We start from the raw sequence: 57,085 nt of genomic DNA, 5'->3' as shown, positions 1-57,085 counted from the left end.
TTTTTTTTTTTTTTTTTTTTTTTCGTATCAGCTCAATGCTCCTTTGGCATTACCTACTCGGCTACATGAGCACCTATACTAAGCGTCTACCAATTCCGCCACCCAGCCGTTCCCCGCCAGCGGCTAATTTTAATATGCCAGCGGGTCTTAGTTATAACTTTAATGCTGTATATCCTTGTCATCTTAACTCCCCTTCAATCTCCTGCATGACGTTCATCGTCGGTAAATGTGCTTCGTGTGTTGGATCTATATTAGGGTCGACCTCTCTTAGCAAGCCGGTAATGACCTCAGCTACTTTCGCCTCGTTGTTAATTGGCGTTCGGTCAGTATCGATCGCTTGAATGAGTCTGGCAATAATGGCTCCTACACTATCCAGCGGTACCCTATAACCTTTCACGTAGTATTTAAGCAACCGAAGCATTGAACCACCGGCATCCTCATTCCTAACAGGGCTTCTGTACACAAGTCTTTTTGCAGCCAGATCCACGTAAAACCTGTCATCGCAGTAAGAATCATACCGCGCAATACCGGATTCATTATAGGAAGCTCCTATTACAGCACAGCATACCGTGTAATCAAAGCTGTTACTTACGTCCTCCATCTTGTCAAAGACCCACCTGTGAATTACCTGTATGGTTGTCTTACCTTTTATGGTCAGGGCATTATCTGTTTTAATTATATCTTCTGGATCATCTGTAAGCAATCCAGCGATCACTAAAGCAATTTCTTTTGAGGGTACAAACACATCCACGTCATGGACGGGTTCTCCGGCTACCACCGATCTCAGGTATCCACCGCCTACAAATATCTTCCCTACCCACTGCGAATCTATCATTAGAGCTTTTAAGTTTTTAGGTAGGAACCTTAAAGCCTGATATAAATCTCTTGAATCTAATTTCATTGTTATTGTTTTACAGGTGCCACACTCTCTTTATTACGATCCATACAAAAATTAGTATAGCAACAATTCTTAATATCACAGCAATCCTTCTCATGTGAACTGCATTTTAATATCGTAAACCAGGCAGTGCAATATTGAGCCGTAGGCTTTCCTGTTTTGCAGGATGTATAGCTTTTCATACAGTGCAATGCCGTGGAAGTTTGCCCAACGGTATATACGTTCTGGGTTCAAGCTGTGAGTTTCTGCGATTACTTTCGCGGCTTTAGCCTGCAGCATCATTTCATCGTACCCCCTAACTGTCAGGGTTGACGGGTGTTTGATTGCTTGTTCGTATTCCACGCTGGGCATAATATTTTGAAATTTTGTGGTTAAATTAGCCTGGGGAACTGAATCCCCAGGCTTTTGGGTTTTATAAAAAGGAGAGTTTTTATATGTCGTCGTCATCATCGTCGTCCTCGTCATCACTGATTAACTCTGCAAAGGCTTCTTTGGCAGCTACCTTGCTGAAGCCACCGAGCTCTTCACCATCCTTAGTTTTCAGGATCGCTGTCAGGGCTGCTGCCACGCCGTTGCTACCTTTATCATAGGGAAAGAAGTCACACTGTACGGCTCCGTAACATCCTGCGAAGATTTCATCCTTTTCAAAGATGGGCTTGCCGCCTTTTGCATTCAGGACGGTCGGGCGGTCCTTACTGGTTACACTAATCAGCCAGTGGTCAGCGGTGATTGGATCCGCAACTTCCTCACCGTCTATGATGACGGTACGTTCGTCGCCGTCAGACAGACAGGATTTCAGGTTCTTCTTAGGGATCACGCCCTTCCAGTTTTTGCATTTCTCTTTGCCGCGTTCTTTCGCAGCTTCAATAGCCGCATCAATCTTGGCCTTAGCCTTTTTATCATTCTTCGGGATCATGAGCAGGACGCTATACTTAGGCTCCTGGTCATTATCCTTACCCGCCCACGGTTCAAACGCGTGCAGGTGACGGAACCGGCCCGGGCCGATTACAACGTCTCTGGTTAATTCTACTTCTGCCATTTTTGGGGTTTTAAAAATTTAAAAAATCTATGTTTAATTGGGTTGAGTACTTATGCTGTCACGGCCTTTACTGCCCACATGGCCGCTTCTTCCAATGCTGTCTGAGCCAATGCTATCAGCCGCAGCTTTTCTCCGCTTAATGCTTGAAATTGCGCTGGTGACTGGTTGTAAGTTTTAGACGCCTCGTCATTCCTGATAGCCTGTAGCTTATCAATCAGAGCGGCCGTATCGTTTTTGATCTGATCGACAACGCTGTCTGCCGACGGGTTAAAAGTTGTTCTTACCCGCATCTGGCCAAGAGACTGGCCTCCATTTTCTGTTGACATTGTATTTAAGATTTACTCTGTTATAAAATCCGCGAACGCTTCTTTGGCTGGCTTCTTTTTGCCCCCCTTTACGTAGGGTTCACGTGTGTCTGAAATATCCACGAGGGTAGGAGCGCCATCAGGCTTTGCTGTGTACGGTCCGACCAGTATGTTGAATTGTTCCTTGCCAAGCAATTTTTCCAGTCCGCCGATACCGACCAGGGTCTTGTTGAAAATATCATCATCAGCATACTTGTGTTTCTTTAGTATCTCAGCGATCTTTTCTGGTTTCGTGTAGAACCGGTTGCTCCGGCCAGCGACAACCTTAAATCCCGGCCACTGCTTTCCCTCATTCACGGCTTGTTCAAGCGCGTATTTCTCGACCGCTGTAATCCAGCTTTTTATAGGCCCACCTTTTTCCAGCACCTCAGCCACCTCTGAATCTTTCATAAGATTGGCTTTCAGGTAGTCATATTTTGTGATACCCATGCTGTATTCCATCCGGGTTTTGCAGGTTGCGTAAACTTTGCAGAAACGGCAGTGGTCGCCAGCGCAGAACTCGCCCTTACCATCCCATGCCATCTTTGCTTTCGGCATCACGTCCTGCTTTCCCCATTTTTTAAGAGAAGGAACAGAGATCGTAAATTCAGGGAAGTTGTCCATCCGCGGCTGGTAAATGTTCAGGCTTACGTTATCGATCTTGTAGGCATAATCGTACTCACTCAATGCGCCCAGCCCATACAGTTTAAGTTGGCTGTTTTCGTGGGCTTCAACCTTTACACCGGCTCCATACTTCAGGTCAATCAGGTATAACCAACCGCCGCCAATTATAATAACGTCACCTGTCCCGAATCCGCCGGCTACATAATCTGAGTAATCCAGGCGCTGCTCAATCTGGATGATCGCGGTCGGGTCCACTGCCTGAACTTCTACGAATTTGGAAAAGACAAACATGGCGTAGTCGTCTGCATAGTCATGTAGTTCCTTACAGTAGTGCTCGGACTTCTTGATCTTCTTTAATTCGACCTGGAATTTCTGGTCGCTGATCCACCCCATTTTCAGCCGGATGATCCACTCCCCGAGAGAGTGAGCCAACGTACCTTCATCCGCATAGCGTGATGTAGACTCCGGCAGCAGGCTTTCCAGTCTCGCGGATGGTGGGCAGGCCATCCATCTGGATGCACCTGACGCGGATAGTATTGCGTGCGCTCGTGCCACTAGAGGTCGTCGAGTTTATCCCAGAACTCTTGATACTTTTCTTCATCCAGGTCGTCGGTAGAATCAGCACCCAGCTTTTTCAGAAGCTGTTTCACTTCATACTTCTTACCATCCTCCCTTGCGATTTTGATCGCTTTGGCTTTCAGGTCCTTCAGTTCAATGCCGGATCCGCTTTCTTCGCCATCAGCATCTTCGTCATCCTCTTCAGGCTCAGGATCTGCTTTCTTGGTTGCCTTGCTCGCCCTAGCTTTAGTAGCCCTAGCTGGTTTTTCATCAGGCTCTGTCTTTTTAGTTTCTTTGACCGGTGCTTCCTGCCCGGCCATTTTCCCGGACAGTTCTGCAATCGCAGCTGCCAGTTCCTCTGCGTTGTCCGCAGTTACGTGTAAGTCGATCTTTGTCATATAAAATTTGGGTTTTAATACAGTTCTTTATCCTGCTGTATAGATAGCAGGGTCGTCTCTTCCTCTTCAATTACGCCGTCATCTTTCAGTAAGCTGAATAACACCTTAGCAACCCGTTGGGCTTCTGCCGCTGCTCCTTTATAATAATATTGCATTGCTACCGGCAGGCTTTTATCCTTACTTTTTTTATGGTACTCGTCACACCGGTAGATGATGGCATGGTAGAACTTCTTTATGTGTTCCTGGCTCATGCGAAGATTTGTTTTTCGGTGAACCCTTTTTCTTTGTAGTACTGGACGGCTGCAAACAAAGTCAGCCGGTCAGAGTCACGGCGTACCAGATCACGCACTGCAACCTGGCTCACATCCAACACCGCAGCCAGACCCAGAGAAAACTGGTTATCTGTTGCGATTAAATCCTTTATTTTTTGAGATAGTTTCATTATATATTTATCTTTGCGTTTTGCTAGGGTATTTACTACTACCGATTGTGAGTACAAATATATACTGAAAAAACAGTAGTAAACAGTATAACACTGTTAAAATTTTGTTAATGAATTTTTATGAACAAGGACGACATAAAAGCCTTTCGTGTTCAGCACGGTCTTACGCAGAAGCAACTGGCTACTGTGTTGGGGAGGTCTATAAAAACGATCCAGGGTTGGGAGATAGGCGCAAAAATCCCTGACCACGTAGCTATGAGCCTAAATATGTACGCTGCTGAGAAGAAAGCCAACAACGACTTTGACGATAACGCGCTCAAAGAACTGCACGATATAATAAGCAGGCAGGCTCGGGCTATCGAATCCCTTACAGAAACGAATCGCACGTTAGCTGGTCAATTAGTTAATATAAATTCTAAAGATGGATAAGAAAAAAAGTACTGAAAAATCAGTATCTCCTGCTAAAAAGAAAGTAACCAACCCGCGCCGGGCCGGATCCAGTGACATGAAAACAACGCATCCGGAGATATCTGAACGGTTTAAGAAGTTTGTACACGACTCAGGGCTTACCTACAATGATCTGCAGGATGTACTGGGCATAAAAAAATCCACGCTACATTCGTATGCGCAGGGTAGGGCTACTCCGGGCATCTATCTTCTACAACAACTAAATGTTAAATTCGGGGTTTCGTACGATTACATGATCGATGGCGTGGATTCCAGCACTAATATTATAGATATACTATCGCAGATTGAAAACCTGAAGCTGGCTATAAAAAAGCTTAAAGTTACTGGTCGTTTTTCGTGAAAACCATGCTCGTTCCGTAGCTGGTTGTAACGTCCATCCTGCTACCATTCACAACGCAAGTACGATACTGGCCTTTGCTGAGTACCAGGTAATATTCGTTCCCGGATTTCAGGTAGGTAAAACTTTGGCCGCCCACGTACCAATCCGCTTTTGGCTTTGTTGTGTCGCTGGTAAACCAATAGTCGGTTCTCCCCGTGCTGTCTGATTGAAAGGTCATAGTTTCTTCAACCCAATAACCCTTCCATGCAAAACCTTTTTCGTCCAGGTACTTTGCTGTCCATGTGTGTTCTTTATAAAAATCCTCCCATGGCTTGTCTTTTTTGCAGGCTGTTAGTAACGCAATCGCAATCATCAGTGCTGTTAGTTTTTTCATGACATAAAAAATTTATGGTTAACCAACTCCTGTGCGTTCTGGGTTGGCGTTATACAAATATAGCGAAAGAAACTATCCTCCGTTTTATGCCCCGTAATTAGCATAATATTCCGTGCTGGAATACCTGCTATATAGGCGTTCGTAGCAAAGGACCTGCGGGCAGTGTGTGTTTTTACCAGCTCGAATTTTGGCTGTTGTACAAGCCGGACTGTTCCGTCCTCCATTTTCCTTTCGACCGATACACGTTCTCTTATGCCGGCTTTAGCTGCCAGCTTCTTTAGTATCTGGTTACACCATTGGATTGACGGGGTAGCGGGTAGCTCTCCACCCCAGCGGTCGAAGATACTTTGTACCTCCGGGTGCATAGGGATGACTACTTGGCGGTTTCTCTTTTTAGTGAGTATGTTTATAAGCTGGCCCTTTAAATGGGCCTCAGACAGCCTGGAATACTCTGAGAAGCGCAATCCTGTCCTGTAGCCAATACGGAACCGGTCTTTTATTATCTCTTCGGTTCCTGTGCATTTCAGTTTCGAAAATAGGTCCAGTTCTGCGGGGTTCAGGTATATCATAATCTGCGTAATTTGAATAGGTGAATCTTCAGGTTTAACGCCAGTAGTCCTGTCTTTTTAGGGAGGTCCGGTCGTGCCTGCATCAGCCGATTATATTCAAGCTTGTTACCGATTAAAGGCGCCCATTTGATTGGTAGATTGGCGTATTGTTCCCAGAAGTAGGCTTTATCTTCTGCGGATTTCCGGCTTTGCTGCAGGAGCTCAGACAGTTCAGTCATGATGACAGCTACTTTTTTAAAGTATTTCTTCAGTTTCTTGAAGTGGTATTCCCTGAGTAGCTGCTTGCCGTAAATGATATCCTGCAACTCATAATTGAGATTTAGGTCATCAGCTATTTTTGAGATATTAAATATGCCGATGTTAAGAATATCCATGAGCGCCTGGGATTCCCGTGGTAGCACGCTTACTTCCTTTGCAGCCAAATCCTCAGCCGGAAATTTTATGTACTTGTCAGGGATGGTCCCGCGGGTTCGCCATGTCTGCACTGCTCTGTCTGAAATGTCGTGCATGGTTTTCAGTTCTGCTGCTATTTGTTCATCAAATTTCATAATGCGATTTTATACAGGTTCTTAAATTTTTCTTTCAGGTACTGTCCCAGGCCCTGTATCCGGGTCGTCATATCCAGCCCTCTTTCCTGCTCATAGGTTTGCAGGGCGTACAACTGCTGCTCGGTTACATGGTCCCCTAGAATCGTGGCTATTTCTACCAGGGCTTCAAAGGGATCCGTGGCTTTCAGGGATCTGTAGGCGGCAAGAAACTCACGGATCCGTGCTTCTGAATGTATGGCTTGTAGTTTACGCGTCACCTTCTTTTTATTTTCAATTCCCGGTACTTATTTATCAGACTCCACATTGTTCTGTGGACTTTAAGGGGTGGGGTGTAGGGAAGGGTTTCCCAACTTCATATTTAACCATAATTCGCGTTTTTAGCTGTTACAAATTTAGTGTCATTTTATATACACTTTTCGATATATTTGTGTGGCCGAACATTGTGGATTGCTTTCTACCCTGGATTAAGTTCCGATGTTTTTGTTAACACCACCACAACATTTCAGCCCTCATAGCTTTAGTTAACTCTAAATTAGAATCGATAAGTTTTTTCATGCGAGTAAGAGCTTGTTTGAAGGTTGGTTGAATTTCAGCCCAATCGCTTGCAAACAGATAGCGCCATTCGAGACCATGTAAATCCGACCATAAGTGATATAACGCGGGAAATATTCTACGCCCGAAAAACCCGTAGTCAAACCCAAGAGCCTGCATATAATCTGAACTTTCATGCTTAAACGCCCTGCCAATATTTCCTAGTAAACACCCGACCGTATTGCAAACCGGGGTTGACTTATGTAAGTACTCATAGCACCCGTATTTACGCATATTAAAGTCTCTCTCGATTTCGGGATAATATGCTGCAAACTCAATTAGTTTTTTGTATGCGATTTTCAGGTTTGCTATTGTGATTTCTTTGTCTGTCATGCTTCATTCTTTTTTGTGGTTAATTACTTATACAAATCAGGTGCACGTCCTGTGTAGCTGTCTGAAATTTTATCTCCGTGTTTATGATCGCCTGAGCTGCCCACTGTTCGATTTTCCCGTCCGTATAGTCGGGCCAGTGCCGTTTACTCAATTCTGGGAGCGTTCCGGTGCAGGAAAACCAGGTTTTGGATTCCTGTTTGCGATAGAATGCTATGAAGGTTTTGTTACCTGTTCTCGGCTGTACGTGGGTTGCTGGCTGCTTGTAGGTCCTTCCAACAACTGGTTTCGCCTGGACCTGTTCGAATAAGTTTGTCTGCATATTTTGTAGTTTTACTTTCCATTAAATACTGTTTCAAAATCCATTGTTTCCAGGTCTACGGGTTGGCCCTGTTCGTCTGCTTTAGCCAGGGCATGATCGATAGCTGCCCATATCGCCCGGACTTTACAATACGCATGGTCCGGTCCGAAATACATTTCAAGAAAAATGCTTCCTGGCTGCCGGCTAATCCAGTTGTTAAACCGTTTTTCTATAAGCCCGTAAACATCGCTATCTGGTTGCCGAATTTCTTGTATCAGGGCTTCTGTATAAAGGAGTAACATTTCTTAAAATTTATTTGTGCTTAATTATACTTCCACTCCGGTTATTTCAAAGAATATTTTCTTATCGAAATTTGGAAGGGTAGTAAAATGCTTTTTATTATCATCTGACAGGTTCTGCCAGAAGTTAGCCCATGCTTCTTTCAGGGGGATAGATTTTGTATAACCTTTCGATGCTTCGTACTTCGGGTTTGCTTCTCTTTCCTCTTTTGTCATAGCAGACCAAGGAACCCAGATAGTAGGGTCTATATTGCCCATTAACTTATACGCGGGATGATTTTCCCACTCCCTTGCGGACATCTCACTGGGCTTATTGAATAGGGGTATTTTAGGATCATTGTCGGTGCAAAACGCTCCGCTGTTCCTGTAGCCGCTGTTACTGTCGCCGCTGTTACTGTCGCCGCTGTTCCTGTAGCCGCTGTTACTGTCGCCGCTGTTCCAGTTGCCGCTGTTCCAGTTGCCGCTGTTACTGTCGCCGCTGTTCCTGTCGCCGCTGTTCCAGTTGCCGCTGTTCCTGTAGCCGCTGTTACTGTAGCCGCTGTTCCTGTAGCCGCTGTTACTGTCGCCGCTGTTACTGTCGCCGCTGTTACTGTCGCCGCTGTTACTGTAGCCGCTGTTCCTGTCGCCGCTGTTCCTGTCGCCGCTGTTTGAATGGCCGGTATTATTAGAACCGGTATTAGCAATTTTCAAAACTTCATCCCAAGGCACTTCCCGAATGAAAACGATTTTATCCGTCACGCTTTTATCTTCGTGGTCAATTACATTTCCAAGGGCTTCAATCTCAAAAACCCGGTTTTCTGTTTTAAATTCATAGTAATTAAAGCAGTGTTGCGCCTGCTTACAGAAGTGGAAACCGGCATTACATGGAGATAGTCTATTTTCATGTACGAACTCTTTATTCAATTCGTATTGAAAGCCTCTGCACTGCATATTGCTGTCTGTTACCTTATAACCTTTTACAGGTTCTTTTTTGCTTTTTGACATTTCTTTTAAATTTATTTGTGATTAAAAAATAGTTCCCGTCTTACTATCGCTGTAACTTGCTGCCCATTGCAGGACGGGATCCGGCGCTATCTCAGATAAAATAATTCCCGGTTACTAGGCACTACGGGTTTCCCGTTCATTAGAAATACGTCGTAATCCCCTGCACCTGCCCTGCGGGCCTGTTCGTAAAACTGTTCATAGTCCCAGGTCCCGGGCAACCGTTTTCGGACGCCTAGTTTAGGGTTTACTGTTATGCCGGTACTTAATCCGATAGCTGCAAAACCCCGGCTTTTCTCTTCGGGTTTGAACTTTCTTAGTGGAAAAAATCCCCGGTTCAGATACATAAAAGGTTTCATGGTGTTGTTTTTTGGTTAGTTCCCGCGTCCGGTATTGCTCCGGCTGGCTGCTCATTGCAGGGCGGGAAAGGTTTGGTTAATAACTTATTTTACTTCCAGGTTACGCGGAATACCGCAACTATGCTTTCGTTGTCCAGGTCCGGCACAAACGGGGAGTGATAACCGTAAAAGCTTATACCTTGCTCGTAATTGCATTGCAAAACCAGGGTATTGCCTTTAAATATATACTGCTTTGTTGTCTGTTTCATTGTTATTTAATTATCTTGATAAAAATGCGTTCCAGCTGCCGGGATAGTGCAAGCCCTGGATATATGCGAGGCTGTACTGTTTTACCTTCTCACCTTTGTATTTCTTTATAATATTGTGATACAGGTGTTGTCCCTTGTTTTGGGCCGCTGACAGTTCTACGAATTGTCGGACGGTTACGCCCTTAAAAGCATAGCAAGCCCCGTCTTTTCGCATTACGACTTCTAAACATCTGTTTTCCCTGTCGTATTGTGCGAACGCTGCAAAACTCTGCTCATGAAAAAAGATTCGTTTCATATTTAAATTTTTGTGGTTAGGCCAATGCGCGGGTATCGCTCCCGCTTCGCTCCCTTGCTGCCTTGGCGTGCTTTTATTTGAACTGTATGTTTTCGATTATACGTTCCACAACATCCCATAAATTAGGCCCCTCGCTTTCCGTGGTTAATTCCTCTGTCCTGTGCATCAACCATGTTTCGAATATCACGTTGTCAAAGTTTTCGGGCTGTGTATATTCAGTAGCCCAGGTTCCTGGGTTGTTAGAATAAAAAGAAACAAAACCGCTTCGGCCGGTGTGCCTCTCCCTAATTAGATTCTGAAAACCGATATCGTTTTTTGCCGCGTCTCTTATATCGTTTCTAATTACTAAGCTTTTAAAAGTAGCTATGCAAACAAGATTGTCCGATCTGAAATTATATTCCCGCGGGCTGTCAACTGCTTTATATGTTATTTCAATGCCATATTTAGTAAGAACATCCTGATTTAACTTTATCCAGTATTCCAAATAATCCTGTGCAATTAATTTTTGCATTTGCTCCCAATCTACTTGGTTATATTCCTGTTCTGTTAGGTAGTAATGATTTGGGTCGCTTCCCACCATACCTTCTAAATGATATGCTGGGTCGATTATGGAATGATAAAAACCTGGAAACCTCGGTAGATTAAATTCAAGTTTCATGCTTCAAATTTTTGTGGTTAGTTCCCGCGTCCGGTTTCGCTCTGGATTGACTAATCTATTAGCGCGGGAAATGTCGGTTATAACAAGCCTGCATCGCTGAAACTAAAGTACCCGTTATCGCTTGTATAAATTATGTGATCAAACAGGCGTATTTGCAGTATATCGCCCGCCTCTTTAATGAGCTTTGTTATATTCCTATCTGCTGTGCTGGGTTGTAAATTCCCTGACGGGTGGTTGTGTGAAATCATAATACCTGTTGTGCCTGGGGTATTCAAAGCAATCGTATAAACCATCCTTACGTCAACAACGGTTCCTGTCATCCCTCCCTTACTAAGACGGTACCAGCCTATCAGGTGGCTTGAATTACTAATACATAGTAGTATAGTTTCCTCCTGCCATAGTACGGTATCTTCGTCATACATTTGTTTCAACACTTCATATGCTTCCTTTGAACTGAGTATGGGCACCTGTTCGCCGGCTTCAATTGTCAGTTTTAAACTGATTTTCGGGACTTTAAATTTTTCTGTCATCTTACTTTATTTTTTTTGCGGTTAAAAATTTGTATTATCTTTGTGGCTTGAAACCTAAATTTTTGTGGTTAAAAATTTGTGTTTAAAAGGGGCCGGCTTCTAAACCGGCTCCCTTCTTTTTAACCACTATTTAAAGATTTTTCCGTCCTCTGTAAACCGGTTTTCCTCGTTTTCCAGCTGTTCTGTAATAAATTCGTCGGAGTAAATCCAGTCTGTTATTTCACCCTCGGCTATCCTGTATTCGTCAGCAAGCCCCCTAAATAACTTTATAATTGAACGCCCGTAGGTGCTTTCAGGAAATCATAAATACCCGCTAAAATTTGATTGTCGTAGTAAGTGCCGGTTAGCACACAATCATCTGTGCGCGTAAAGGCCCTGCTTATATAGTTCACCTTAGCTCCTGAATACGTCCTGCTACATTTCAGCACAAAGCAGGCGGGTATGTTTCCTATAGTTGCGGGCCTAACTATCGATTTTATAAATTCAGGTTTAAATAACGCATTGTAATAGTTATTAATTAACCATTTATAAGCCCTTACGCCTGTTAGGTCTATCACTCTGTCGTTTATCTGTCCTGTGTCTACGTTCTTATATTTTGTTGTGCTGATACCAAATAACGCTAATGCAGCATTGTAACTATTAATCAGGTCCTCATAATAATCTGTCATATCTGCGCGTTCGTTCTGCCGCCTGCGGTCGGTTATGGCCTGCGCCCTGCTTTCCGGACTTAGTTCCGAAAACTTGTAAATCGTTAACATAATTATTTCCATGATCTAAATTTTGTGGTTAGTTCCCGCTCCGGTTTCGCTCCGGCTGTGATACTCTTAGTATCGCGGGAATTTTGGGTTTTAGGCCGTTACTATTGTTTTCGCGTATCTAATCCGCGCCGCGAAAATTGCCCTGTTAACGTTTACAAGACTTTCGCCGGCGTGCTGCAATAACCAATCCGCGCGGACAGCACCAATCTTGGATAGGTCTATTTTATTGGCGTCCGCAAATCGCGCGGTGCCTGGTTCACAGTTTCCGCCGGCGCGGCTGTCCTCAACGCTAACGAAAATCCTATTTAGGGGAATATCCGCGGCCCTGTTCTGTAGGCTTTCGTTAATCCTGCTGCTTTTAAGCGTATTTGCAGATGCCATCCTGCGCCCGCGTACATATTCTCGCGCTTGTTCTGCGCTCTTAAATCTATCGTCTTTAGCAACGTGGTAACCTTTAATCAGCCAGCCCTTTACTTTAATTAGTTTAAAATGTTGTTTTTGACCCCGGCCCTCGAACCAAAAACATTCGTATTCGCGGGGTCCCAGTTTGTTGGTTAGGGTGGTCCAAATCCCGCCGACCTCGCGCGTGTTGTATAATTCCACCCATGAATAACTAACTGCTACAAGCCCATAGGTTTCCCGACCCTTAAAGCGGCCTGCATACGAACTACGCTTATTGTGACTAGCAAAATATAGATGGTCAGGTAAACTAACCTCCTTAACTTCTCCCATGCTATACCCCGAACTAGGCAGGGATTTGGCTATGTTATAGGCTTTGCTGCGGGCTGCAGCCAGCCAGTATTCGGATTCGTTTAAAGGTTCGTTACGGGTGGCGCGGATGGCGCGAACGGACTTTAATTCCTCGTATTCAGCCAGCCAGCTGCGGCGTTTACATGCGGCTCTTAGGTCCTTTACCTTCTTTTCGAGCAAAGCGACCTTTTGTAAGTGGTCATGATTAGGTTTCATGCTTCAAATTTTTGTGGTTAAAATGCTAACGGTTGTTAGTTTAATTTTTGCAGGGCGGGAATTTTGGGTTTTTATAGGTTATCTGTTTTTATGTATTCTATAATATTGTCTATGCTTGGCTTTGACATCAGGGTTTTGTTTCCTCCATACCAGTTAGTCATTTTCATTTCGCCGTACGGGTAAAACTCATAAGCCTGTACCCTATAATCTTTAAAAAACCTCGAATGCGCGGGGTAATTAATATAGTGCGTTTCGGTATCGTATAGCTTACGTTTTGTTTCTACAAAAAACCTGTCTATAAAAACGGCTGGCAAATTCTTAAAGTCTATTTCTGCTTTTATTTCCATGCCTTTTTTAAAGAATGTGATTTGCAGTTCTCGTTTATGAAAATCGTTTTTTATGTCAATCCGGTATGGGGCGGGTATATCTTTGTGGCCTTCACCTGCGTAACCAACTTTTATATTTTCCTGATCGACTTCGTTATCTTTAAACAGGGCGCAAAAATTGTGGAAGTCGTCAAATTCTAAGGATAGCCATTTATCGAATACAGATAATCGACTACAAACCGGATGATTCAAAAAATATTCCGCTTCTATTTTCTGGTCGGCTTCGGCTTGCTTGATCTGTCTTTTAAGTTCCGCAATCTTTTCGGATGTTGTCTTTGTCATAATCTTAAATTTTTGTGGTTAAAAATGGTTCCCGTCTTACTATCGCTGTAACTGGCTGCTGATTGCAGGGCGGGAATTGGTGTTTTAGGCTATAAAAATTTTAGTTCCGTATTTGTGGCAAGTCTAATAAACTCGCTGTGTACATATACGCCGGCTTCCCCTTTTATGTATAACATGCAGGGCTGGACATCCGGTTGACCCGGCCAAGCCCCCCAATTGCTACAATGTGCTACCCTCCAGCCGGATGCGGTTAACAGGTCGTTGGCTATCTTATACTGCCTAGCCTTGTCGGGGTGGCTTGCGACTATTAATATGGCATTAGCCTCTTGGGAGGGGTTAGGTATTGTCTGCGCGGCTATGCTTTTAATACTGGTACGGGCAATCTTAGCCGTTTTATCATCCTTATTCTTTATACTCTCTTCGAGTATTAGCAGCAGGTCGCGGAGGTCGGATATCATCTTCAAGTCGTCCATTTCTTCAAATTTTTGTGGTTAAAAATGGTTCCCGCCTTACTATCGCTGTAACGGTGCTGTTCTTTACAGGGCGGGAATTTTGGGTTTTAGGTTAATATGTAAGAAATATGTAATCTTCTATTTCTTCAGCTGTCCAAGTTGGGTGCTGGTTTTTTACCATTGCGGCAATATCCTCATCGGTTGTAGGTATATGTTCACGGTGGCAGCCGGCTGCAAATAGCAGGCTTGTAACTGCGATACAAGCGGCAGCGATAATAATATTCATTCTGTCAATAGGGTGTAATTTCTGTGTCATAACTTAAATTTTTGTGGTTAAAATTATTATACAACGAAGATAAGGTATTTATACACGCAAATCCAAATATATTTTTGTAACGTTGTTGCGTTTTCTTCTGTATTGCAGTACTGGTGCGGCTTTCAGTCCAGAAAATAATTTTTAGGATGGTATAAATCCGTGTAAATGTGTTGTACGGATCACCCGCGTAATGAACCGCGGGCGCGGTTTTCTTTAGAATATGGGTTGTTGGCGGGGTGGGATAGGGACGGCACGGGTTTTAATTTTATAGTCTTTAAAACGTCCTTCCGTGTTAACATTTTACCGGCTGTGTCTGCTGCTTTAACGGCTTCCGAAAATATAGCATAAAAGTTATCCGCGCTATCCACTATTATTTTATTACAGGTTTTCCCAGCGGACGTTATCCGATACTCTTTTTTAGACTTAAGATTTAATCTACTGTCTATGTATCCGAGTTCTAACAAAGCGTTCAGGGACCTATCAGCACCCGCCCAATATGTAGCACCTATTTTTATAAGGTCAGCGCGCGTTAGCCACCTATCGAGCATCAAAAGCGCGTAAAATACGCGGTAGTCGTTTTGCTTTAATCCCGTTTTTTCACCCACATAATAGCGCAATACACGGGAATTATATATCATAAATCTGGTTTTGTCGAGTCTCACGATAGAAAGATATTTAGATATTACCATTTAAATAAATCCATGTAGTTAAGGATTCAGGTATTTGTGGGGGTCATAGTTCGGAAAAGTTAGACGCGTCAAACAATTTTGCTAGCCAAACCCCGCCATCCTGCAGCCTGGAAACTGCCATCCTGCAGCCTGGAAACTGCCATTTGTCGCATGCAAAGGCCCAACCAGCGCACCCGCAGGACCGGACCGCACCCGCTGGACCTAAGATTATAACACTCTTTCACTTTTATACATTTGTGAAACTGCAAAGCATTAATTACCAGCAACTTAATATCAAAGTTTCTCTTTCTCCCTGCAATCCTGCCAGAGCGGCAGACTATTTTTATATAATTCAGCCATTCGCCAGCCTGAAAATGCTTTTTAGTTACCGGCAGCACAGGCCTACCTAATAAGCGATCCATATTCAAAAATGAGATTTGAAAAAGGCGACCCACCCCGTCCGGGATTTCCGTTTTCCCTTTCGCGATCGACCCCGGGTTCTATAATACAAGGTCCAGGAATCCGGACTCGTAGGAACCCCAAAACCTTTTGATTTTTACTTCCAGGAACCCCAAAACCTTTTGATTTTTACTTCCAGGAATCCCAAAACCTTTTGATTTTTACTTACCAGAAAAAGCTCAAAAAAGGCAGAAAACGGCTCAAAAAAGGCAGAAAATTAGAAAAATGGGGTGGAGTATGATAAAAATAGAAACTCCACGTCATACTCCACGCTGATACTCCACTTAACTATCTATATATCATAGTATTAACAGTACTGGAGTATCAAAATAGCAATATATAGACATAAATGCTATTATCCTAAAATGGGGGTAAAACCGCCTAAAATAAAGTTCTATAGAAAATTGTGGTTTTGAAACTCCACCCCTCCAAACTAATTGGTATTCAGTTAATTAAGTGGTGGAGTATCAGAAACTCCACTAAAAATTTTTTGGATTTGTGTAAGGCTAAAATTCGATTTTTTACGTGCAAGCATCAGTCATTTTCGTATCACCAAAATCGCGCTCAAAAACATCCACCCCTAATTACCCAAGTCCAAGCACCCAAGTCCAATTACCTAAGTCCAATTACCCAAGTCCAATTACCCATCCCCCAATCACCCATTTTTAACCAATGAAAAGCTGCCCTATGTAGTACATAGATCAGCCCTGGCATCCGGATTTCCCGTACACCAAAAAGCAAGTAGTTTACCCGACCCGTATAAAATATTTGTTTTTGATTCCAGCCTGGCCTAATTTTGATACCGAGTATGAAAGCTAGAAACGGACACTACATCGTATCGCTCGAATCGACTTACAATGAGAAGTCAGCAGGCGGGCTGATCCTTGACACAACCTATAACCCGAATGAACACGCCCGGGTAGTAGGAACCGTGGTTGCCATACCCGATGCTGGTGGCCATGCCGGAATTGAAGTCGGGGACGAAGTGGCCATGTCCTACATGGTTGTTTCTGCCCGGGGGTCAGTCCAGGACCTGATGACCGTGTTTCATGAAGAGGCGCCAATCAACCCCTACCTGACCCAATGGTCCAACCATGCAGGTGAGAAGCTGCAACGGATATACCATCCCGGCGGGAAGTTCAGCGGCCGGCACATGGTCCCATCACCGACTGCACAGGGCTCGTATGTGGTTGCGGACTCGTTTGACGGCCCTGAGCGGCCTTTTAAGGACTGGCTTGGGAAGTTCCTCTTCCAGAACCCGGATGCCCAGGATAGCCACGAAAGGCTGTTTATTGTGGATGGTAAGCAGTACTGGATAGCACCAGCAGAAGAGATCCATGCTTTTATCCCATCCACTAAAACCCCACACCCCACACAACCCCCCATGCCAAAACCACATTACAAGTCAAGGAGGTTGTCTAAATCATCCCGTGAACCAGCATCCCCTACCAACCCAATCACCCCGGTAGAGGGGACGCTGCTGTGCACCCCACCAGACAGGACAGTTTTTCAGAAGGCTGGGAACGAGTGGATCAAGGTTGTGCATGGAGAGCTGGCAGGTAGTTGGGTTTATACAGATACCCGTAAAGCCCCTGAATACGAGTACTGGGGAAGCAAGTACCTGGTTGTAGAGGTGGACCGCTGCCATGCAGTTGCAGCCAGTAGACCAGAAGAAAAGAAATCTGAGCTCAGTATATAGCCAGAATCCATAACGCGTAACGCATAACTCGTGATATAAGAAGCTAGATTCCCGATTTTTAGTTGTTTTAAGTTTAAAGCCCCGCTTGTTCTCAGGCTGGGCTACATTTTTTCTACACCCCATCAGTAAAATCTCAGTAATCGTCGTATAAATAATTTAGCATTTCTGTATAAATACATTAACTTTGGCTACACAAGCAACAGTAAACCCGAACAGATGGATATACAGGCATACCATAGCAGGATCAGGTTTTTAATCGATAAGGCGCAGGGTGGGTATTTTAACCCATCCGAGATCGATACAGCTATTGACATGGCTTCCCTCAGTCTGTTTAACAGTTTCGACAAGGTTTATGGGAAAAATACGAGCGCGGTTGAAGCGCTGGCGCCGTTCAAGGTAGACGGAGAGTGGGTGCAGGCTGACGCGACCGGGACCCTCACAACCGCGCAGCCATCGATCCGGCTGTTGTCAGCAACCGTAAAACCGTTTATAGCCAGTCAGAGCCGTTACCGTGGCGTCAAGATCGTGAATGAGGATGAGCTATCACCCCGGCTGGAATCGCAGGTCCGTAAAGTGGACAGCGCCTATCCCGTGTTGGTTGTGCTGGGAGGGTCCCGTTACCAGATGTATCCGAACGAACCTATAGCCGTAAGGGTTTCCTACTTGCGTAGGCCGATGGTCCCTGTGTTCAACTATACACTGGAAGCAGGCAGCCAGGTTGTATTCAACCCGGTCGGATCTGTAGCGCCCGAATGGTCAGATGTGTTGGCTGATGCCGTCATTGTACGCGCGATAGCTGTGTTGGGCGTGAACCTGGATAGCCAGTTTCTGGCTTCCCTGGGCGCAGGGTTCTGGCAGGAGCAGCAAACAGTAACTCAAAATTAAACCGAGATGTCAACGAAGTACAGCCTGGCCGAACAAGTGATGTTCATGCTTCACGCTTCAGATCCGAGTATCGGGTCTGGAACGGATGTCAGGGATGTGATGGTATTGATCGGGCAGCTGTGTAACCAGCAGATAAAAGCCGAGTATTATTCAATTGACATCTCTCAGCACGGGGCTGAATCCAGGCCTTTGATATCCGGGTCTTACGAAAACGTACCAGTTTCCCCTTACAAGAACGTATGTCGCATAGCGTTACCGGTTATGCCGGTCCGTCTGCCGATGGGCCAGGGTGTGTGGGAGGTCCGCCCATCTAGCGATCTGGCCGACAGTTTTTCCTTCATCCCCATTCCCCCGGGCGCCTGGAATCTGCGGGAAGGCTTTGATATGCTGAATGACGCTATCGGGCAGGTAGGCTATATGTTGGAGGGAACCTGGTTATATACAACCCAGGATATACTCGCTGCGGGTGTCACCCACGTAGACATGAAGCTTATTGTCGTGGATATCAACAGCCTGAGTGACTACGAGCAGCTGCCAATTCCACCGGACACAGAAGCCGAGGTTATTACGCAGGCTTTCAACATACTTGCTCATAAGCTGCCGACCGATAATAAGGTCGATAGCGCTAAAGACTACCCGGCATGACAAAGTACATAACACTCGACAGGATCGTAAAAAGCGCGCTGCTGGACCGTGGGTTGTCGGTCCATTGGTATTTCAAGTACATGAAATTCGCGACAGAGTGCCTGCGGGAGATGCGCTTTGATACGCTGGGGGTAATTGAAACCTCGGTTATCACCGTTCCCGGCACGCAGGAAATACAGCTGCCAGATAACGTGATTAAGATAAAAGACGTAACAGATGAAAAGGATGAATGCCTGTGTGACGGCTGGATTTTTGACTGTGATACGAGAATCCTGTCTCTGAACGTAACGCCGGGAACGCAGGTTAAGATCAAAGTAATTACAGATGGCACGCGCGCCAATTCAGCGACAGAAGTGGATTCGAGAGCCCAGCGGGCGATTGAGCGATATATTATCTGGCAGAATAGCCAGGGCAGGGACAACAGGGGATCCGCTGAGGGCAGGCACTTCTTCAGGGAGTATGAGATACTGAGAGCCCGGCGCAGTGACCTGGAAGCAAAAGATTTTTACATAAGATGACAGGGATACACAGCATGTGAGATGACAGGGATAAACCCAGATTAACCAGTATAAATCCAGATTAACCAGTAAATGCAGCAGCACGATAAAATAGTACCCTTTGGCTTACTCAATACCGATGACGCCCCTCACTTTTTACCAGAGGGCGACGTGGTTAATATGCGTAACCTGCGGCTGATTAATACGAAAGATGGCAAGAATGGGTATCTGGAAAACATTCATTCCACGACATTAATGCCTGAGCAGGATGAAATCCCAGAAGGCAGCATCACAGTAGCGAGGTATGAAGATCCGCAGAACAGGTTCGTGATCTGGTTCACCCACGTTCCCGGAACCTGGTCGCAGGACCGGATCAACTACTATGACCTGAAATACAAGCGCTACTGGCTGGTGGCCAAGTCCGGGATATATGATGACGATGGCGAGATAATAGGGGGGCTGAGGTTTTATACAGGCGTACACTATACGCTAAAAGTAGTCGGTACACAGCTGGTGTGGGTCTGCTATGGCATACAACCCATGAAAATTGATATCGGAGCGGCCATTAAAACCTCGAATCCGCTGGCGCCTAACAACGAAATCCCGTTTTACAAAGGGTGGAAATATGACTGGAATGCTGAGGACTCCACTGAAGTCAACCTGAGATTAATCTGTAAACCACCTGGAATCCCGCCGATCGTAACCAAGTTTACGAACCCGGATTTTCAGGGTAACAATATCGGAACTGAATCCTATCAGTTCGCCACGATGTTTCAATATTTCACAGGGGAAGAAAGTTCACTGTCCCCGTTTTCCACATCAACGCAGATAAACAGCAGGTTCGGAGAGCAGTTCAATGCGATCTCAGTAACCCTGGACCCCTACGAACGACCATTTCCGCAGGGGGTGGAATACATAAAACTGTATATCAAGGTTTTCAGTACGGACAAAATGTTCCTGCTGCATAAATGGAAGATCGCGGATATCGCGGATGACCAGACGATCACCTACGAATTTAACGGGCTGCTGCTTGGCGAAGCCCTGAGCGATGATGTAGTAAATGAACCATACCACAGCGTCCCCTTGTCAACCAGCGCAATGGAATATGCGAAGGGCAGGCTCATGCTGGGGGACAATCTGAGCGGCTATGACACCCCGACTACGACCTCACTTACTCTATCTACCAGCACAGTCGCGGTCGAAGAATCACCAACCAACGCAAGCCGGCCGCTGTATAGAATGTTTTACCGTGGTAACTGGAAGGCGGGTAAGTTGTTTGAACGGCCCAGATACTACTATTCAGGGTTGTATGTTTTCATGAAAGCCAACGAACGAATGGGCGGTGAACCCGAGGGATACTATCTTATTGCGGGTACGGAACTCCGTTACTACGAAGATTATAATGGGATACCACCCCGTTTTGCGGCAGCGCCAACATCCGTAGCGCTTACCAACCTAACTTTTAAGGGAAAGAACGCCAATGAAATAAAAGACAATACCCTGGATAAATCATTGGGGAAACTATATGAGATCAAACTGTATCCGGATTATAGTAAGCCGATTGAGATTATCGGGTTGCCGGCTGAGGAGATTACTATGCCGCCGACGGAGGCTTTTTTGCACTACAGCGACTATTCAGCGGGTGTAGTGTTCTACGACCGTTTCCTGCGTAAATGCGGCGTCGTGACGAAAGATTCCTGTAAAGTGACTACGCCTATAAGGCAGTTTAGCATCACCGAAGTAATAGGATCTGTGGACTGGGCACTGACAAACGATAACGCATATAACGAGATCCCGGAATGGGCTGAATACTATGCGCCAGTAATCAGCAAAAATAATAGGGCGCTTACCCACGTAACGGGATATGCGAGTGACATCCGCTATGCCGTACTGGGGGAAAATGGTGGATTCAAAGCGGATGACGGCCTTGAAACGGGGGATGTTGAAAATGATGATACGCCTTTCCGGGAGTTTAGCAGATTTACTGCAGGAATTGCAGTAGACGCTTCGTCTCTTGTGAATGCCGGACTGGGGTACAGCTTTACTGAGGGTGATATGGCCATCCTGCTGTTCAAGGATTCCGCTACGTCCGGCGTTACTACCTACCACCTGCCGGTAATCGGGCAGGCCGGGAAATATATCATACTGGGCGCCAAGAAACTGAAAGCCACGCTGCTTAACGTAGATGAGTGTATATACGAATTGTACACCCCGAATAAACTTGAAAATCCGGATTTCTATTACGAGACCGGACAAATGTATAAGATTATTGATCCGGGTGCTGTGACAAGGACTTATTCAGCGATGGAAGGTAAATTCCTACCAGATGGGTTCATTCTGGACCGGACAACCGGATCCGGTGCCTACCGAGGGTATGCCATGTCGCCGAACGACCTGTTTTGGAAAAAGTGGGTAACCCACCGCAGCCGGGTTAATGCGGTTATCGAGACCGGGCAGACCAGCAAGCCAAATGAGATAGCGTATAGCGACGTGTATCTGGAAGGGGCCACCGTAAATGGACTGAGCCGATTCCACGCCCTGAATTTCAAGATGCTGCCAGAAGAGCTTGGCCGGATCAGGTCGCTGACACTAACCAGCCGGGCCCAGAAAGAAGGATCTGTAATGCTGGCTATCGGGGATGTCTCGACAGCATCCGTGTATATGGGGGAAGTAGAATTGATGGATGGCCAGGGTGACGCTTTTGTGGCGAAGTCGCAGCAGGTGATAGGCACGATCAACGTGTTGCGTGGGGAGTACGGGACCGTAAATCCTGAGAGCGTGGTAGTCTTTGATGGTGCAGTTTTCTGGTTTGATTCTGTCCGGAAAGCTTTCATCCGCTATAATACGAACGGGTTATTTCCGATCTCGAAATATAAGTTTGAGCGGGGCACCTGGCTTTTAACGGAGCATATCCGCAAGCAGACTAGCTTGGGAAATATGGTACAGGTCCACGGCGGCGTGGATCCCTACTATAAAGAATACCTGGTGCAACGACGCGTCATCATACCCGAACCGCGATTCTTTTGCGAGGGTGTCGAAGCGATTAATATCAGCGCCGACCCGAGTACAGACGCACCTAACCGGGTGAAAGTGGAATGGGTTTTCAACGGTGGCAGCCGGAGTTTTGATTGGAAATATATGAACCGGGATGGCTTGGTTGTGAATGAGGGCCGGATCCTGAATGTCACATCCCCACATATTCAATACATAGAACAGCCACCGACAGATGGGGAGGATCAGTTTTACCTTGAATTTAGAGGACGGGCGAATTGCGGCGGTGGGAACTATTCCCGGTACTTCAAGCAGGAGTTTGCGTTTAGCGGTACGACAGAAACCGGGGAACCACCTGCGTGCTCGCCATTGGTTTCTGACGATCTGTTGATACCAGAAACACTTTATGTTGGTTATGGATATCATGCCGTGCTTGGTTTTTTTGGTACTGGACCAGCTACTTTGAGTAGCGTAGTTAAGCCAACGTTCCTCGATATTACGGTATCCGGTACGACAGTGTCAATTACAAGCAATACAGCGATTACATCGAGTATGCTGGGTTGGCACACGATAAGTTTTGATTTAGATAACTGTGCTTCAGAACCAGTCAGTTTTGAGAAAATTATTCAAGTTAAAACAAAACCGGAGCCGGAACCGGAGCCGGAACCAGATTTACCAGGAGGGCATCCAAAACCACCGCCAGAGTTTCCGACAGGCGGGGGTGACACAACACCATCATAATGATACAGATATACAACATATCGCCCAGTAAGGTTCTCCCTGAAACAAAGGTGGAGTTGACAGTTTCCGGACTGCTGGACGCCATGTTTCCGAAGGTGTACAACTCCGTGCCGGTGATATATCCGTTATGGAATACACTTAAAGATTTCGGGGGCAACAAGCCGGATCTGGCTATCGGCCTGTCAGAGTTCGTTGTAAAGGAATCCAGGGTCGGGCTTAAAATCACTAATCCTGCCGGGGTTGATACCACATTGCCGATGTCAGGAATATCCGGCAGTACAGGTGAGGGTATTTATACGCTGGGGTGCTATTTCTATAATTCAGAAGCTTTCACAGCAAATAGGTGGTTGTTTTCCAGCGGCGATGCTACAAACAGCATGGGGCTGCGTATTAATGTGACCTCGAATAAGCTAGAGTGGGTTGTTACCGTCTCCGGCACGACGTACACGGCCACAACCGACAACGAATTAAGAACAGGCTGGAATGCCGTACTATTAACCAGATTTGTAGAGGGCGGCAGCCAGATCGTATTGAATGGGGTTTTGACCCTGACCGAGAACGGAACCTATACGCCCGTGATTACCGGCAACCTGATCCTGGGAGCCGGATCTACGGAAGAGTTGGTTGTACGGGGGCTTTATTGCGCATCCGAAGCACCCTATGATTCTGGCGTACAGAATTATATGGCCGATAAATACCCGGCACTCAGGTTACGCAGAGGGTCGTTGGAACGGATAATTGATGGGGGATGGGTAGCCGAGATTGAGAAGTCAGCCACGGATGAAATGTTTGTAGTGACCATACCACCGGATATCATACAAGGATATAATTACACGGCAACCGTGCAGCTGGGATCTGAAGAGTCAGCGCTATTTGAACTGATAATTACTGAGATTCCACTGAGAAATGACGGATATGAGTGGGATGCCAGAAAGCATTTTGCGGGTAGGCTATTTGAAAACTTTAATGCCCTGAAGGTGGGTGACACTACCGCAGGCGGTGGCTTTTCACCGGAAAATATCAGCGTTGGTGAAGGCGAGGTCCTGGTGCTGGCTGCCAACGGCGATGCATATGCGGGTGATATTCAGGGATATGATGATCAGGCAGAACTAAAGTTTCACAGTGATTTATCGGACCCTAATTTACCGGATCCGTGGACGCATCGGGTCGGGGCTGGTCTGTCCATGAAGGAATATGTCGGGTTCGGTACTTGGCAGATGGACGCTGTACTGCCACAAAAAGAGGGTGTTGCGTTTTCGTTGTGGCTGGCAAATGAAGATTATATACGGGAATACGACCCGCGCTGGGCAGAATTTATCGCTGCTGGATTGCACTACCAGGTCGTTGGTGGTCGCAAGGTGATTGTCCGCAAGAACTTCAAGCAGCTGGATATTTTTGTAAGTGCCGGCAAATTAGCGTGGCGCTGTACAAATATGATCGGTGAGGTGGGTACGTTGGATTCGGTTGCTAGCTCAGGCGATGAAGGAGTGAGATATACCGGTGTAACGGATATACCGGCTTCCGCTGATATCAGAACCCTGAAAATTGAATGGCTACCCGGTAGCGTGAAATACAGTATCGACGACACCGTGCTTCTGCAATCCTCAAATTTCGCAGGAAGTGTAATGTCAGATTTCAATTTTGGGTTGTGGTTTCCATCCCCGCCCTTGGCTGGTGCACCCTGGTTGGTGGACCCTGCGCAGGGCTGGGCGGGTGGTATCATAGACCCAGACGATGACGGCCAGAGAGCAGATTTTGAAACTGAATATGCGCAGGTGAGCCGGGTTGTTTATACGCCGGCAGCCGGAGAGATCGTGAAAAGCGGGGAGAACAGACCGTTTTTTGGAGAGTCTGTATTTACGGAAACCTACTATGAGGGCCCGGATTTTGAGTTTGGATTTGACGAGGGATCGCTGGGCACGCTTCTGTTTTGCATGGATAACGATAGATGGCGGGGTGCAGATCTGTATGAATCGGATATGTTTTTCAGAGCCGGCAGCGGCTTATATAGCTTCCATCAGGGCAAGATCTGGATGAACAATGACGTGCAGGCCGGGTTTAATACTTTCTACGGGATTAAGTACCCCTCAACCCTGGGTATAGCGAGTTCCGGCAAGTCAAGTAAGATAAAAGCATGGCAGACAATAGCTGTCGAAGGGACGGATGCACCCATTAAAACCTACATAAAAAGCAAGAACGATGAAACCAGCACACTGGAAATTGAGGACTATGCAGAAAGGGAAGGCGTCTATTATGCCGCGATTCGCAGAGCCGGTAGCGGGGCAGAACTAGTGACCGGAGAAAGACTTCGGGGAGACTATGCGATGGTGCTATTAGAGTTTAATACAGAAGAGAAATTACAAATAAAGGCCGTTAACGTCGGGTTCCGTGAAAGCGCGGGACACGAGCAAATTTAAAAATCATGGATTTAATCATAGTAATATTAGTTAAGATGGTGTACGGTTTACCAATCGCGATTCCCATCGTGCTGGGTGCGTTGTCGTTGGCGTCAGGTGCTGCTTCAATGGTAAATAGTAAGAACCAGGCTGATATATTGCAAGACGAAAAGGACCGGATGGGGAGGCGTAAATCCGATAGTCAAATAAAAGATATGGTGTCGCTGGCTCAGACGCAACTGAATGCGCGGGCGCCGGGGATGGCACAGGCGCAACAGGGGATCCTGGGTTCCCAGGCAAATGCGGTTGGCCAGATAAACAGGAATGCGTTGGATTCTTCCCAGGCGTTGGCTATGATCGGGGCGCTACAGGGCCGCACGAACAGCGCAATATCCGGACTTGCCACACAGGATCAGCAGTATAAGTCGATGGCGTTACAGCAGCTGCAGCAGGCACTCGGATTGAAGTCCCAGGATGATGCGTCAGTGTGGGCTGATAAACTCAGAGAATATAATATGCAGGCAGCGATAACAGGAACTAAGATGGCCAATAACCTGTCTGCAGTTAATGGCGTGCTGGGAACAGCGGGGTCTATCGCGGGGCTGTATGCGCAAGAACAGATGTAAGTTTTAATTACTAAATATATTATCATGCCAGTAGGTTTAGGAGGTGCGGTTTTCGATAATGAAGGCGCCAACGGTTTACAGAGAGCGATCTCAAATATTGCAGCGATCCAGCGTGAAAACCGGGCGCAACAGCGCTATGAGCAGCGTCAGGGACTACAGTTGGCGCAACAGGCAAAGCGCGAACAGGCGAACAACCAGTTGACCATTGATCGGATGACAGACTCGGATGACTACGACCTGTCTGAGCTATACAATCCGGCCGTGACAGGTGAGTTAATGAAAGTTCGCCAGAAATACACGGACCTAAATAAAAAAGGTGACATCGATCCGTTGACGCTCCGTACTAATCTGGAAATGGATTTGACCAGAATAAGTAAGGCATCGAAGGGGTACAAGGAACTTATTGCAGCCACGAATGAGGCCAAGAAGGAGTATAAAGGCTATGGTTTTTCCGGCCGTGCAGTTGATCAGGTAGTGAAGAACTCTATTTTTTATGACGTGGATGAAAATGGTAAGAAGGTTCTAAAACCGCTGAGCCAGATAGATTTTGAATCAGCGGCTAATAATATATCCGACATTCTAGCTGAGAACTCGATGCAACTGGGCTCCGGAAGTCCAGCCAAACTTGTTAAAGCGATCCAGGGCAGGCAGCTCAGCACGGAGAGCGGCACCATCTCGGATACCAGAAAAGACAGTTCCGGTCGGAAAGTAGCGTCAACGTATCAGGGTACGGTAAGTTACGACCCCCTGATAGATACCATCAACCGAGATGCCAACGGAAACATAACCGGGGTGGGTCGCAAAATGCAACCGTTCATTGACCACGACAATAAAGAATATATTGATCCGGTAACCGGTAAAGCTGCAGCACCGGTAATCACCGCGCCTGCATACGAACTCTTTTATAATGAGACGCCAGAAGGCAAATGGTTTATTGATAACGAAGCCAAGAAATATGTGCAGCCATTGCGTGAAAAAGGCATCCAGATCGGGGCTACAGATATCGAATACGCCCGCCGTAAAGTAATGACGGACCTCATAAATAATAATGCAAATACAAAGGCGCTGACCAGAGAAAGCAATACAGTGATGGAGCCGAAGATATCAGTGAGCGTAAATACCAAGGACCCGGCAGATGCAGAGTATAAAGAGATGCGTAACGAAAAAATGCGTATGAGCATTGAGAAAGAAAAGCTTGCAGCTGAAGAAGATAGGAAAAGGCATCCGGAGAAGTATGCCAAACCGAAACCCTATAAAGAGGTAACAACGGATTCGCCCTTCCATCCGCAAAATGTAATTAAGAATCTTAATGCAGGGAAGCCGGCAACAAAACCGGCAACAAAACCGGCAACAAAAGCGAAGTCTGGCGTTGATAAAAACAAAATAAGCACTATTAAAAGCGTATTCTGATGGCTGAAGGACTAGAAAATATTGAAACCAGCGTTATCGATCCACCGTCCAAGAGTGCGAAACTCTACGACACCATGATCGAAGTAGGATTCGTACCCGAGCAGCTGGGCGGCGACAGGGAAACCTTTGTCGAGAATATGAAGGACTGGAATAAGGCAGCCGGGGTGTATGATATACTAAAGGATGTTGGATTTCAGGATAACCAGCTGGGCGGTAGCAAGGGGGCTTTCATGACCAGCGTGACTGGCCGGAAGCTGAAAGCAACCGTGAAAGTCGGGGATTTGCAAGGGGGTGCGCAGGATGTAACACCGATGGATACTGAGTTCAATCAGGGTTTTCTTAACTATAAAAAAGATTTGGATCATAACGAAGCCGCCGGCGTGCCAACAAACTACGGGAACGTACCCGGGGCGCCTTCCGTTCGCGTAGGAAATGACGAAAAGAAGATTGATCTTACCGAGAAATACGGAGAAAAAGCCGACGTCTACAGAGGTTTGGCGGAGGATACGCGCGATATGCCCGTAACGGAAAACACCGACTACGAGAAGTTGGCCGAGCTAAAAGAAAAGAATCCGGGGTTGTATAGAAGGCAGGTCGCTGCCAACACATGGCAGGGCTTGCTGGCGCAGAACATATCGAAAAACGAGAGTCCAGAAGCGGCTGCTGCCATAATCACCCGGCTGAATAATTTCAATAAGGAAACCGAGGAATCTTATGAACAGTCAAAACTCAATTCGCAGGAGATGGTTGACACCGTACATAAGTACGTCAACGATACGCAGTTGCAAAATAAGATCATTGACGCGTTGGCGGTGGACCGCCAGAAAACGTATGCGGATCAGCTAATCTTCGGGAACGACGAAGAAGTAGCAGGTAACCCGTTAGCAGGGAAGATAAACCGTAGACAAATGATTGCGTTGGACTGGATGAAAACATTCTACCCGGCACAGGCAGCGCGGATGGAGAACTACGTGACCCAGACCAAAGATGATATGCCCACCTTCGATGGTAAAGTCGGCTGGGATATGAAGGCTAAAGAACTGGAAGATATAGGCTTGCGCATGGAGCAGGGGGCTGTGAGCGAGTCACTGGACAGGGTGTTTAGGAAACCTATGGATGACTGGACCGATCAAGATAAAGCCGTTGCCGAGCATCTACTGCAGCGGCAAGGTGATATTGATGCGCAAATCCGGACACAGAAAAACAGGTACCCCGGTTGGTATAAATATGAAATAGACAGGCTTGTTCAGAATGCAGTTGGCAGCAGATACAATAACGCCCAGCAGTTTGGCATTATGGCCGGTCGTACGACTGAGAACTTACTGAGGTTGCCTGAGGATATACTTGTAAAGCTGTTTGGCTCAGATAAGGATAAAGCCGTTATGGAGTTGCGGAACCTGGGTATGGACGAGTGGCTGGATACGGCTTTAATGCACCCGGAAAGTGAGACGCCCTATCAGACCACGAGAACTGATTATGGTACGACGACGCCGGATTTACAGGATATCAAAAAAGGGGATCTGGGATATGACGAGAAGTTTGCTGCAGCCAGAAAGCTGATCTCCCAGAATTACGGGGATGTATCCGTAAAAGCTATCGATCCGAAAATGAATCTGACCGGTAAAGTATTTTTAAATTCAGTTACCGATGTTATGGGACAGGTTTTGCCCATGATGGCAGTGGCCTACTTAACAGGGGGCTCCGGCGTGGGTGCTAATATGTCTCGCGGCACGGAGATGGCTTCGCTTTTTAAAGGTACTTTTCTAACCATGTACGAACAAATGAAGTCTGCCCGCATACGTGAGGGCGTGGCTAATCCTGAAACGCGGGCAATGATTGATACGACCATAGAGGCTCTGTCAGAAATGTTTCCCGGGGATTTTACCATTATCAAAAAAATGGCCGGATCCACAACGGGGGCACTCGGTCAAATACTAAAAAAAGTTACGAAAGCGGAGTGGGATGCAGCAGTAAAAGGGGCTGGTAAACGTAGTTTAAGTAAAGTCATGGCGACGCTGGGTAAGGGCATTGTAAAAAATGAGGTAGAAGCTGGAAAGGAAGCCTTATCTGAATATGCATCCGGTAAGTTGCAGGCACTGACGGATGAACACGTATTTGGGGAAGCAGCCGACCCCACGGCTGGCAACCCGGACTTCTTGACTACGTTTATAGGCTGGCAGCCGATGGCATTCCTGGGGCTGGCTAAGAAAGGCGCCAACGTGGGTATGGACGTAAAACACCAGATCCAGCAGTACGGGGCTGACCCAGAAAAGGCTAAAGGGTATTATGAGAAATTATACAATGATGGCGAGATATCCGCAGAAGAGAGAAATCAGTGGATCGAAGTGATTGATAAAGCGTCTCAGGCAGTAAGCGCCACGCCAACAGTAAAAGTAAATGGCCGACCCTACTCTGATCGGCAGAAAGCCGTTATCGCTTATAATAACTATCTAAAACTTGACGCCGCGGATGATTTGGCATCGGATTCCCCAGCCATAAAAACGCAGGCGCAGGAGGCTGTCAAGACAGCTAATGATGAGAATGAACTGATCCACACGGGCGAGGATGATGAGAAAATACTGGCCACAGCTAAAGGCGAAACGGCGGAAGAAGCTGAAACCGACCCCCAGGTTCAGTTGGATGAGCTGACACAATATAAGCAGGAGATTGAAGAAGAGATGGTGGCGAACCCGACCGACATACAGCTGAAAAAAGACCTGGACGATGTAAATAGGCAGATAGCGGACCTGGAAGCTCAGGTAGCAAATAAGCCAACTGGGGCTAAGCCCGAGCCGGAACCTGCTGAAGTCAAGACAGAACCAGAAGCCACTGAGGTTAAGCCCGAGTCGGAACCTGCTGAAGTCAAGGCAGAGCCGGAGCCAGCACCCGTAGCCAAAAAATCTAGCCTTGTTGAGGGTATGGAAAACAGGACCGTGACAACCCAGGTCGGCGACAGAAAAGTTACAGGAACGTTATATACGACCCCAGAAGGTGAGCACGTTGTGGAAACACCCGGCGGCGACGAATACATAGTTGGTAAAAACGGCCGGCTGGACTACGAGGTAAAGGCAGCACCCAGGGAGCAGCCCCGACTTATCGATGACATGGGCGTAGTAAGGATTGGTGACGACCAGTACACGTCCCCTGTGATAAACGAACACGGGGATGGCACCCGCACAGTCACTTTGAAAGATGAAACCGGGCAGGAGAAAGTAGTTGGTGGGAACACCGCGGAGCAAATCGCTTACGAAGTGAGACTGAAAGAGCTCGATGAAATGCCAGATGCGGAAGCAGACGCCTTGCTTGCGGAGGCCACTACCAACGAGGATATCAAAAACTTAATCGATCAGCACAATGAAAAAAGAAATCAAAAAGCCAAGCGCAAAAGAGCAACTAAGAAAACTGCCGAAGGAAGCCCTGCTGAAATTGATGCAGAGCCGCAAAGGGAGCCGGAACCCCTTACCCCCGAAGAACAGGAAGAGTACGACCGAATGATTGCTGCGGAAGAAGAGAAAAAAGTGGTCGAGGAAATCATTATGGAACAACTGAAGGAAGAGGACTCCGGTGCCGTGAAAGTTATATCGCGCGATGGAAAGCCTAAAGCCTACGTTGTTACGCGCAAAAAGGATGGGAAATACTCGGTAACTTATAACGGCAGAGCTGTAGGCAACAAGAGAACTCGGGAAAAGGCTATCGCTAACTGGAAGGCTGGCGAGTCGCGTAGAGACATGAGCACCATTGCCGAGTTGAACAGGCAGCTACAGGATGAGTACGACCGTATAGACAGGGAGTATGGTCTTAAACCTCCGCAAGATGAAGTAGAGGAAGTGCTTGAAAGAGAACGGCCGGCGACTGCCGCACTGATGATGCGGGAGTTGGATGATAATGGAGCGGAATTTACTAATGCAAGAGACAACATACTTGCGTATTTTGCATCTGGGGGTAAAATGAATATCACCGACGCCGTTAGAAAGCTGTTTGGCGGGCAGGACCCTAGACTGCACATGAATGCGGGAAAACGGGTAGAAGCTGAGCGGCGCAGCCGCATTGGTCTGCATTCAGCAAGCGGTCGGGGTTTAGATGCTTTGGCACATTGGTTATACGAGAATAGACCCGTGGGCGATCAGAGCACGGATATGGACTACCGCAACGCGTTGGAAGATGTATTATTAGGGCATAACACCTATAAGAGCATGGCGGAGGAGCTGTATGATCGGCATCATACGGATATGGCCGAAGCCGAGCAGGAGTACTACCGGAGCCTGGGGTTAGAGGATTCCGTGGATGAGGTTACGGATACACTCAGTGACGCAGAATTTACTACATTTGAGGACATTGTAGAAAAGTATAGAAAGGACGACGGAAGCGTAGATTGGGTGAAATTGGAGAACGATTTTAGCGGCTTTGATCCGGATATACTTAATTTGCCGGAAGAAGCGTCAAATAAACTGGAAGATGAAATCAGAAAAAACACAGGAAAACCCACCCAAGAAGCAAAGGAATCCGAAGAAGAAACAGGAAGTACTGGAACTGATGGCGCGGATTCGCAGGTTCAATCAGAAGAAGAAAGCGTAGATGACGAACTACCCTTTGAATCCGAGATCGAGCCACACGAAACCGTGGGCGAAACCAGCCCAAAGTTCAAGGGTATCGTAGATTCTATTAAGAAACTATTCAGTAAAATTCCGGGCTTCCGGGTTGACGTATTAACGGGCAGAGCTTGGGATGCTGCGTTGAAAGAAGCGACCGGCGGAAATGTTTCCATCTTCAAAAATTCAAAAGGGATATATGGCTACCAGGGCAAGAATGGTATCGTTCTGAACGGGGCTAAGCTAAATCTCAATACACCGATTCACGAAGCGGCACACGTATTTTTAGAGTGGGCAAAGACTGAAGCGTTAGAGTTGAGAGCGGCCGGTCTAAAATTGTTTGCGGATAAAAATAATCCATATAATAAAGCCGTCCGTAAGGATCCGTTTTACCAGGCTCAAATGAAAGGTATGTCTGTTGCTAAGGCCGATGCTTTTGTAGCCGAGGAAGCGCTTGCCCGCGCAGTTGGTGATAGAGGAGAGAAGATGGTGCAAGACAGGAGTAAATTCAAAACATGGCTGAAAGATTTCTGGAACAAGGTCAAGAACGTTTTAGGTATTCCCAAATTTGAAAAATTTACATCCGCCCAGTATATGGGTCAGAAGTGGGGGAACTTTGCCGAAGCAATGGCTGCGAGAATCGTCGAAGGTGCACCCCTGAAAGTAACTACAGAGCGCTCGAAGGCACCGACTGTAAAATTTGCGGCATCGAACACTCAGCCTAATATATCACCATTCTTTTCGGAAGAAAAACAAAAGCAGATAGAGGATGCTTTTCAGAGGATTGGTGATATTTCTGAATCGCAGGCAGGAGTCGAACTGGGTAAAATGGCTAACGTCAGAAAGAAAGCGGAAGCCAAAGAAGGGTTTGTATCCAAGACATGGAACTGGTTTAGGAACCTTTCGACTCACATTGATAACCCATACAGGTACGTCACCCAGCTGCATAGAGCGATTGAGAGCTACTACGATATGCCGCACAGTAAGATGCCGCTGGGCCGGGTGATGGAGCAGGATGTCAAAGGTCCCGCTGAACTCGAGGTCTCAGAATTTTTGGAAACGGTATTACACGGATTGCGGGGTAAAAGTAAACTGGCCAGCAAGATGCCCGCCGGAGCTCAGAAATTAAAATCGTTGGCGGATGACTTTCATGCTTACGTGCTTGCGCTACGTACGGCAGACAGGTTGGCCCAGGAAGCTATGGATAAAGAAGCAGATCCGGACGCCGGCAGCAGGGCTACGGGCGCCTTGACGTTGACAACAGCGAAAGCCACTATCGAAGCCGTCCGGGATGCTGGGCTGGAAGCTGATTTCGTAGAACGCGCCAAACTGATGCAGGGATTCGCCAATCGCATACTAATAAGGCTGCGTCAGTCCGGTATTATTTCTACGGAAACGTACCGGGATATCCGCAATAAGAATGATTTTTATGCGCCATTCGCGGTTGTGCAATCAGTACAACGTGTCGCGGATACAAATGCCAAGTCACTTACTTCGGCCAACATAATCAAGAAAATAAAGGGTATCGATCCCAAGATCAAGGATACGAGTAATATCGCCCTGAACAGGCTTAAAGACTGGTTTGACAATGGCCAGATTACGCAGGACGAGTATTATAAGCTGGCGGTGGATAGTTTGGAATCCCAGTTTACGGCAGGGCAACTCTCTCAGCAGGACTACAATGACCAAATGCAGGCACTGAGCGAAGTAGGCTTCAGCATAGGAAATGTGTTCGACAGGTTTGCGAATATGATATATGATAGTTACCGGATAGCTGCGCGAAACAGTAATCTTCTGAAACTTGCAGGCTTTGTGGATCTGGCTACCGATGCAAGCGATATGTTTGGCTACACGGTGGCTAAAAACCCGATCGTGTCGAATATAAAAGTCCCTGAAGGATTCGACTCAGTTCCATACAAAGTTTTAGGAAAGCAACGGTTCTTAGTGGTTAATGAAAACGCTGCTAAAGTGCTAAAAGGGATGGATAGAATAGAGTTGAATCTTCTCATGAAAATTGCAAACTGGTTTAATAAAATCTTTCGCGCAGGTGTCATTACACTAAGTCTTGGGTTTCAGACAAAGAATATGGCCATTGATATGGTACGTAATGCTACCGTCTCTAAGTACGGAATATTTGCAGGACGTAATGCGGCAGACCGAGCGGCTAACGCCATCTTGTTTGTACCGCAATACGTGGAAGCTTTATTGATTGGCCTGTATGAACACATAGGGCGTCCGGTAGCCCGCAGTTTTGGGGTAGATGCAAAACGGACCTCGATGTACAAAGCGTTTATGCAAAGTGGTGGCTATTCGGCCGGGCTGTTTGATGACCTGTTTATTGAGAAAAAAGAAAAGCTAAAGGCCACTGACCCATCCAGCTGGCAGCGGATAAAAACCAGCGCCAGCGGCGTTATTGGTATTATGCACAAACTGGGTAGAGTTATGGAGGAATCCCATAAGATCGTTGCGATGGAGCGGGGTATGGACGCGGAAGGCATTAAAAGCATGGGGCTGACGAGCTGGAAAAAAGCACTCGGAAAGGCGAATGGACCGAAAGATATTACAGCAGCTTTAGACGCAGTAGCCTTTGAAATGCAGAACATGGCAGGGTCGCCAAACTTTGCAGCTGCTTCAACAGGCATGAAGGCTTTATCGTTGCTGTTTCAGTTTTTCTCAGCCCGGGTAAAAGGGCAGGTATCAGATCTTCGTAGGCTGGGTAATATGCTTGGGTTGACGGGTGATGGGGTTAGGTTATCGGCAGCAGATCGGGGGACGCTACTTGCACAGTTTAGCGCAATGGCAATCCCTATTGTTCTCAATGCCATAGCAAATTACGCAGATGACGACGATGAAAAGGAAATGAAGCAGAACATTACAGAATTTGATCGAAATAAGAATATTATGGTACGACTGGGTACGTTTAAGGACGAAGACGGAGTTGAACACCCGGATTATCTTAAGCTGGGGGTACGTGATATTCCTGCGCTTATAAACCACGCAGCCAACGGGGTTGTAGAATTTGTGAAACACGAGGATCCGGAAGCTTTGCAGCTAATGGTCAAAAAGATAGGAGGTGAGATAACACCCGTTGACTTAGAATTTGAAGAGCACAAGGGTCGTACATACGATAGCTACCTGAAGCAATACGAAGAGAACGCTGTTGGAGAAACATATACAACAGAGAGCTTGTTTAGCGCCACCACGCCTTTGATGAAATTACTCTATGAACGTGCTAATGATCGTAATTCCAGGTATCATAAGGACCTGATACCGGGCAAGGTGAATCGTGAATATTTAAAAGGTGATATCCCGCCGGAAGCTGTAGTGAAAACCAATAAGAAGGGAGAAGTTATTACCCCCGAGTGGGCTATCGAGGTAGCAAAATGGGTTAACAAAACAACAGGCACCAACTTCAGACCAATTATGATTGACCACCTGGAAAATACCCTGTTTGGTAATGTTATAGATAATACCCGCCGCATAGAGGGTGGAAAGTTCTTAAAGGAGAGTTATATCCGTAGCGAAAGTAAGTACCCGGTATGGGAGCAACCAGAAAAACAGAACTAAGCATGGACTTTAAAAAATGTTTATATAACCCTGATGATATTGATTTCTGGCTGAAAGCAGATGCCCTGGAAGAGCTAGGGGGTGAAAAGCAGATGCGCTGGGTGATAGCAGTATATGACCCGAAGAGCCCCCTGGTTAAAAAGTACCCGGACCTGAAAGATCGCAGGCTTCATGGATCAGAATATGCAGGATACGAACCCGACGGATCGGAAACAGAAGCGATCATGGGATACCTGAAGTTGGTAAATAGTCGGGTCTGGGCAGCGATTTCAGCCATTGAGACTGCAATGTGGGAGCAAATGGAGTTTCTGATTAAACCGGTCATGACGGTAGGGGCGGGAGAGGACAAGGATAAGCTGGCAGCCGTTAACATGAAAAAAGTAACGGCTGAAAGCGTAATGACCCTGAATGAAATGCTGGAAACTTTGTCTGAGAAATTTAATCCGGATGATGTGAATAAAACAGGGGAAGAGAAGGCAGCTCGTAAACGCGTTTCCGCAGAATCCATATCTAAAAAAATCCAGGCATCGAAGTACAAATAGCTTATTATAAAAAGATAAAGTATTTATATTAATTTTGAACTATGTATAAACCCATAAAAGGCGGCAGTTTTGTTGAGATACAGGGGCTGAAGTGCCAGCTACCGCCGGTGGGTAAAGTATATAATCTGCTCACGGGTGCGTTAGAGGACCGGGAAATCATTAAACGCAGCACTAAAAAAGAGAATCAGTATTGGCAGCGGGAGGAAATCCCGGACTGGTATAAAAAAGCTACGAAAGAAGCCATCAAGAAAAGAAAACTCGATCCCGAGTATTTCGATGAGAAATGCGATGAGTATGAAAGTCAGGAGTGGGATCGCAGGCTGAATGGGGCGTGGTTCATGAATAACGGCAAACCCACCTACATTACGGGCGACCACTACATGTATTTGCAATGGTGGAAAATTGACATAGGATATCCGCATTACTGGGAGGTTGACAGGGAGTATTTTTATTTTCTTAAATACTGTATTGATGATCCGATCTGTCTGGGGATGGACAACGTGACGCAGCGCCGGTCGGGTAAATCGTATAAAGCGGGGTTATTTATTTACGAGTACGTAGCCCGGTCTGAAGAGACCAACGGGGGTATCCAGTCTAAAACGGAGACTGATGCCCGTAAGATGTTCACTAAGACTATCGTGTGGCCATTCAAAAAACTACCTTCTTTTTTCCGGCCTGAGTACGATAAAGCGCAGGGTGACACGCCTAAAAAGTCAATAGATTTCCAGGCAACCAGCAAACGGGGTAGCAAAATCGACTTTGAAGAGGAAAAGGAAGAGCTTAACTCACATATTGACTTTGCGAGTGCATCCGAATATGCGTATGATGGATCCAAGATACACAGATATGTAGCAGATGAGTGCGGTAAAACCGCTGAAGTGAATGTCTACGACAGGCACAACGTAGTCAAACCGTGTCTCAAAGACCCGGCGGGGCGTATCATAGGAAAAGCACTGTACACGACAACAGTAGAAAAGTTAGAAACCGACCGGGTAGGTATATCGGAAGCGTTCCGCGAGTTGTGGCGGGATAGCGACCAGAACAACCGTGGCGCCGATGGATCTACAGTATCTGGTTTATATCGGTTCTTTACGCCGGCTACCCGCTACCGGGTTGTCGATAAGTACGGCGTGTCGGATGAAAAACGCGGATTGGAGTTAATCATGGCTGCGCGTAAAACTTTGGAGAACAATCCGCGCGCGTTGGCCCAGGAAATCCGTAAATACCCACTTAGTATCGAAGAGGCGTTCAGGTTTGATGAGGATAAATGTATATACAATTCGATAAAGCTGAATGACCAGCGTGACTATCTATCTTGGAACGATGATATCATTGAAAAGGGTAATCTAATCTGGGCCGATAAGGATAAAACACGGGTTGTTTGGGAGAAAAACAGGCATGGTCGCTGGCAGATGCCGCGGGGATTTATACTCAACCCTGACGAAACAAATATTACCGAGAAAAAAGGGTCGCTATGGTATCCCAGGAATAACTGGAAGTTTGGATCCGGCGTTGACCCCTATGATCATGATACTACCCAGGATAAATATAAGCGCTCGAATGGCGCATCCATCGTAAAGCAGAAGTCCTCGCTGATGGATGAGACGGACCCGTTCGCGAACGCTTATGTATGTAGGTATAAGTTCCGACCACAGACAGCACCGCTGTTTTACGAGGATATGATAAAGCAGTGTCACTATTTTGGGTGCTCCGTATTGTTTGAAAACAATAAACCCGGTATCAAAAGGTATTTTATCGGCCGGGGGTATGAGCCGTTCCTTATGAAGCTAAAGGGGTACAGCGAACCTGGTGTCCCGTCTACCGAGGGCAATAAGCAGGATGCGAGCGAGATGTTGGAGCTCATGATCGAGGAAAATTCAGACAAGCTATATTTCATAGACCAAATCGAGGACTTTTTGCAGTTCGATATACGCGATACCCGTAAATATGATCTCACAATGGCGACATTGTGGACGGAGGTTGCCTGCGCAAATACGGCGTACCTCCGCAAGGAACGTGAGCTAACAGAGGTGGAAGATTTATTCAGAAAAATTGCCTAACAATTAAAAATAGTAGAAATGATATTATTTCCGAAACACGACTTACCTGCTGATAAGAAAGGCAAAGAATGGATACTTCAATTCGCTAAAGCTATCTGGTCTGATTGGTGTACGCGTTCCAGTGTAATATTTAACGGAAAGTTGGATCAGTACCTTAAAATTGATAGCTATGTGATGGGTGAGCAAAGTACAGATGGCTATAGAAAGCAGCTGGTGGGGGATGACAAAGACTGTATGGATGCTAAATCCTGGGTAAACACGGATTGGAGTGTGCGGCCGATAGCTGCGAAACTCAGAGACATAGGTCTATCTAAAACACTAGCCCGCGGTTATAATTATACCTGTACTCCGATCGACCCGGTTGCAAAGGATGAAGCTGATAATTACTTCAAGGATATCGAAACAAAACTGGCCATGCGGGATATCCTTAGTAAACTCGATCCGGAACTGGCGGGTAATGCCGCGTTGACCCGGATGCCGGGAGAGCCTTTGAACCTGGAAGAACTGGAAATGAGTAAAAGCTACGGGTTCAAAACCAAGATGGCTATGGAAGCAGAATTAGCCGTTCAGCTAATACTTTATAAAAATGACTATGATACGGCTCGGAAAGAATCCTGCGAGAACTTGTTTGATTACGGGGTGGCTGGCTATAAGGAGTGGATTGACGAGAATGGCGATGTGCGCATCCGTTCCTGCCAACCAAAGGATATCGTCATGAGTTTCTGCCGGAAACCGGACTTTTCCGATAAAACCTATGTGGGTGAGAAAGTAGATATCCCGCTTTCCCAGCTGGCAGCAAAGTTCAGCTCAGAAGAAATGGAAAATATTGCAAGCAATGCCCGCGCACACAACGGATCTGTGACATACAGTCCTGATGAAAGCCGCTATAATGACTGGTGGGATGGGATAAAGGTCGCGGTGTTGGATTTTGAGTTCTTTAGTTGGAATGACGATACTTTTCAAACCAGGGTTGATAAGAGGGGTAACCTGGTAATCAGGCGGGAAGTTGACTTTAGAGGTGATACAGAGGGCAGCCTGAAGTTCAATGGCGTTGAGATCCCGAAATTCACGACCAAGAAAAGGGAGGTGGTTTATCGCGGTAAATGGATTATAGGCACGGAGTACATCTATGATTTCGGGCTGGCTACGGACATGAAGCGGGGAAAGCGTAATCGGGCGGCCACAGATCTGAGCTACCACTTTTACGCGTACCAGTTCAAAGATATGAGCGCGAAGGGGCTGATGGAACGGGTCATCCCTATTATAGATGAGTATCACCTGACGGTTTACAAGATCCAGAACTTTAAAAACCGGTGGATACCATATATTATAGATGTGGATCTGGACAGCCTGGAAAACGTGGCTTTAGGTAACGCAGGTCAGGAAATGACGCCGCGGGAGATCCTGAACATGGTGCAGCAGCATTTTATGCTCCCCAACAGGCGGAAAGACATATCAGGCGAGAACATAAATTATAAGGCAGTGGACATCCGGCCAACAGGTATGGCTCAGGAATACCAGGTGCTGGTGAATGATTTAGCCCGTTTGCTGGCTGAAATGAGGGATATTATCGGCCTGAATGAGATTACAGATGGTAGCAGCCCGAACCCGAAGTTGTTAAACTATGTGGCGCAACTGGGGTCTGAAGCTACGAATAACGCACTTCGTCCGCTCATGGAAGCTGATAAAAAGCTGGGGTTGATGCTTGCCAGGGGAGTTGCACAGCGGATGATCATAGCCGTCAAGCGTAAAAATATAGAGGGGCTACTGCCAGCATTGGGCCAGGAGTCCATGAAATTCATATCTGTTTCTCCGGATATAGCGCTGCACGACTGGGGTATTATGATGCAGGACCAACCTACGATGGAAGAACGGAATATGCTGCTGCAGCAGATCAGCATGAAGGAGGCTAACGGCATGATAAGCCCTGAGGACTATATAACGGTCATGGAAACCCAGAATTTGAAGCAGGCGTGGACGATCCTGGCTTATCGGGTGGCCAAGCGCCAGAAAGAAGCCAAGGAGCACGAATTACAGATGATGCAGATGAACGGGCAGGTCCAGCAGCAAAGTGCGATGGTAGCCGAACAGGCTAAACAGCAGACGTTGACCAAGGAGTATGAACTGAAGGCACAGCTGGAAGCCCTGAAGAAGCAATTCGACGTTCAGATGCTGCAAATGAAGATGGCTGGCGCCAACCAGGTACAGGAAAAAAGCAATGAAGGCAAGATCGAGACTGCCAAGATTACCCAGCAGCCAAATAACTTTTTGCAATAAATATAAATACTTTGTATTTTAATGATAAACTATTTAACTTTACATTATGGCTGATAATACTGAAAATGCGCCCGTAATGGAAGGTTTGGATTTCTCGAATTTCTCCGCGTTGCCAGAGACTGATAATCTCGGAGATCCGACAGAAGAGCAAACCACAACGGAAGAAGTCAAAACGGAGGATGAACCGGCTCCGGAAAACCCTGAAGCGGCAGAAGCCGATCCAGAAGAACCCACGCCGGCAGAAGCCCCTGAAGCTGACGCAGTAGAACAAACCGAGGTTACACCGGAAACACCAACCAGTGAGTCTGAGACAGAGACTGCGGCTCAGGATTGGAAAGAGTTGGTTCGTAACCAGAGTAAGGCCGAAGTTCTTTCACTTTTAGGTGATAAGGATGAGATTCTCAAAGAGTTAGGAATCAGTGAGTTCGTTATCAATTTGCAAAAGCATATGGAAGCGAACGGTGATGCCAAAAAGTACCTCGAAGTTCACGCTAAGGATTACGGTTCTATGAGTGACGAAGAGGTGATACTGGAAGGCATACGGGCAGAGAAGCCCAAAGCACCGGAAAGCGTGATCCGTAAGCTGTATGCGAAGGAACTAGCGAAATACGAAACTGATCCGGATGAGGATGACGAGGATGCAGCAGAACTGAATGATTATCTGCGCAAGGAGAAAGCCGACGAGTATCGTCAAAAATTCATTGACGAGCAGAAAAAACTGGCTATCCCCGAAAAGCCTGACACTTCTGAGGCAGATCGCCAGAAAGCTGAAGCTGATGCGAAAGTAGCAGCCGACGCCGAAGCGAAAGCTAAGGAGTTCAGGCAAAAGATAATTGACAGTGCAGCCGCCAAGGACCTTGTTTCCAGTAAGATTTTGAAAATCGGTGACAAAAGGGATTACAACTTTGAGGTTAGTGATCCCCAGGAACTGATCGACATGGCTACTGGCGACAAAAACTTCTTTTCTCTATTTCTGAATAAGGATGGGGAATTGGACATGGACCATTGGTTTGCAACCGCCGCCTTCGCAAAAAACCGGAAACTATACGAATCCAGCCTTGTCAACTACGGTAAGACCCTTGCTAATAAGGACATTATCGAGAGCACAGAAAATCCGCCCAACAGAGCAGTAGCAGCCACGAGCCCGACTACGGTCGATCCGTTCTTAGCGCTGAATGAAGCTGCAATGAAGCGGCAATAATTAACTTTTTAATATTTAATTGAAATGGCAACGACAGTTAAAAATTACGTCTCCGCTATCCAGTCCATGGATAAGCGCGACATATTCCCCCGTATTATCGATATCCAAAATAACTATGGCATCTGTGATGTTATGGGAGCTTTTGGTCGTTATAAACCCGCAAAAATCGGAAAGGTTGAATCCTTTGTGAACGATGCTTTGTGGAAACCGGGTGTGGTAACCGGTACGCCTACTGGTAGTGGCACCGCCACCATCACAGTTTCCCTGACCGCAGGTTCTTCCGGTGGCCACCGTCTCAATGACCAGGTGATGTTCCCGGATGGTAAGAACGGCTATGTTTCCGCGATTACTCCCGGCTCTAGTGATTCGGTAACCATTAAATCTGTGGACGGCACCAACCTTACCGCAGTGGCTACTGATGAAATCAAGTTCTTCTCTAACGCTGTGGGTGAGAAATCAAACCACCGTGAGAGCCAGTTCATTGGTGCAACTCACTACTACAACCTGATCCAGGCATTCCGTGAAAACAGTTCAATCTCTGACATTCAGAAAATGTCTAAAATCGAGGTTACTGTAAACGGCGTTGATGTTTGGACCCGTAAAGAGTACGCTGAGAAGTTCCTGAAACACAAAACCGAGGTTAACGCAGCCCACATTGCTGGCCAGATCTCCGTTTCTCAGTTTTCTACCACCACAAACGCCCTGACTGACCCCGGTAACGGTGGCATCATGCAGTTTGAGCGTGGCCTGCATCAGTATGTAACCGCTTACGGTGTGAACGAAGATGTAGCAACCCCCGGAACCGTGGGTATCGCTACCGACATTAATGACATGATCGCTGGTTTAGTCGCCAAGAAAGCTGATAGCAACTATCAGATCTGGGGATCTACCGCGTCATTGATTCCTTTTGACGTAGCCATCAAAAACCTCAGTTCCAGCGGTGTTACTTCTGCCAGGATGAACATGGACGGACGCGAAATCAATTTTGAAGTTGATAAATTCAAGTTCGGCGGGTTCAACTTCCAGAAAATGCTGCTGCCAATCCTGAATCAGCCGGAAATTTTCGGAAACACTATCCAGGCAAAGGGTGTGTACTTCATCCCTGAAGGAAACGTGAAAGCAATGGATAGCAACCAGGTAGCCACTACCCAGCCTCGTATTCAGGTTCGTTATCTGCCGATTCCTACCGGCGTAACCAACAAAGGAAACGGCGTATGGGGCGAAATCCATGATGGCGCATTCTCTGAAATCAACCCATCGGGTGGTGAGGCAGCTGAAATTGTAAGCTGGATCACTTACCAGTGTATTGAAGTTCTGGGAGCACAACACTTCGGATTCCTGGAAGTTAATTCCTAAGCAATATTGAAGCAGGCTGGCTCGTCCGGCCCGCTTCTTTTCTTTTAATTTAAAATCACAAAAATGAAATTACGCGTAGTCGGAGAGTTCAACAAGATATCCGAAGAAATGCAAGCTGCATATCCGGGATTACAGAAAGGCGAACGGGCCATTTTCAAATTGCTGGGTGGCCACACGAACCCGCTTAACGGTGAAGTCCTTCACGGATCTTACCGATCGTTTAAATGTGTTGACCGGGTTGTAGATATTGGCACCGGAGCGCTTGTTGAAATCGGTATCCCTAAGCTAATTTCGGGTAAAGAAGTTACTGAGGTAAAGAAATTTGTTATGAACCCGTCTGGCGAAGGTCTTGTTCCCGAAAGGTTTGAACTGAATGGCGACAAAATCGAGCATCAGGAGTTCTTTCAGTTCTTTGTTATGAGTAATATCTGTGGATCCAACCCCAACCGTGACGAAAGCGTTCGGGCAAGATTTGTACAGATTGATGAGAAGGCCGAATCCCGCGCACGTTCCGAAAAACGAAATGCGTTGCGGCAGGCGCTGCTTGCTGTTGAAGGATTGACAGCTGGTCAGGTGCGGGCATTGAACGCATCTATGAACGGCAGCCTGACGATCTCCCCGGATGCTATGCGGCTGAAGCTAGAAGAGTATGCCGAAACCCATCCTGCTGAATTTTTGAAACGCTACGGCTCACCTGAGCTGCAAAAAGCCGCGTTACTGAAAGAAGCAGAAACTCAGAAAACCATTCGTTTCGACCACGTGCGCTATGCGTTTGTATGGGGCAAATCTGGTAACGTGATTGCTAAACTTGAAAAAGAAGAAGGTAAGAATGAATTGGACCTGTTTGTGGATTGGTTACAAACCAAGAACAACGGAGAATCCATCTATCATGATATCGAAGCAGCTTTCGAAGCCGAGGGCGGTAAACCGGTTGAGGTGATTAAAAAGCAGCCGGATTATGCGAAAGCAAAACCCGTAGACGAAGAAGCTGACGAACAGCCTGAGCCGGAGTCTGAACCCGCGAAAGCCACAAAGGGAAAAGGTAAAGGAAAGGCCAAAGTCGCTGAAGCCGTCGAGGATGTAGGTGATGACAACGACGACATTTAAAGAAACCAGGCGGCCTTTGCGTCGCCTTTTTTAATTATACTGAAATGGCAACTCTTAATTCATATCTGAAAGTAAATACAGTGCTGGATTTTTCCACCGGTACAATATCACTTGCGATTATTAATGTCGATACGATGCCCGCGCTTACTGGCGTGACGGTTACTGCGACTGTAAAACAACCGGACGGGATTGAGATGCCCGTAACTATGGTGGTCAATACGACGGCGCCCTTGGGCGCTACCGGATCCCGGCAGCTAAGGCTAGACAGTTTAGGAAAGCCCCAGAAAGGCCAGTACGTCGTGGAGGTGAAGGTGAATGCAGACGGGTATGATGAAACAACGCTGTATGAGCCGCTGGTTAGTAACTACGGGGGGAAGAGGTTGCTTTTAGAAGCCGATTTCAACCTGTTTACGCCAGCCCTTTTTGTACGGGACAACACTGACGCTAATGTATCTGGATGGACTAATACGGGCCTTACTAAAGCCTGGGAGCTTGTCATAGGCGATAGTGGGAGTATAGGAGTAAGCGCTTCTGATTCTACCGGTGACCTAGACCTGAAATATAATGGTAACTACTACGATGCTGAGTACAGCGTGGACTGCACTGCGACCGTGGAATTTCAGTCAGTGGTTAATGATAAGTTCAGTTTTATAGACACATGGGTCGGGGCCGGTGATTTTGAAGCATTTCAGCTCATGCCGCAATCCGAACTGGAAGCTGCCTACGACTACCTGGAAACTCAGGGGTTCGGGGGTAGCTATCCAAGCGATGTGAAGAAAGCTTTTGAGCAGTATGATTATTTTGTATCGAGATTATGTGGTACAATAAACAGCCAGGTATCGGCTGCTTACCTGTATTTTCAGACTACTTATAATAACCATAAGGCGTTGCCGGTGCATACAGGCGTGCCTCTACAGCCTTATTATTTCGGTTTTTGCGGAACGGGGACGGGAGATGCCTCGGACTTTATTGAAAATAGTCTGCATGAACAAAAGAACGCGGATCTGAATATTGACGGAACGGTGACTATAGGGGAAATACCAAACGCTGACCCGGAAAACATGGAGTTCCTTGTAAAGCAGGCTGGTAGTAACACAGTTTCTAAGGTAGCTAAAGCAGCTGTGCTTGCGGGATTCGTAACTCCCGGGCAGCTCGATAATCTTGCTACAAAGGCATCTGTCACGGCTGTGTCAGAAGCCGTCGGTACAGCACAGGCGGGCGTGACTGCGTTAGGCGCTGAGACAGCAGGGATGCAGACGGCTATTACTGAATTACAATCTAAATCTGGCTGGACGCCGATATTCCTGACAGAAGAGTATAGTGGTAAGATGATTCGTAAGCTACACATGTACACCGGCGGCACAGGTACGGCTCCAACTGATCATATTGGGGACTACCTGACTGTGGGCGGCGGGTGGACGGATAACCCGGCCCTGGCTGGTGATTTTCCGGAAGTGTATAACGACCTGACTGGACAGCTGGTCGATGGACTTGCGGAACTTGAAACTACGAAAGATGATTTTGAAGCTATTAAGGATGCGGTGAATGCGGGCTACAAACCTTTAAGTCCAACAGATACAGTCCCTACGCCAACAGCCAATATAATGTACGCAGTAGCAGCCCCGGGAGACTATACGAACCTTGTGGATGCTTCCGGCGACCCTGCGACCTTGTATGATAAAGACGGGGTAGCTATTACAAACAATACTGTAACGGCAGATAATTTCAAATCAAGGTGTACACTTTTTTACAATTTTACGGCTGATAAATGGACGTTGATTGTCGAAACCCTCGACACATCTACTGTTGTAGCCAAAGACGACATCGGTAATAAGGCAATACTCTCCAAAAATCTGTTTACGTCTGCCAATCTTTTTGACGCTTGGTACATTGTGTCAACCCCTGGCGGGGGTATAACCACGTCCGGAGGTTCCGGCCTTTGGAACCTTTGGATATTCCCAGTCGATACAATCGAACCTATGGTAATATCCGGGTGGAATAGTACCCGAAATGAAATTGCTTTTTTTTCGAGCGACCTACCTACAGTCCTTTCAACAGATCTTAACACAAGTGTAATTATATCCGGGGGGTCGGGTTCCATTGGTCTTGGCAATAAAGTGGCCGGGGTACTTGCATTTACGCCGCCGTCGGGTTCTAAGTGGGCTGCCGTTACCGTCGCAGATGCATCTGAAGCTGATACGGTGTTTGCGACCCTACAGGTCGAATACGGCGAAGTACCCACCAGTTATGAATCGGGCGATACGGTAATAGATACTGTCGGATCTATCGAAGCAAAACCGATCACGGCAAAATACTTAGAAGACGAAAGCGGCGAGCCGATTACCATTGATGCCTTAAAAAATCTTATCAGTCCTATATCCGGGGAATTGAATTTCGATTTAGGCGAAGATGGCCAATTGTCAGTTGCCTATCCGGTTGGAAATGTTTTGGCTAAGGTTAACAATGATCGTGGATATGCAGGTAGTAATGTATTTAATTTTCTGGCTACTTCGTTGTTGGGGCAAACGATAAACTGTAACGACGACGTGGCACCGATGCACATTTATAATACCACAATGGGGGCCAATCACGGCCTGCCAAATTTGTACAATGCCACTATTACCGCGCACGGTCTTGACAATACTTCGATCGGCACAGAGTGGGTTAACGGCAGCGGAATTAAGTTCTACGTTATGCGGATAGCGAGCGTGAATGTTATAGTTTTTCTGTCGGAAAATACAGGAACCTCTGCGGCTCCTGCGTGGCACGTTCTAAGTACCGGAACTCTTACAAAAGGTGTCGATACGTTAACAGTAACAGCCGTTACGTCCGGACAAATGTACCCGGCCGTAAAAGACCTATCTGTAAAGGTCCTTAAAAATGGTATTACCGAAATGGCATTAGGCGAATCTGGAAAAGCTGATTTTCTGGACGTGGTCGAAAGCTACGGAATTAAAGATCCTACTTCGATTCTTACGAATACGATCGCGCGTGTAGGACAATCTCAGGATCCGGATTTTGATGGTGACGTGGCTGTGATCGTAAAAAATATCTACCGATTTACGCCGGAGCAGTCTGTTTTCGTTATGGCAAATAACCGCTTCCTGAAATCTATAAATTTCACCGATGCGATGGTGTCGCAAGCGGCTTTGATTGGCAGCAATAATGGCGTTACCTATTACATGGTGCCTAACAGCTCTGAGGTTAACGGGTACGATTTAAAAACGCCTACACAAGTAACATGGTCGCTTGGTAGCAGCCTTTTCTATACGGTATCGACTTCCCCAGACACAGCAAATCCGCCTAATCGGGTTATACAATACAGGGGAAATCTAGGCTTTCAACTTGCGTTTTTGAAAACCAGGGGAGCCGGTAAAAACCTGCCCGGATTTACTGCCCGGACTTTCGAGATACGAAATAATACAGGAAAGATTTACCCCCACGCTATTGAGGGGAGCGTAACCGGCACGCCCGCAGCGGTGGGGGATGAATTTAACACCGTGATGGTTCGCTCCTATTGCGATTTGACAACCGCAAGAACCGGCAACCGTTTGAGCCTTTTTGCAGGAGAGTTGAACGGCACTCTTTTTTTATGGATCGACTATTCAGGCAGCATGGTTGACTATGTCGATCTAAGTAATATCAATCTGAACGGGAAATTAATTGAGGTTGTAGAATCAAAAAACGCTGAGCTGAAAACAGATACGTACAATGACGGATTTACGGTTAAGGCTACTGCGGTTACCGGCGAATCTTCCTTTGTGTGTCTGGCAATATCCTAACCGACCTAAATTAAAGCGAATGCCCTTTAAAAAACTGATACCGTATTTTCCGGATACTAAAAAATAAAGACAAATGCCCACCGATCCAAAAAGCATAAATAAGGTTGATCCATCCAAATTCTGGATGTGGGCAATTGTGACCTTGTGCGCGGCTGTATCCGTTGTTTTTGTGTCGATCATCCAAAGCAAGAACAGCGAGATCAGCAGGTTGACGAAGCAGAATGATGAGTACCGGTATATTCTCATCCCGCAATTGCAGCAGGTGCAGAAGTTATCGCAGCAGGCAGCGCAGGCGTATGATACATTGTCTCCGGTAATCAGCGAAGCAAAGGAAAAGATTTATAACATAAAAAATAAGTTAAATGAAGCAGTCCAATAACGCAAGAGTATTGCTGCTATTCGCAGCGCTTCTTTTGTTCATACCCCCGAATGCCGGCAACGGCCAAGCCAAACCCGATACGCTGGCTAACAAAGTTCGTCAGGCGATCGCTACGGCGAAAATCGAATTGATTAAGAAAAACAACCTGATGGGAGATTTGAAGGCCATTCACGATTCGTATTCCGAAGTAGATAGCCTGATTGCTCTGATCCCGAAGCCTGCACCGGCCAAACAAAAATTAGTAGTTCGCACGCAGATTGAAAGGGAGACGGTAAAAGTACCGGTTGAAGTTCCTGTGTATCGGGATGAAAACATCTGGATTGTCGAAGGGCAGTATGTTCACCGGCCGATCATTCAGACAACCGCTTGCCGGACCTACGGCGGCGATACTTTTAGGGTCCGTCCGACATATTACGAATGGAAAAGCACTCGCGGGTTATTCCAGAAAAAAGATCGTAACACTTACAATAAAATATTTGAGAAATGAAAAAGTACGCTGAGACTTTCCTGACAATTGGGTATGCGGCAGTACTCGTGATCTACATGATATTATTCGCATTGGGAACCTGTAACTAAAATCAATTTTATGATAAGGATATTTTTTGAACGGTATAAATTTTACATAGTCATCGCAGCCATTCTACTGGCAGGGGTGGCTGGCTTTTTAATGGGCCGTGCTAACAGCAAAATCAAAACCTTTGTAAAGACGGAGACAAAGTATCTGCCCGGGGAAGTCATCCGGGAAACCATCGTAAAAGACAGCCTGGTTCCTATCTGGCAGACAGAGGTATTGCCGGGTGAAAAAATCTATGTTCCGGGCAAAGATTCAATCGTGTATCAGGAAAAGTTCACGCCTGTTGATTCAGCGGCTATCATATCTGCCTATACCGTCAAGAACGAATATCAGAACACGCTTTTTGACAATGATACGGCAGGAAAGCTGACTGTAAATAGTACGGTTCAATTCAATAGCCTGACGGGCCTATCCTATGAATTTAAGCCCATGACCAAGCAGGTGACCACAACCATTACAAAGGAACGAAAGCGGCTGTTTACGCCATTTGTGACTGCTTCGTACAATACATTTAATCAGGCCGGTGCCGGTGTCGGGATTTACGTGAAAGGGGTAGGGGTTGGAGCGAAATATATTAAAGACCTGAATACCCAAAAGATGGGGTACGAGGGTGGACTATTTATAAAATTTTAATTATGAAAATTGACTACGATAAATTAATAGCAGCTTTTCCGGAATGGGTAAAGCAGTTTGAAGTTGTTGAACCTATTCCCGTTCCTGAACTGGGACCGATTCCTGATCCTGAACCAGAGCCGGAGCCGGAACCAGAGCATAAAATACTGAATGACTATGTAGATGCGTTGTATGATGCATGGTATAGAGATGTTGCCAAAGATGGTAGTACCGTGACTGAAATATATGCCATTAAAGGCCCAAATATGCCTTACGTTGGGCTTGCAAATCCTACTATCCAACGTCCTTATTACTTGGATGGTGAAATAGTATTTACGAATCAACCGAACGCCAATTTTAAAAAGCTGGTGCGCCCGAACGACAAACCTTTTGACTTCCCGGAAGAAGTTACAATGGTGTTTAGGAAAACAGAAGGAACGGATTTTGAAGCCCTAATGAGCGGTTGGGGTAACTACTATCTTGGATTTAGCAACGACAACATCCGGGCCGGAAATGCGAACGGGTATCTGAAAGAAAAAGCCTTTCCGGAGTACTTTAAACTTTCCTACATCCATGCCCGTTACGAAAAAGACGGCATCCATATTTGGTTGAATGGAGCCTACAAGGGTAAGATCGAAACAACTGATATTTCCTGGAGGTTGGGCTACGGCGTAGGGATAGAAACTAACAGCACTGACTTTAACTGGAAAGCTACAATGTTCATTGAGCGTGGAATGGAAGATGATGAAAGGCAGGAGTATTTCCGGGCCGTTGAAGCGATGTATGATATCGGATCGTTACCTCAAAATCCATACGCAAGTGATATATTATTGTGGAAAGAGGACGGTAGATTAGTTCCTACGTTCAAGTACAACGGCAAGAAAGCGCAGGGTAAAGTAGAGTACCAATGGTGGAAAATGGTGGACGGACTGGCTAAGCAAGAACTGATCAGCACGGATAGAACTATCCCGTATCAAAAGGGCGTGAAGTGCTGCGTAAAAGTCTATGACGTGGACGGCGAAGGATGGATGTTTGTTTCAGGAAAATATAATTGATGAATAAACCTACACACGCAAAACCGGGGCTTTACGCCATGTATTACGAGATGTTAAAAGACATTGCTAAGCTATACGGATATAATCTTCTTATTCACGGAAGCCTTCATCGTGATCTTGATTTGGTGGCAGTCCCCTGGGTAGATGACCCAAAAGATGAGTTGTTGATGATTGCTGAATTTGATGAATATCTGTCGGGGAAAAAGTATGTGGATGAAATGGGCAACCCGGACAGGAATGCGTATGACTATTCAGTACTTCCCGGCGGCCGGCGGTCTTATGTGATTAATTTGAACCGGGGCGATAAGAATGGAGAATGGGTTAGATTCAGGGATGAACAGTACTATTTGGACATTTCAGTAATACCGTATGCGCAATTAGGGAAAAATAATTGATATGAATAAAGACGGAATTGGTTGGTAAAAAATAAACTATGACTGACGTTATTAGATATTCCCCCGTCCTGAAATTAAAGGACATGGATTTTAAAGAAGCTGCGGCATTGTTAGGATGCGATGAAGCTTCTGTCCGGGCGGTAGCAGACGTGGAAAGTTCCGGCGATGGATTTTTGATTTGGAAAGGTAAGACAGTACCGAAAATCTTATTTGAGCGGCATTACTTTAGTCGATTGACGAGTGGAAAATATGACAAAAGTCATCCTACTATTAGCAACCCTGTAGCGGGCGGTTACGGCACATATTCGATCCAGCATGATAAGCTAAGCGAAGCGGTTGCATTGGATAGGGAAGCGGCGTTGCAGTCTTGTAGCTTTGGGATGTTTCAGATCATGGGTGCAAACTTCAAGCAGGCGGGTTACCCGGATATCCAGTCTTTCGTTAACGCAATGTACAACGGCGTAAACGATCACCTACGGGCGTTCTGCAATTTTATCAAAAATGATAGCCGATTGTTGAATGCTATCCGGAATAAAGATTGGGCGTCGTTCGCTCGCTATTACAACGGACCGGCCTATAAGAAAAATAATTACGACAATAAGCTAAAAACAGCCTACCAAAAATATTCAAAATAACACATTCATATAGCAAGCAATCAGTAAACTCCCTGCATTTCTATGCGGGGTTTCATTTATACTTACTTACGATCGCTTTAACAGCCTGAAGCATGGTTTCCTGCCTGTCTGCTTTGCCTTCCAGTCTTGCAAGCACGCGTTCTTCATAGGTGCCTTTTGTAATGAGCCGGGAGTTTGTGACTGCGCTGGCCACCCCGGGTCTGTGGATCCGGTCAACTACTTGCTGATAAAGTTCTAGTGGCCACCCAACGCCATAATGGGTTATGTACTGCCCGCCAAACTGCAAATTCAGCCCATGACCCATACTAGCGGCATGACCAAGCATGACCCGGACCTTGCCGGCATTCCAGTCAGCTACGGGGTTTTTAAGATCGTGTATGTGCTGTGGCTTGAAAGCCTTTAGATGCTTTTTAATCCGGGCGATATCATGCTGAAATTGGTAACTGACCAGGATGGGTACTCCGTTTGTTGCTTCGACTTCTTCCCCCAGAAGCTCAAGTTTCTGGCTGTGGACTTCATAAAAATTTTTCTCATCATCATAGTAAACAGCGCCATTCGCAAATTGCAGGAGTTTCGTGATTAGTGCCTGGGAGTTGGTTACGTTGACCTCGCCATCCTCTTCCAGCAGTTTAAGTACCATCTCCTTCTCAAAGTCCTCATACTGATCCTGGATATTTGTAGGTAGGTGGGCGTATTTAGTTATGTCGATACGCTCAGGCATCTCAATCCAGTCCTCTTTTTTCAGCGATATGCAGATGTCAGATATCTTACTGACAATTTTCTTCTCATAATAGGACAGCTGCCCTTTTATCCGTTTCTCTCCAGGATTCATTATAATCTCGTACCGACCAGAATGCGGGTTCATTTCAAAGTAGCGGGCTCTATAACCTTCGAAGGATTTACCCAGCCGCTCACCCTGATCGAGCAGATATACTTGCGACCAGAGATCCAGGAAACCGTTAGGTGCAGGTGTACCGGTCAGCCCAACAACCCGCCTGATCTTTGGCCGGATGGCTCTCAGGGAACGGAAACGCTGGGAATCCGGGTTTTTAAAGCTGCTGAGCTCATCAATCACCACCATATCAAATGGCCACGCCAACCCATAGTGGGCCTGCAACCAGGTTACATTCTCCCGGTTGATAACCCAGATGTCGCCTTTTGTTTTCAGAGCGGCTTTACGTTGCTTCTCCGTCCCCAGGATCTTCACCAGCTTCAGGTGGTTGGTATGCGCCCAGTTATCAATCTCATCAGACCAGGTGTGTTCAGCCACAAGCTTCGGAGCGATGATAAGGGGTTTTTCCACGGCGAAGCTCTCATATAGCAATTGATCTAGGGCAGTTAGTGAAACAATACTTTTGCCGCAGCCCATGTCATAGAACAGGCCGGATCCCTTGTGCTTCATGACGTGCTTAACCCCATGCTCCTGATAGTTCCTTAAATCTTTTCTTTTTAACATCTATTGTCCGTTAACTAGTTTAAACCTCATTCCAGCACATAGGACCTCGATTCCCCCATCTACGAACTTGTGTGCTGAGAAGGCGACTACCTGATCCCAATGCTTCTGGGACAGGGGTATTGTCGGGATGTTGGCATCTGTGTTGTATTTATAGGCTCGAAGCACAAGCGCAACCGCTTTCAGTATTTGCACGGCAGTCGGGTCGTTATCAGCTGGTGCAGCATCCTTTATGATCTTGTTATGTAGCTCATTACTATTCATAATCTTTGATTTTAAATTTTTCGTCAAGCCCTTCGGCATCAATAAGGTTGTTGCAGAACTTAGCGTTCATCTTATAGAATGCCAGCTTATCCAGACCCGTCAGTTCTGCGAATTTCTCTACATTGCAGATGACCGGCCGGTCGTCGTATACCTTGCACATATTGCTTTCATCGAGCATCTCGCATTTACCAGTCTCGTCCCATGAATAGGGGAACTCGTAATCAATGAACTCATTGATCTGGGCTACGGATGTGGCTACCTGCCGGCAGCAGGCTCCACAACCTGTGCATGGGTATTTCATCGCTGGCCAATTAAATTTCTAAACTTACGTACTGCGTTTTTCATATTCAACGCTGTTGTGTATATGCAGGTTGACTTTGTAATAATCTTACGCTCAACTGCATGGCCTGCAACAGTAAAACATGCTGTACTTTCATATTCTGCTTCCTCGACCATCCCCGTTGAGATGTCAAAAGCATAGACTTTTTGGCCTTTACGAAATCTCAAACTGCCCAGGTGGTTTTTTTCCTTTTTAACCGGAGCGACTTTAGCCATCTCAGGTTTGTCCTGCAGCTTTTCTTTTAATTCTTGCATGATTTTTAGGTTTAAATTGTGTCCAATACATCCACACCAGCGATGCACATCAGCGTAGCATCACGGGTTTCCTGGTTTGTTTTTGTTGTGATTGGAGGGATGCCCTTCTTTTTAAGCCGCGCATTCAACTCCCCGATACTCACTTTGCCTTTCTCCCAGGTTTTAAGGAAAGGGGTCATCTCTTTGTAGGGAACTCCTAAGTGCTGGCACATCTGAACAATCAGTTTAGCGACCTGATTACAAGCCCCTACGTTTCCAGCGATTTTCTGCGTGATGCCTGTTGTCTTACCCGGGCGCCATGACGACTTCTTATTATGAAAGCCGCACTCAACCTTTACGATCTCGATGCTGGGTTTATACTCCTTCAGCATCTCAAAGAGCTGGAAGAACGTATAGTTTCCTACTGTCAGGGTGTTACCCGCAGCATTGTATAGGGCAATACCGCTTTTGTCTGTGTCCGGGTCAATCCCGATTATATAAGGTTTCATATATCATCAAAATTTTCGTCATCATTTGCTTGCAATTCAATGTCGTATTCACTCCCGATTCGTATGTACCCACGTACTCTTCCAACACCTTTTATTCGGAGGTCAGATCTACTGGGCCGCCAGCCTTCCATAGACTGCATAAGCGCATGGAACGGCTTAGTGCTATGTCTGTTTATGTCTTTCCTGTTTATACCAAAACACTCCATCGCGATTTCAATGGCGCTTATTTTATCGCGTTTAAACATAGTCTCGTACTCAACCGGATCAGAGCCGTTCAGATATGATTGCTTTTCATAGAATCCCATTTCGTACCAGTCTGCTGGTAAATCTTTATCCAGAAATTCCTTAACCATTCCCGTGCGGTCGTCCTCTTCCGTGTGCCCCCGGCGAACCTGTCTTGCTTCAGCTTCCAGTTCTTCATCGAGATATAGCTTCTCGCCCTCTTTGTACCGCACGACAGCCTCAGCCCATATCTGGTTGATCTCATGCTGCGTGAGGTCCATGGCAATATCTTTTTTGAGCGGTTGCACGTCTATTTCCATTGGCCAGAACCTGCGATTACCTTTCACGTTTCTAAGCGGTGCGTAGTTGTTTGAGGTGCCAATAAAGATGTTTTGCCGGGGGCGATCCACGGTTTCCCGGCCGTAGGCGCCCCTGTAATTGTCCATCCGGGCGGCGGTAAAGCTTTTGATCAGCTCAATATCCGTATCCTGTTTTCCCGCCAGCTCAGGGACTTCTACAATCCATTTCCCCTGTATCTGCTCATAGGCCCGCACGCCCTGATTCAGCATTTTAAAGTTGAACGTATCCGAAAAATAGGTATCACCGGCCAGCAGGTTGACTATTGTCGATTTCTTACGGCCTTCATCACCGATCAGGATAGGCATATAATCAAACTTGCAGCCGGGTTTGTATATCCGCGCAACGGCAGCTGTCAGAGTTTTACGCGTCACGGCTCTTGTGTAGTCAGAATCCTGACAGCCCTGGTAGTCTATGAATACGGTATCCAACCGTTCAACGCCATCCCATTTAAGCAATTGCAGGTAGTCCTTGATCGGGTGGAAGGAATTGGCGCTGCGTATCCCTGTCAACACCTCCTTTACCTTATTCGTGGATTGCAGCTTGTAGGGGTCGAGCGCAAGATGGGTTTTAAGGTTATCCAGGTCATCATCATCCCATTCGCGTGGATATTTCAGGTCCGCCTTGTCCCACGGCATGGGCCCCAGCACGTTGGTTTTGCGGGTGAACAGGTTATTTGCGATCAGGCCCTTAAACCGGGTATCATGTTCCAGGATGATCTTTATGTTAGCTACCGTAGAGACGTAAGCGTTGCTTTTATCAGAGTCCAGCTTGTCCAGCCAGTCGTTTTCTTCTTCCCAGGTTTCATCGATTACGCTGTCAAAAGCAGCTAGTGCTTCCCGGATCTTTTCTTCCCCCAGCAGCTTGCGTACGCCCGGGTCTGCTGCTGCAAAGTCCATCATTGCACGGTAGCTGGGTTTAGCTGTTATCTTCGTATCCGGGCCGCAATCCTCGTCCTGCAACCCATATTTATGTACTCTAACCAAATCAAAGGCGTTCAGTAGCTGCTGGGTTGCTGTGTCAGACCCGTGGTGGGAGTATGCGAACTTATCCTCATACACAATCAGCCCTTTGGATGTGGATCCTCCGATTAAAGAGTATCGGACGTCGTCATCCGTGGGTTCATATGTATCTGACAGGAACTTTTCAAGGACATCGTGGATCGAGTACTGCCGGCAGAACGCCCCGATTACCCCTTTTTTCTCTAGCGGGTCACCCTGCGTTTTGGCGGCCTTAGCGACAATCTTATCTATTTTATCGGAGACGGGCCATTCGCTGGAATCTGTCCAGTCGGTATATTCCGCCAACACGGCATCCACATCCAGCCACGCAGAATCCTGAAATTTGAAATAGTAGGGGACGTCTGACGGGATGGATGGCCAATACATAAGTCTTTCTGGCTGGAAGGTTGTAGGATCAAAAAGTTCAATATCCAGGTGACCAGCAACCTTTCGGGCTATAGCCTCATACTCTTCCGGGAAAACTTCACGGCTGAGAGGCATTACCAGGCGAAACCTGGGCTTATCTTCTATATGCTTGTGGGTTGTGTGCAGAACAGCGGCGTTGTCAAAAAGGAGGGTAAAATCATCCCAGAACTCCATCGTCGCAAAGTCGAGGTCCAGCGTCAGTACGGTGCGGTTAATCACGGATCCGGACTTCCTGCGGCCGCCTTGCAGCCGACCACCTACGAAGCCACCTACGTCTTTAATCTCGTCCTGCCTGTCTTTAGGGGAGCCTATATAAGTAGCGTGGGTTTCCGGTGTAACATGCACATTTTCAAGCTTTGCTACTAGTTTTGACCAGCTCGATTTTATATTTTTCCAATTAATTTCTTTGCGGGACTTCCCTGTGGCTATGTTTATTTTTCCATCGAACTGCATTGTATATCAAAATTAAATGGTTTATCACAAAAAGGTAAAAACTTTATACTCGTTGAGCCGAAAGAAGGCGGGTAGTTTCCCACCGCTACGCTACCAGCGTCAGGTCGGCCAGCATATCAACAAACTCAAAAAACTGGTTCGACATGAGTCCGGTCGCCTCCACCAGAAAAAAGCCGCATCATGGAAATCATGATGCGGCTTTTTATTGTGTGCCGTGCATGTCGGGTTACTAGGAGGTGAAAGTCCTCTGTGGGGGTTTGTAATCGCCAACCACTAGCTAAGAGCAAGGGTGTCCATCGTGAGGTGGAATCTGAAGGAAGCTTACG

At 46.5% G+C, this 57,085-nt stretch carries 56 protein-coding genes; 24 read left to right on the top strand and 32 right to left on the bottom strand.

The features are described 5' to 3' along the window. Positions 1 to 178: 178 nt before the first annotated feature. From ACYVI9_RS16215 to ACYVI9_RS16180, 8 genes are all read right to left on the bottom strand, one after another. On the bottom strand, positions 179 to 901 hold the full coding sequence (locus tag ACYVI9_RS16215; RefSeq protein WP_460766586.1) for a hypothetical protein: 723 nt from the start codon (positions 899 to 901) through the stop codon (positions 179 to 181). 90 nt (positions 902 to 991) lie between these two features. Then, complete coding sequence (locus ACYVI9_RS16210; protein WP_460766583.1) at positions 992 to 1,348, bottom strand: hypothetical protein; 357 nt, start codon at positions 1,346 to 1,348, stop codon at positions 992 to 994. Beyond that, the gene (locus tag ACYVI9_RS16205; RefSeq protein ID WP_460766581.1) at positions 1,329 to 1,937 is read right to left on the bottom strand and encodes an ssDNA-binding protein; all 609 of its coding nucleotides are present in this window, start codon (positions 1,935 to 1,937) and stop codon (positions 1,329 to 1,331) included. Before ACYVI9_RS16205 ends, ACYVI9_RS16210 begins: the two co-directional genes overlap by 20 nt. A gap of 50 nt (positions 1,938 to 1,987) precedes the next feature. Further along, positions 1,988 to 2,263: an Acb2/Tad1 domain-containing protein gene (locus tag ACYVI9_RS16200; protein WP_460766579.1), complete on the bottom strand. Its 276-nt coding sequence runs from the start codon at positions 2,261 to 2,263 to the stop codon at positions 1,988 to 1,990. Between the two features lie 12 nt (positions 2,264 to 2,275). Beyond that, the gene (locus ACYVI9_RS16195; RefSeq protein ID WP_460766576.1) at positions 2,276 to 3,460 is read right to left on the bottom strand and encodes a DUF2800 domain-containing protein; all 1,185 of its coding nucleotides are present in this window, start codon (positions 3,458 to 3,460) and stop codon (positions 2,276 to 2,278) included. Then, complete coding sequence (locus ACYVI9_RS16190) at positions 3,460 to 3,861, bottom strand: hypothetical protein (protein WP_460766574.1); 402 nt, start codon at positions 3,859 to 3,861, stop codon at positions 3,460 to 3,462. The genes ACYVI9_RS16195 and ACYVI9_RS16190 overlap by 1 nt, the downstream gene beginning before the upstream one ends. Before the next feature lie 14 nt (positions 3,862 to 3,875). Further along, positions 3,876 to 4,112: a hypothetical protein gene (locus ACYVI9_RS16185; RefSeq protein ID WP_460766572.1), complete on the bottom strand. Its 237-nt coding sequence runs from the start codon at positions 4,110 to 4,112 to the stop codon at positions 3,876 to 3,878. Next, entirely contained in the window at positions 4,109 to 4,303 is a 195-nt protein-coding gene (locus ACYVI9_RS16180) for a hypothetical protein (protein ID WP_460766569.1), read from the bottom strand. The genes ACYVI9_RS16185 and ACYVI9_RS16180 overlap by 4 nt, the downstream gene beginning before the upstream one ends. Positions 4,304 to 4,423: 120 nt before the next feature. Here ACYVI9_RS16180 and ACYVI9_RS16175 point away from each other — a divergent pair, with 120 nt between their 5' ends. Together ACYVI9_RS16175 and ACYVI9_RS16170 are read left to right on the top strand one after the other, a co-directional pair. After that, complete coding sequence (locus tag ACYVI9_RS16175) at positions 4,424 to 4,732, top strand: helix-turn-helix domain-containing protein (protein ID WP_460766566.1); 309 nt, start codon at positions 4,424 to 4,426, stop codon at positions 4,730 to 4,732. Continuing rightward, positions 4,725 to 5,111, top strand: coding sequence for a helix-turn-helix domain-containing protein (locus ACYVI9_RS16170; protein WP_460766564.1), 387 nt, complete (start codon positions 4,725 to 4,727; stop codon positions 5,109 to 5,111). The genes ACYVI9_RS16175 and ACYVI9_RS16170 overlap by 8 nt, the downstream gene beginning before the upstream one ends. Here ACYVI9_RS16170 and ACYVI9_RS16165 read toward each other — a convergent pair. The 18 genes from ACYVI9_RS16165 to ACYVI9_RS16080 form a co-directional block, all read right to left on the bottom strand. Beyond that, complete coding sequence (locus tag ACYVI9_RS16165; protein ID WP_460766561.1) at positions 5,092 to 5,484, bottom strand: hypothetical protein; 393 nt, start codon at positions 5,482 to 5,484, stop codon at positions 5,092 to 5,094. The genes ACYVI9_RS16170 and ACYVI9_RS16165 overlap by 20 nt on opposite strands. Continuing rightward, on the bottom strand, positions 5,481 to 6,053 hold the full coding sequence (locus tag ACYVI9_RS16160; protein WP_460766558.1) for a tyrosine-type recombinase/integrase: 573 nt from the start codon (positions 6,051 to 6,053) through the stop codon (positions 5,481 to 5,483). Before ACYVI9_RS16160 ends, ACYVI9_RS16165 begins: the two co-directional genes overlap by 4 nt. After that, on the bottom strand, positions 6,050 to 6,601 hold the full coding sequence (locus tag ACYVI9_RS16155) for a hypothetical protein (RefSeq protein ID WP_460766555.1): 552 nt from the start codon (positions 6,599 to 6,601) through the stop codon (positions 6,050 to 6,052). Before ACYVI9_RS16155 ends, ACYVI9_RS16160 begins: the two co-directional genes overlap by 4 nt. Beyond that, on the bottom strand, positions 6,598 to 6,858 hold the full coding sequence (locus ACYVI9_RS16150) for a hypothetical protein (RefSeq protein ID WP_460766552.1): 261 nt from the start codon (positions 6,856 to 6,858) through the stop codon (positions 6,598 to 6,600). The genes ACYVI9_RS16155 and ACYVI9_RS16150 overlap by 4 nt, the downstream gene beginning before the upstream one ends. A 226-nt stretch (positions 6,859 to 7,084) precedes the next feature. Then, positions 7,085 to 7,525, bottom strand: a complete 441-nt coding sequence (locus ACYVI9_RS16145; RefSeq protein ID WP_460766549.1) for a hypothetical protein — start codon at positions 7,523 to 7,525, stop codon at positions 7,085 to 7,087. A gap of 330 nt (positions 7,526 to 7,855) precedes the next feature. Continuing rightward, complete coding sequence (locus tag ACYVI9_RS16140) at positions 7,856 to 8,125, bottom strand: hypothetical protein (RefSeq protein WP_460766546.1); 270 nt, start codon at positions 8,123 to 8,125, stop codon at positions 7,856 to 7,858. Between the two features lie 24 nt (positions 8,126 to 8,149). Then, entirely contained in the window at positions 8,150 to 9,106 is a 957-nt protein-coding gene (locus tag ACYVI9_RS16135) for a DUF7666 domain-containing protein (RefSeq protein ID WP_460766543.1), read from the bottom strand. A gap of 86 nt (positions 9,107 to 9,192) precedes the next feature. After that, complete coding sequence (locus ACYVI9_RS16130) at positions 9,193 to 9,462, bottom strand: hypothetical protein (protein ID WP_460766540.1); 270 nt, start codon at positions 9,460 to 9,462, stop codon at positions 9,193 to 9,195. Positions 9,463 to 9,551: 89 nt separating this feature from the next. Then, positions 9,552 to 9,710, bottom strand: coding sequence for a hypothetical protein (locus tag ACYVI9_RS16125; protein WP_460766537.1), 159 nt, complete (start codon positions 9,708 to 9,710; stop codon positions 9,552 to 9,554). A 10-nt stretch (positions 9,711 to 9,720) separates the two neighbouring features. Next, the gene (locus tag ACYVI9_RS16120) at positions 9,721 to 10,005 is read right to left on the bottom strand and encodes a KTSC domain-containing protein (RefSeq protein WP_460766534.1); all 285 of its coding nucleotides are present in this window, start codon (positions 10,003 to 10,005) and stop codon (positions 9,721 to 9,723) included. A 73-nt stretch (positions 10,006 to 10,078) separates the two neighbouring features. After that, the gene (locus ACYVI9_RS16115) at positions 10,079 to 10,663 is read right to left on the bottom strand and encodes a hypothetical protein (protein WP_460766531.1); all 585 of its coding nucleotides are present in this window, start codon (positions 10,661 to 10,663) and stop codon (positions 10,079 to 10,081) included. 77 nt (positions 10,664 to 10,740) lie between these two features. Further along, complete coding sequence (locus tag ACYVI9_RS16110; protein ID WP_460766528.1) at positions 10,741 to 11,193, bottom strand: JAB domain-containing protein; 453 nt, start codon at positions 11,191 to 11,193, stop codon at positions 10,741 to 10,743. Positions 11,194 to 11,459: 266 nt separating this feature from the next. After that, entirely contained in the window at positions 11,460 to 11,963 is a 504-nt protein-coding gene (locus tag ACYVI9_RS16105) for a hypothetical protein (RefSeq protein ID WP_460766526.1), read from the bottom strand. Between the two features lie 78 nt (positions 11,964 to 12,041). Beyond that, a complete protein-coding gene (locus tag ACYVI9_RS16100) occupies positions 12,042 to 12,917 on the bottom strand; it encodes a hypothetical protein (RefSeq protein ID WP_460766523.1) in 876 nt (291 codons plus the stop codon). Between the two features lie 71 nt (positions 12,918 to 12,988). Then, on the bottom strand, positions 12,989 to 13,585 hold the full coding sequence (locus ACYVI9_RS16095; RefSeq protein WP_460766521.1) for a hypothetical protein: 597 nt from the start codon (positions 13,583 to 13,585) through the stop codon (positions 12,989 to 12,991). 89 nt (positions 13,586 to 13,674) lie between these two features. Then, the gene (locus ACYVI9_RS16090) at positions 13,675 to 14,058 is read right to left on the bottom strand and encodes a hypothetical protein (RefSeq protein WP_460766518.1); all 384 of its coding nucleotides are present in this window, start codon (positions 14,056 to 14,058) and stop codon (positions 13,675 to 13,677) included. Positions 14,059 to 14,149: 91 nt separating this feature from the next. Next, complete coding sequence (locus ACYVI9_RS16085) at positions 14,150 to 14,353, bottom strand: hypothetical protein (RefSeq protein WP_460766515.1); 204 nt, start codon at positions 14,351 to 14,353, stop codon at positions 14,150 to 14,152. A 179-nt stretch (positions 14,354 to 14,532) separates the two neighbouring features. Next, positions 14,533 to 14,991 (bottom strand): hypothetical protein, encoded by a 459-nt coding sequence (locus ACYVI9_RS16080; protein ID WP_460766513.1) that lies wholly within the window; start codon positions 14,989 to 14,991, stop codon positions 14,533 to 14,535. A 1,297-nt stretch (positions 14,992 to 16,288) separates the two neighbouring features. Between ACYVI9_RS16080 and ACYVI9_RS16075 the strand changes: the two genes are divergently transcribed. From ACYVI9_RS16075 to ACYVI9_RS15975, 21 genes are all read left to right on the top strand, one after another. Then, positions 16,289 to 17,179: a hypothetical protein gene (locus ACYVI9_RS16075; RefSeq protein WP_460766510.1), complete on the top strand. Its 891-nt coding sequence runs from the start codon at positions 16,289 to 16,291 to the stop codon at positions 17,177 to 17,179. A 216-nt stretch (positions 17,180 to 17,395) separates the two neighbouring features. Next, entirely contained in the window at positions 17,396 to 18,064 is a 669-nt protein-coding gene (locus tag ACYVI9_RS16070) for a hypothetical protein (RefSeq protein ID WP_460766507.1), read from the top strand. Positions 18,065 to 18,070: 6 nt separating this feature from the next. Next, the gene (locus ACYVI9_RS16065) at positions 18,071 to 18,709 is read left to right on the top strand and encodes a hypothetical protein (protein WP_460766506.1); all 639 of its coding nucleotides are present in this window, start codon (positions 18,071 to 18,073) and stop codon (positions 18,707 to 18,709) included. Next, on the top strand, positions 18,706 to 19,227 hold the full coding sequence (locus ACYVI9_RS16060; RefSeq protein ID WP_460766504.1) for a hypothetical protein: 522 nt from the start codon (positions 18,706 to 18,708) through the stop codon (positions 19,225 to 19,227). Before ACYVI9_RS16065 ends, ACYVI9_RS16060 begins: the two co-directional genes overlap by 4 nt. A gap of 72 nt (positions 19,228 to 19,299) precedes the next feature. Then, positions 19,300 to 22,938 carry a hypothetical protein gene (locus ACYVI9_RS16055; RefSeq protein ID WP_460766501.1) on the top strand — a complete coding sequence of 1,213 codons (3,639 nt, stop codon included), beginning with the start codon at positions 19,300 to 19,302 and terminating at the stop codon, positions 22,936 to 22,938. Then, a complete protein-coding gene (locus ACYVI9_RS16050) occupies positions 22,938 to 25,355 on the top strand; it encodes a hypothetical protein (RefSeq protein WP_460766498.1) in 2,418 nt (805 codons plus the stop codon). The genes ACYVI9_RS16055 and ACYVI9_RS16050 overlap by 1 nt, the downstream gene beginning before the upstream one ends. Positions 25,356 to 25,390: 35 nt before the next feature. After that, entirely contained in the window at positions 25,391 to 25,960 is a 570-nt protein-coding gene (locus tag ACYVI9_RS16045) for a hypothetical protein (RefSeq protein ID WP_460766495.1), read from the top strand. Positions 25,961 to 25,984: 24 nt separating this feature from the next. Next, positions 25,985 to 27,370 carry a hypothetical protein gene (locus tag ACYVI9_RS16040; protein WP_460766493.1) on the top strand — a complete coding sequence of 462 codons (1,386 nt, stop codon included), beginning with the start codon at positions 25,985 to 25,987 and terminating at the stop codon, positions 27,368 to 27,370. Then, the gene (locus ACYVI9_RS16035) at positions 27,370 to 35,526 is read left to right on the top strand and encodes a type IV pilus assembly protein FimV (protein ID WP_460766490.1); all 8,157 of its coding nucleotides are present in this window, start codon (positions 27,370 to 27,372) and stop codon (positions 35,524 to 35,526) included. Before ACYVI9_RS16040 ends, ACYVI9_RS16035 begins: the two co-directional genes overlap by 1 nt. A gap of 2 nt (positions 35,527 to 35,528) precedes the next feature. Further along, positions 35,529 to 36,068: a hypothetical protein gene (locus ACYVI9_RS16030; RefSeq protein WP_460766488.1), complete on the top strand. Its 540-nt coding sequence runs from the start codon at positions 35,529 to 35,531 to the stop codon at positions 36,066 to 36,068. Positions 36,069 to 36,109: 41 nt separating this feature from the next. Continuing rightward, complete coding sequence (locus ACYVI9_RS16025; RefSeq protein ID WP_460766485.1) at positions 36,110 to 38,128, top strand: hypothetical protein; 2,019 nt, start codon at positions 36,110 to 36,112, stop codon at positions 38,126 to 38,128. A gap of 18 nt (positions 38,129 to 38,146) precedes the next feature. Further along, positions 38,147 to 40,405, top strand: a complete 2,259-nt coding sequence (locus ACYVI9_RS16020; protein WP_460766483.1) for a hypothetical protein — start codon at positions 38,147 to 38,149, stop codon at positions 40,403 to 40,405. Between the two features lie 46 nt (positions 40,406 to 40,451). Next, positions 40,452 to 41,606, top strand: coding sequence for a hypothetical protein (locus ACYVI9_RS16015; RefSeq protein WP_460766480.1), 1,155 nt, complete (start codon positions 40,452 to 40,454; stop codon positions 41,604 to 41,606). A 24-nt stretch (positions 41,607 to 41,630) separates the two neighbouring features. Beyond that, positions 41,631 to 42,962 carry a hypothetical protein gene (locus ACYVI9_RS16010; RefSeq protein ID WP_460766477.1) on the top strand — a complete coding sequence of 444 codons (1,332 nt, stop codon included), beginning with the start codon at positions 41,631 to 41,633 and terminating at the stop codon, positions 42,960 to 42,962. Between the two features lie 63 nt (positions 42,963 to 43,025). Beyond that, positions 43,026 to 44,069 (top strand): hypothetical protein, encoded by a 1,044-nt coding sequence (locus tag ACYVI9_RS16005; protein ID WP_460766474.1) that lies wholly within the window; start codon positions 43,026 to 43,028, stop codon positions 44,067 to 44,069. 44 nt (positions 44,070 to 44,113) lie between these two features. Beyond that, entirely contained in the window at positions 44,114 to 47,851 is a 3,738-nt protein-coding gene (locus ACYVI9_RS16000; RefSeq protein ID WP_460766471.1) for a hypothetical protein, read from the top strand. Positions 47,852 to 48,213: 362 nt separating this feature from the next. Continuing rightward, positions 48,214 to 48,717: a hypothetical protein gene (locus tag ACYVI9_RS15995; protein ID WP_460766468.1), complete on the top strand. Its 504-nt coding sequence runs from the start codon at positions 48,214 to 48,216 to the stop codon at positions 48,715 to 48,717. A gap of 99 nt (positions 48,718 to 48,816) precedes the next feature. Then, on the top strand, positions 48,817 to 49,437 hold the full coding sequence (locus tag ACYVI9_RS15990) for a hypothetical protein (protein WP_460766466.1): 621 nt from the start codon (positions 48,817 to 48,819) through the stop codon (positions 49,435 to 49,437). 2 nt (positions 49,438 to 49,439) lie between these two features. Next, positions 49,440 to 50,471, top strand: coding sequence for a hypothetical protein (locus tag ACYVI9_RS15985; RefSeq protein ID WP_460766464.1), 1,032 nt, complete (start codon positions 49,440 to 49,442; stop codon positions 50,469 to 50,471). Beyond that, a complete protein-coding gene (locus ACYVI9_RS15980) occupies positions 50,471 to 50,866 on the top strand; it encodes a hypothetical protein (RefSeq protein WP_460766461.1) in 396 nt (131 codons plus the stop codon). The genes ACYVI9_RS15985 and ACYVI9_RS15980 overlap by 1 nt, the downstream gene beginning before the upstream one ends. Before the next feature lie 38 nt (positions 50,867 to 50,904). After that, on the top strand, positions 50,905 to 51,501 hold the full coding sequence (locus ACYVI9_RS15975; RefSeq protein WP_460766458.1) for an N-acetylmuramidase family protein: 597 nt from the start codon (positions 50,905 to 50,907) through the stop codon (positions 51,499 to 51,501). Between the two features lie 52 nt (positions 51,502 to 51,553). Here ACYVI9_RS15975 and ACYVI9_RS15970 read toward each other — a convergent pair whose 3' ends face one another. The 6 genes from ACYVI9_RS15970 to ACYVI9_RS15945 are packed head-to-tail and all read right to left on the bottom strand — an operon-like array spanning position 51,554 to position 56,759. Beyond that, complete coding sequence (locus tag ACYVI9_RS15970; RefSeq protein ID WP_460766454.1) at positions 51,554 to 52,957, bottom strand: SNF2-related protein; 1,404 nt, start codon at positions 52,955 to 52,957, stop codon at positions 51,554 to 51,556. Beyond that, positions 52,958 to 53,218, bottom strand: coding sequence for a hypothetical protein (locus tag ACYVI9_RS15965; RefSeq protein ID WP_460766452.1), 261 nt, complete (start codon positions 53,216 to 53,218; stop codon positions 52,958 to 52,960). Continuing rightward, positions 53,211 to 53,519: a YkgJ family cysteine cluster protein gene (locus ACYVI9_RS15960; protein ID WP_460766449.1), complete on the bottom strand. Its 309-nt coding sequence runs from the start codon at positions 53,517 to 53,519 to the stop codon at positions 53,211 to 53,213. Before ACYVI9_RS15960 ends, ACYVI9_RS15965 begins: the two co-directional genes overlap by 8 nt. Continuing rightward, positions 53,516 to 53,812: a hypothetical protein gene (locus ACYVI9_RS15955; RefSeq protein ID WP_460766447.1), complete on the bottom strand. Its 297-nt coding sequence runs from the start codon at positions 53,810 to 53,812 to the stop codon at positions 53,516 to 53,518. The genes ACYVI9_RS15960 and ACYVI9_RS15955 overlap by 4 nt, the downstream gene beginning before the upstream one ends. Before the next feature lie 11 nt (positions 53,813 to 53,823). Beyond that, on the bottom strand, positions 53,824 to 54,300 hold the full coding sequence (locus ACYVI9_RS15950; protein WP_460766445.1) for a hypothetical protein: 477 nt from the start codon (positions 54,298 to 54,300) through the stop codon (positions 53,824 to 53,826). Then, complete coding sequence (locus ACYVI9_RS15945) at positions 54,297 to 56,759, bottom strand: virulence-associated E family protein (protein WP_460766442.1); 2,463 nt, start codon at positions 56,757 to 56,759, stop codon at positions 54,297 to 54,299. Before ACYVI9_RS15945 ends, ACYVI9_RS15950 begins: the two co-directional genes overlap by 4 nt. Before the next feature lie 52 nt (positions 56,760 to 56,811). Between ACYVI9_RS15945 and ACYVI9_RS15940 the strand changes: the two genes are divergently transcribed. After that, a complete protein-coding gene (locus ACYVI9_RS15940) occupies positions 56,812 to 56,952 on the top strand; it encodes a hypothetical protein (protein ID WP_460766439.1) in 141 nt (46 codons plus the stop codon). Positions 56,953 to 57,085: the final 133 nt, after the last annotated feature.

The organism is Niabella terrae (assembly GCF_054783135.1).
The sequence above is the reverse complement of the archived record's forward strand: the minus strand, read 5'-3'. Positions and strand labels throughout refer to the sequence as shown.

Bases quoted from the DNA above. Each gene is read 5' to 3' on its own strand.
- ACYVI9_RS16215 (WP_460766586.1), bottom strand. From the start codon at position 901: ATGAAATTAGATTCAAGAGATTTATATCAGGCTTTAAGGTTCCTACCT.
- ACYVI9_RS16210 (WP_460766583.1), bottom strand. From the start codon at position 1,348: ATGATGACGACGACATATAAAAACTCTCCTTTTTATAAAACCCAAAAG.
- ACYVI9_RS16205 (WP_460766581.1), bottom strand. From the start codon at position 1,937: ATGGCAGAAGTAGAATTAACCAGAGACGTTGTAATCGGCCCGGGCCGG.
- ACYVI9_RS16200 (WP_460766579.1), bottom strand. From the start codon at position 2,263: ATGTCAACAGAAAATGGAGGCCAGTCTCTTGGCCAGATGCGGGTAAGA.
- ACYVI9_RS16190 (WP_460766574.1), bottom strand. From the start codon at position 3,861: ATGACAAAGATCGACTTACACGTAACTGCGGACAACGCAGAGGAACTG.
- ACYVI9_RS16185 (WP_460766572.1), bottom strand. From the start codon at position 4,112: ATGAGCCAGGAACACATAAAGAAGTTCTACCATGCCATCATCTACCGG.
- ACYVI9_RS16180 (WP_460766569.1), bottom strand. From the start codon at position 4,303: ATGAAACTATCTCAAAAAATAAAGGATTTAATCGCAACAGATAACCAG.
- ACYVI9_RS16175 (WP_460766566.1), top strand. From the start codon at position 4,424: ATGAACAAGGACGACATAAAAGCCTTTCGTGTTCAGCACGGTCTTACG.
- ACYVI9_RS16170 (WP_460766564.1), top strand. From the start codon at position 4,725: ATGGATAAGAAAAAAAGTACTGAAAAATCAGTATCTCCTGCTAAAAAG.
- ACYVI9_RS16165 (WP_460766561.1), bottom strand. From the start codon at position 5,484: ATGAAAAAACTAACAGCACTGATGATTGCGATTGCGTTACTAACAGCC.
- ACYVI9_RS16160 (WP_460766558.1), bottom strand. From the start codon at position 6,053: ATGATATACCTGAACCCCGCAGAACTGGACCTATTTTCGAAACTGAAA.
- ACYVI9_RS16155 (WP_460766555.1), bottom strand. From the start codon at position 6,601: ATGAAATTTGATGAACAAATAGCAGCAGAACTGAAAACCATGCACGAC.
- ACYVI9_RS16145 (WP_460766549.1), bottom strand. From the start codon at position 7,525: ATGACAGACAAAGAAATCACAATAGCAAACCTGAAAATCGCATACAAA.
- ACYVI9_RS16140 (WP_460766546.1), bottom strand. From the start codon at position 8,125: ATGTTACTCCTTTATACAGAAGCCCTGATACAAGAAATTCGGCAACCA.
- ACYVI9_RS16135 (WP_460766543.1), bottom strand. From the start codon at position 9,106: ATGTCAAAAAGCAAAAAAGAACCTGTAAAAGGTTATAAGGTAACAGAC.
- ACYVI9_RS16130 (WP_460766540.1), bottom strand. From the start codon at position 9,462: ATGAAACCTTTTATGTATCTGAACCGGGGATTTTTTCCACTAAGAAAG.
- ACYVI9_RS16125 (WP_460766537.1), bottom strand. From the start codon at position 9,710: ATGAAACAGACAACAAAGCAGTATATATTTAAAGGCAATACCCTGGTT.
- ACYVI9_RS16120 (WP_460766534.1), bottom strand. From the start codon at position 10,005: ATGAAACGAATCTTTTTTCATGAGCAGAGTTTTGCAGCGTTCGCACAA.
- ACYVI9_RS16115 (WP_460766531.1), bottom strand. From the start codon at position 10,663: ATGAAACTTGAATTTAATCTACCGAGGTTTCCAGGTTTTTATCATTCC.
- ACYVI9_RS16110 (WP_460766528.1), bottom strand. From the start codon at position 11,193: ATGACAGAAAAATTTAAAGTCCCGAAAATCAGTTTAAAACTGACAATT.
- ACYVI9_RS16105 (WP_460766526.1), bottom strand. From the start codon at position 11,963: ATGGAAATAATTATGTTAACGATTTACAAGTTTTCGGAACTAAGTCCG.
- ACYVI9_RS16100 (WP_460766523.1), bottom strand. From the start codon at position 12,917: ATGAAACCTAATCATGACCACTTACAAAAGGTCGCTTTGCTCGAAAAG.
- ACYVI9_RS16095 (WP_460766521.1), bottom strand. From the start codon at position 13,585: ATGACAAAGACAACATCCGAAAAGATTGCGGAACTTAAAAGACAGATC.
- ACYVI9_RS16090 (WP_460766518.1), bottom strand. From the start codon at position 14,058: ATGGACGACTTGAAGATGATATCCGACCTCCGCGACCTGCTGCTAATA.
- ACYVI9_RS16085 (WP_460766515.1), bottom strand. From the start codon at position 14,353: ATGACACAGAAATTACACCCTATTGACAGAATGAATATTATTATCGCT.
- ACYVI9_RS16080 (WP_460766513.1), bottom strand. From the start codon at position 14,991: ATGATATATAATTCCCGTGTATTGCGCTATTATGTGGGTGAAAAAACG.
- ACYVI9_RS16075 (WP_460766510.1), top strand. From the start codon at position 16,289: ATGAAAGCTAGAAACGGACACTACATCGTATCGCTCGAATCGACTTAC.
- ACYVI9_RS16070 (WP_460766507.1), top strand. From the start codon at position 17,396: ATGGATATACAGGCATACCATAGCAGGATCAGGTTTTTAATCGATAAG.
- ACYVI9_RS16065 (WP_460766506.1), top strand. From the start codon at position 18,071: ATGTCAACGAAGTACAGCCTGGCCGAACAAGTGATGTTCATGCTTCAC.
- ACYVI9_RS16060 (WP_460766504.1), top strand. From the start codon at position 18,706: ATGACAAAGTACATAACACTCGACAGGATCGTAAAAAGCGCGCTGCTG.
- ACYVI9_RS16055 (WP_460766501.1), top strand. From the start codon at position 19,300: ATGCAGCAGCACGATAAAATAGTACCCTTTGGCTTACTCAATACCGAT.
- ACYVI9_RS16050 (WP_460766498.1), top strand. From the start codon at position 22,938: ATGATACAGATATACAACATATCGCCCAGTAAGGTTCTCCCTGAAACA.
- ACYVI9_RS16045 (WP_460766495.1), top strand. From the start codon at position 25,391: ATGGTGTACGGTTTACCAATCGCGATTCCCATCGTGCTGGGTGCGTTG.
- ACYVI9_RS16040 (WP_460766493.1), top strand. From the start codon at position 25,985: ATGCCAGTAGGTTTAGGAGGTGCGGTTTTCGATAATGAAGGCGCCAAC.
- ACYVI9_RS16035 (WP_460766490.1), top strand. From the start codon at position 27,370: ATGGCTGAAGGACTAGAAAATATTGAAACCAGCGTTATCGATCCACCG.
- ACYVI9_RS16030 (WP_460766488.1), top strand. From the start codon at position 35,529: ATGGACTTTAAAAAATGTTTATATAACCCTGATGATATTGATTTCTGG.
- ACYVI9_RS16025 (WP_460766485.1), top strand. From the start codon at position 36,110: ATGTATAAACCCATAAAAGGCGGCAGTTTTGTTGAGATACAGGGGCTG.
- ACYVI9_RS16020 (WP_460766483.1), top strand. From the start codon at position 38,147: ATGATATTATTTCCGAAACACGACTTACCTGCTGATAAGAAAGGCAAA.
- ACYVI9_RS16015 (WP_460766480.1), top strand. From the start codon at position 40,452: ATGGCTGATAATACTGAAAATGCGCCCGTAATGGAAGGTTTGGATTTC.
- ACYVI9_RS16010 (WP_460766477.1), top strand. From the start codon at position 41,631: ATGGCAACGACAGTTAAAAATTACGTCTCCGCTATCCAGTCCATGGAT.
- ACYVI9_RS16005 (WP_460766474.1), top strand. From the start codon at position 43,026: ATGAAATTACGCGTAGTCGGAGAGTTCAACAAGATATCCGAAGAAATG.
- ACYVI9_RS16000 (WP_460766471.1), top strand. From the start codon at position 44,114: ATGGCAACTCTTAATTCATATCTGAAAGTAAATACAGTGCTGGATTTT.
- ACYVI9_RS15995 (WP_460766468.1), top strand. From the start codon at position 48,214: ATGAAGCAGTCCAATAACGCAAGAGTATTGCTGCTATTCGCAGCGCTT.
- ACYVI9_RS15990 (WP_460766466.1), top strand. From the start codon at position 48,817: ATGATAAGGATATTTTTTGAACGGTATAAATTTTACATAGTCATCGCA.
- ACYVI9_RS15985 (WP_460766464.1), top strand. From the start codon at position 49,440: ATGAAAATTGACTACGATAAATTAATAGCAGCTTTTCCGGAATGGGTA.
- ACYVI9_RS15980 (WP_460766461.1), top strand. From the start codon at position 50,471: ATGAATAAACCTACACACGCAAAACCGGGGCTTTACGCCATGTATTAC.
- ACYVI9_RS15975 (WP_460766458.1), top strand. From the start codon at position 50,905: ATGACTGACGTTATTAGATATTCCCCCGTCCTGAAATTAAAGGACATG.
- ACYVI9_RS15970 (WP_460766454.1), bottom strand. From the start codon at position 52,957: ATGTTAAAAAGAAAAGATTTAAGGAACTATCAGGAGCATGGGGTTAAG.
- ACYVI9_RS15965 (WP_460766452.1), bottom strand. From the start codon at position 53,218: ATGAATAGTAATGAGCTACATAACAAGATCATAAAGGATGCTGCACCA.
- ACYVI9_RS15960 (WP_460766449.1), bottom strand. From the start codon at position 53,519: ATGAAATACCCATGCACAGGTTGTGGAGCCTGCTGCCGGCAGGTAGCC.
- ACYVI9_RS15955 (WP_460766447.1), bottom strand. From the start codon at position 53,812: ATGCAAGAATTAAAAGAAAAGCTGCAGGACAAACCTGAGATGGCTAAA.
- ACYVI9_RS15950 (WP_460766445.1), bottom strand. From the start codon at position 54,300: ATGAAACCTTATATAATCGGGATTGACCCGGACACAGACAAAAGCGGT.
- ACYVI9_RS15945 (WP_460766442.1), bottom strand. From the start codon at position 56,759: ATGCAGTTCGATGGAAAAATAAACATAGCCACAGGGAAGTCCCGCAAA.